44 protein-coding genes are annotated in these 51,658 nt (G+C 43.8%); 17 read left to right on the plus strand and 27 right to left on the minus strand.

What is annotated here, in order from left to right:
• Positions 1 to 514: 514 nt before the first annotated feature.
• Positions 515 to 2,236 (minus strand): phospho-sugar mutase, encoded by a 1,722-nt coding sequence (locus tag AB4135_RS19220; RefSeq protein WP_371995048.1) that lies wholly within the window; start codon positions 2,234 to 2,236, stop codon positions 515 to 517.
• 315 nt (positions 2,237 to 2,551) lie between these two features.
• Here AB4135_RS19220 and AB4135_RS19225 point away from each other — a divergent pair, with 315 nt between their 5' ends.
• Positions 2,552 to 3,397 carry a pseudouridine synthase gene (locus AB4135_RS19225; protein ID WP_371995049.1) on the plus strand — a complete coding sequence of 282 codons (846 nt, stop codon included), beginning with the start codon at positions 2,552 to 2,554 and terminating at the stop codon, positions 3,395 to 3,397.
• Between the two features lie 86 nt (positions 3,398 to 3,483).
• On the opposite strand, the gene AB4135_RS19230 is transcribed toward AB4135_RS19225, so the two are convergent.
• Positions 3,484 to 4,236 carry a cytochrome b/b6 domain-containing protein gene (locus AB4135_RS19230; RefSeq protein ID WP_371995050.1) on the minus strand — a complete coding sequence of 251 codons (753 nt, stop codon included), beginning with the start codon at positions 4,234 to 4,236 and terminating at the stop codon, positions 3,484 to 3,486.
• A gap of 520 nt (positions 4,237 to 4,756) precedes the next feature.
• Between AB4135_RS19230 and AB4135_RS19235 the strand changes: the two genes are divergently transcribed.
• On the plus strand, positions 4,757 to 6,829 hold the full coding sequence (locus tag AB4135_RS19235) for a TonB-dependent siderophore receptor (protein WP_371995051.1): 2,073 nt from the start codon (positions 4,757 to 4,759) through the stop codon (positions 6,827 to 6,829).
• A gap of 79 nt (positions 6,830 to 6,908) precedes the next feature.
• On the opposite strand, the gene AB4135_RS19240 is transcribed toward AB4135_RS19235, so the two are convergent.
• The 5 genes from AB4135_RS19240 to AB4135_RS19260 all read right to left on the minus strand — a co-directional run bounded on the left by AB4135_RS19240 (position 6,909) and on the right by AB4135_RS19260 (position 10,127).
• The gene (locus AB4135_RS19240) at positions 6,909 to 7,661 is read right to left on the minus strand and encodes an SDR family oxidoreductase (RefSeq protein WP_371995052.1); all 753 of its coding nucleotides are present in this window, start codon (positions 7,659 to 7,661) and stop codon (positions 6,909 to 6,911) included.
• Positions 7,661 to 8,233 (minus strand): N-acetyltransferase family protein, encoded by a 573-nt coding sequence (locus AB4135_RS19245; RefSeq protein ID WP_371995053.1) that lies wholly within the window; start codon positions 8,231 to 8,233, stop codon positions 7,661 to 7,663. Before AB4135_RS19245 ends, AB4135_RS19240 begins: the two co-directional genes overlap by 1 nt.
• Positions 8,234 to 8,315: 82 nt before the next feature.
• Complete coding sequence (locus AB4135_RS19250) at positions 8,316 to 8,723, minus strand: GFA family protein (RefSeq protein WP_371995054.1); 408 nt, start codon at positions 8,721 to 8,723, stop codon at positions 8,316 to 8,318.
• Positions 8,724 to 8,771: 48 nt separating this feature from the next.
• Complete coding sequence (locus AB4135_RS19255; RefSeq protein ID WP_371995055.1) at positions 8,772 to 9,407, minus strand: Vat family streptogramin A O-acetyltransferase; 636 nt, start codon at positions 9,405 to 9,407, stop codon at positions 8,772 to 8,774.
• A gap of 51 nt (positions 9,408 to 9,458) precedes the next feature.
• Positions 9,459 to 10,127: a glutathione S-transferase gene (locus AB4135_RS19260; protein WP_371995056.1), complete on the minus strand. Its 669-nt coding sequence runs from the start codon at positions 10,125 to 10,127 to the stop codon at positions 9,459 to 9,461.
• 113 nt (positions 10,128 to 10,240) lie between these two features.
• On the opposite strand from AB4135_RS19260, the gene AB4135_RS19265 reads away from it, so the two are divergent.
• The 7 genes from AB4135_RS19265 (at position 10,241) to AB4135_RS19295 (ending at position 20,125) form a co-directional block, all read left to right on the plus strand.
• On the plus strand, positions 10,241 to 12,529 hold the full coding sequence (locus tag AB4135_RS19265) for a peptidase U32 family protein (RefSeq protein ID WP_371995057.1): 2,289 nt from the start codon (positions 10,241 to 10,243) through the stop codon (positions 12,527 to 12,529).
• 447 nt (positions 12,530 to 12,976) lie between these two features.
• Positions 12,977 to 13,834: a hypothetical protein gene (locus AB4135_RS19270; protein ID WP_371995058.1), complete on the plus strand. Its 858-nt coding sequence runs from the start codon at positions 12,977 to 12,979 to the stop codon at positions 13,832 to 13,834.
• A gap of 47 nt (positions 13,835 to 13,881) precedes the next feature.
• A complete protein-coding gene (locus AB4135_RS19275; RefSeq protein WP_371995059.1) occupies positions 13,882 to 15,615 on the plus strand; it encodes a PKD domain-containing protein in 1,734 nt (577 codons plus the stop codon).
• Positions 15,616 to 15,824: 209 nt separating this feature from the next.
• Complete coding sequence (locus tag AB4135_RS19280; RefSeq protein ID WP_371995060.1) at positions 15,825 to 16,697, plus strand: mechanosensitive ion channel family protein; 873 nt, start codon at positions 15,825 to 15,827, stop codon at positions 16,695 to 16,697.
• 172 nt (positions 16,698 to 16,869) lie between these two features.
• On the plus strand, positions 16,870 to 17,319 hold the full coding sequence (locus tag AB4135_RS19285) for an energy transducer TonB (RefSeq protein ID WP_371995061.1): 450 nt from the start codon (positions 16,870 to 16,872) through the stop codon (positions 17,317 to 17,319).
• A 202-nt stretch (positions 17,320 to 17,521) separates the two neighbouring features.
• Complete coding sequence (locus AB4135_RS19290) at positions 17,522 to 19,405, plus strand: DUF294 nucleotidyltransferase-like domain-containing protein (RefSeq protein ID WP_371995062.1); 1,884 nt, start codon at positions 17,522 to 17,524, stop codon at positions 19,403 to 19,405.
• A gap of 3 nt (positions 19,406 to 19,408) precedes the next feature.
• Positions 19,409 to 20,125, plus strand: coding sequence for a 3'-5' exonuclease (locus AB4135_RS19295; protein WP_371995063.1), 717 nt, complete (start codon positions 19,409 to 19,411; stop codon positions 20,123 to 20,125).
• An 89-nt stretch (positions 20,126 to 20,214) separates the two neighbouring features.
• Here AB4135_RS19295 and AB4135_RS19300 read toward each other — a convergent pair whose 3' ends face one another.
• From AB4135_RS19300 to AB4135_RS19355, 12 genes are all read right to left on the minus strand, one after another.
• Positions 20,215 to 21,792: a BCCT family transporter gene (locus AB4135_RS19300; RefSeq protein ID WP_371995064.1), complete on the minus strand. Its 1,578-nt coding sequence runs from the start codon at positions 21,790 to 21,792 to the stop codon at positions 20,215 to 20,217.
• Between the two features lie 259 nt (positions 21,793 to 22,051).
• Positions 22,052 to 22,555 carry a GNAT family N-acetyltransferase gene (locus AB4135_RS19305; RefSeq protein ID WP_371995065.1) on the minus strand — a complete coding sequence of 168 codons (504 nt, stop codon included), beginning with the start codon at positions 22,553 to 22,555 and terminating at the stop codon, positions 22,052 to 22,054.
• Positions 22,556 to 22,602: 47 nt separating this feature from the next.
• On the minus strand, positions 22,603 to 23,106 hold the full coding sequence (locus AB4135_RS19310; RefSeq protein ID WP_371995066.1) for a rod shape-determining protein: 504 nt from the start codon (positions 23,104 to 23,106) through the stop codon (positions 22,603 to 22,605).
• Positions 23,107 to 23,199: 93 nt separating this feature from the next.
• A complete protein-coding gene (locus AB4135_RS19315; protein WP_371995067.1) occupies positions 23,200 to 23,424 on the minus strand; it encodes an amphi-Trp domain-containing protein in 225 nt (74 codons plus the stop codon).
• A gap of 36 nt (positions 23,425 to 23,460) precedes the next feature.
• Positions 23,461 to 23,904 (minus strand): hypothetical protein, encoded by a 444-nt coding sequence (locus AB4135_RS19320; protein WP_371995068.1) that lies wholly within the window; start codon positions 23,902 to 23,904, stop codon positions 23,461 to 23,463.
• A 37-nt stretch (positions 23,905 to 23,941) separates the two neighbouring features.
• Positions 23,942 to 24,346 (minus strand): GFA family protein, encoded by a 405-nt coding sequence (locus AB4135_RS19325; protein ID WP_371995069.1) that lies wholly within the window; start codon positions 24,344 to 24,346, stop codon positions 23,942 to 23,944.
• 35 nt (positions 24,347 to 24,381) lie between these two features.
• Entirely contained in the window at positions 24,382 to 25,488 is a 1,107-nt protein-coding gene (gene oleD, locus AB4135_RS19330) for a 2-alkyl-3-oxoalkanoate reductase (protein WP_371995070.1), read from the minus strand.
• A gap of 6 nt (positions 25,489 to 25,494) precedes the next feature.
• The gene (gene oleC / locus AB4135_RS19335; RefSeq protein ID WP_371995071.1) at positions 25,495 to 27,201 is read right to left on the minus strand and encodes an olefin beta-lactone synthetase; all 1,707 of its coding nucleotides are present in this window, start codon (positions 27,199 to 27,201) and stop codon (positions 25,495 to 25,497) included.
• Between the two features lie 6 nt (positions 27,202 to 27,207).
• On the minus strand, positions 27,208 to 28,113 hold the full coding sequence (locus AB4135_RS19340) for an alpha/beta fold hydrolase (protein WP_371995072.1): 906 nt from the start codon (positions 28,111 to 28,113) through the stop codon (positions 27,208 to 27,210).
• Between the two features lie 75 nt (positions 28,114 to 28,188).
• A complete protein-coding gene (locus tag AB4135_RS19345) occupies positions 28,189 to 29,238 on the minus strand; it encodes a 3-oxoacyl-ACP synthase III (RefSeq protein ID WP_371995073.1) in 1,050 nt (349 codons plus the stop codon).
• A 260-nt stretch (positions 29,239 to 29,498) separates the two neighbouring features.
• Positions 29,499 to 30,764, minus strand: a complete 1,266-nt coding sequence (locus AB4135_RS19350; RefSeq protein ID WP_371995074.1) for a methyltransferase — start codon at positions 30,762 to 30,764, stop codon at positions 29,499 to 29,501.
• Between the two features lie 169 nt (positions 30,765 to 30,933).
• Positions 30,934 to 32,106, minus strand: a complete 1,173-nt coding sequence (locus tag AB4135_RS19355; protein ID WP_371995075.1) for a chemotaxis protein — start codon at positions 32,104 to 32,106, stop codon at positions 30,934 to 30,936.
• A gap of 237 nt (positions 32,107 to 32,343) precedes the next feature.
• Here AB4135_RS19355 and AB4135_RS19360 point away from each other — a divergent pair, with 237 nt between their 5' ends.
• On the plus strand, positions 32,344 to 32,589 hold the full coding sequence (locus AB4135_RS19360) for a DUF1289 domain-containing protein (RefSeq protein ID WP_371995076.1): 246 nt from the start codon (positions 32,344 to 32,346) through the stop codon (positions 32,587 to 32,589).
• Between the two features lie 59 nt (positions 32,590 to 32,648).
• Here the strand turns inward: AB4135_RS19360 and AB4135_RS19365 are convergent, their stop codons facing one another.
• The 6 genes from AB4135_RS19365 to AB4135_RS19390 form a co-directional block, all read right to left on the minus strand.
• Positions 32,649 to 33,008: a YajD family HNH nuclease gene (locus tag AB4135_RS19365; RefSeq protein ID WP_248973745.1), complete on the minus strand. Its 360-nt coding sequence runs from the start codon at positions 33,006 to 33,008 to the stop codon at positions 32,649 to 32,651.
• Between the two features lie 175 nt (positions 33,009 to 33,183).
• On the minus strand, positions 33,184 to 35,172 hold the full coding sequence (locus AB4135_RS19370; RefSeq protein ID WP_371995077.1) for a BCCT family transporter: 1,989 nt from the start codon (positions 35,170 to 35,172) through the stop codon (positions 33,184 to 33,186).
• 485 nt (positions 35,173 to 35,657) lie between these two features.
• On the minus strand, positions 35,658 to 36,368 hold the full coding sequence (phoU, locus tag AB4135_RS19375) for a phosphate signaling complex protein PhoU (RefSeq protein WP_220736685.1): 711 nt from the start codon (positions 36,366 to 36,368) through the stop codon (positions 35,658 to 35,660).
• 25 nt (positions 36,369 to 36,393) lie between these two features.
• The gene (gene pstB, locus AB4135_RS19380) at positions 36,394 to 37,212 is read right to left on the minus strand and encodes a phosphate ABC transporter ATP-binding protein PstB (protein WP_020913396.1); all 819 of its coding nucleotides are present in this window, start codon (positions 37,210 to 37,212) and stop codon (positions 36,394 to 36,396) included.
• A 31-nt stretch (positions 37,213 to 37,243) separates the two neighbouring features.
• The gene (pstA, locus tag AB4135_RS19385) at positions 37,244 to 38,896 is read right to left on the minus strand and encodes a phosphate ABC transporter permease PstA (RefSeq protein WP_371995078.1); all 1,653 of its coding nucleotides are present in this window, start codon (positions 38,894 to 38,896) and stop codon (positions 37,244 to 37,246) included.
• Between the two features lie 85 nt (positions 38,897 to 38,981).
• Positions 38,982 to 41,237, minus strand: coding sequence for an ABC transporter permease subunit (locus AB4135_RS19390; RefSeq protein WP_371995079.1), 2,256 nt, complete (start codon positions 41,235 to 41,237; stop codon positions 38,982 to 38,984).
• 180 nt (positions 41,238 to 41,417) lie between these two features.
• Between AB4135_RS19390 and AB4135_RS19395 the strand changes: the two genes are divergently transcribed.
• Both AB4135_RS19395 and AB4135_RS19400 read left to right on the plus strand, forming a co-directional pair.
• Positions 41,418 to 41,918 (plus strand): glycine cleavage system protein R, encoded by a 501-nt coding sequence (locus tag AB4135_RS19395; protein WP_371995080.1) that lies wholly within the window; start codon positions 41,418 to 41,420, stop codon positions 41,916 to 41,918.
• A 227-nt stretch (positions 41,919 to 42,145) separates the two neighbouring features.
• Positions 42,146 to 42,964, plus strand: a complete 819-nt coding sequence (locus AB4135_RS19400) for a DUF2797 domain-containing protein (RefSeq protein WP_371995081.1) — start codon at positions 42,146 to 42,148, stop codon at positions 42,962 to 42,964.
• Between the two features lie 84 nt (positions 42,965 to 43,048).
• Here the strand turns inward: AB4135_RS19400 and AB4135_RS19405 are convergent, their stop codons facing one another.
• Entirely contained in the window at positions 43,049 to 43,615 is a 567-nt protein-coding gene (locus tag AB4135_RS19405) for a DUF4136 domain-containing protein (RefSeq protein ID WP_371995082.1), read from the minus strand.
• Positions 43,616 to 43,874: 259 nt separating this feature from the next.
• Positions 43,875 to 46,832, minus strand: a complete 2,958-nt coding sequence (locus tag AB4135_RS19410) for a collagenase (RefSeq protein WP_371995083.1) — start codon at positions 46,830 to 46,832, stop codon at positions 43,875 to 43,877.
• 632 nt (positions 46,833 to 47,464) lie between these two features.
• Between AB4135_RS19410 and AB4135_RS19415 the strand changes: the two genes are divergently transcribed.
• The 5 genes from AB4135_RS19415 to AB4135_RS19435 all read left to right on the plus strand — a co-directional run bounded on the left by AB4135_RS19415 (position 47,465) and on the right by AB4135_RS19435 (position 51,502).
• On the plus strand, positions 47,465 to 48,058 hold the full coding sequence (locus tag AB4135_RS19415; RefSeq protein WP_371995084.1) for a LysE family translocator: 594 nt from the start codon (positions 47,465 to 47,467) through the stop codon (positions 48,056 to 48,058).
• Positions 48,059 to 48,077: 19 nt separating this feature from the next.
• On the plus strand, positions 48,078 to 48,644 hold the full coding sequence (locus AB4135_RS19420; RefSeq protein WP_371995085.1) for a DUF1415 domain-containing protein: 567 nt from the start codon (positions 48,078 to 48,080) through the stop codon (positions 48,642 to 48,644).
• A gap of 39 nt (positions 48,645 to 48,683) precedes the next feature.
• Positions 48,684 to 49,454 (plus strand): viroplasmin family protein, encoded by a 771-nt coding sequence (locus AB4135_RS19425; protein WP_371995086.1) that lies wholly within the window; start codon positions 48,684 to 48,686, stop codon positions 49,452 to 49,454.
• Positions 49,455 to 49,563: 109 nt separating this feature from the next.
• Positions 49,564 to 49,992: a hypothetical protein gene (locus AB4135_RS19430; protein ID WP_371995087.1), complete on the plus strand. Its 429-nt coding sequence runs from the start codon at positions 49,564 to 49,566 to the stop codon at positions 49,990 to 49,992.
• A 148-nt stretch (positions 49,993 to 50,140) separates the two neighbouring features.
• Positions 50,141 to 51,502: a M17 family metallopeptidase gene (locus tag AB4135_RS19435; protein ID WP_371995088.1), complete on the plus strand. Its 1,362-nt coding sequence runs from the start codon at positions 50,141 to 50,143 to the stop codon at positions 51,500 to 51,502.
• The last annotated feature ends 156 nt before the right edge of the window (positions 51,503 to 51,658 follow it).

Below are 51,658 nucleotides of genomic sequence, written 5' to 3' on the forward strand. Positions count from 1 at the left end.
GGCGACTTGCAAAAGCTCAAGGCAGTTGAATTGCATATGATTATCATATTCCACTAACCACAATACAGCCCTTTAGACTCTTTGTAGCAACTTGTTTATGTCCAAAAACGAGCTAACGACTACCATGGGCTTGCTAGGTATTCATCTGGGTTGAGCTGTGCAAGCTTCTAAATCATGGATGATTTAGCAGAGCCTATAGGGATATATTTACGGCGGCTTGCAAAAGCTCAAGGCAGGTGAATTGCATATGATTGCAATACGTTCTCTTGACTGACCTTTAAACTCTTGGTGATGAGTCATTTCTGTCCAAAAACACGTTAACGATTAACGTGGGCTTGCTAGCTATTCATTCAGATTAGGCTTTGCGAGGTACTAAATAATGGGTGATTTAGCAGTGCCTACAAGACTATATTCGAGGTGGCGTGCAAAAGCCCAGTGCTGTGGAATGGCATTTGATTATCAAATCTTTCAATAAAAAAGCCACCTTGCGGTGGCTTGTCAATTTGCAAATTAGCTATTTCGGTAAATCAGCTTGATGTGCGTTAATAAAGGCATCCATATTGGCTTGCGCCCTTTGTTGTGCACTGGCTAATGTGTCGTTTGCATTCATGGTCTCGACCACTTCGTAATAACACTTAATCTTGGGTTCCGTCCCTGACGGCCTGACGATGACTCTAGCATCGTTATCGAGACGATAGATGAGTACATCACTTGCAGGTAAGGTGATCTCCTCTTGAGTGCCATCAGCAAACAGGCGTTTACCTATGCTAATGTCATCGGTTGAGACCACTTTATGCCCCGCTATGGCTTGCGGTGGGTTGTCCCGTAAATATGCGCCAATATTAGGTGTGGTGGGTTTTAGCGCAATACTGACTTGGCTATTAAGGTGGAAGCCATGCTGGCGGTAGATGGACTCCAACCTATCCCAAATGGTTTGCCCTTTGCTAGCAAGTTCTGCCGTTAACTGGGCAAAGCCAACAAGCGCTGAAAGGCCATCTTTGTCCCACACCATTGAACCCAGGGTGTAACCGAGCGCTTCCTCATAAGCAAATAAGAACTGATTGTCATCGGTTTGCTCACTCATACCTACGTTGGTTAACCATTTAAACCCCGTCAGTGTAGTACGGCAAGTGGCGTCCATGCTGGCGGCAACTTTGGACAATAGGCTCGATGACACGATAGTGGTGCAGGTTAAGCGCTGTTTGTCACTGGCATGTGATAGCAGATATTGGCCAAACAGTACTCCAACTTGATCGCCAGTAAGCATCTGATAATCACTCGCCGCGGTGCGCACTGCCACTGCAAAGCGATCGGCATCGGGGTCATTAGCGCAGGCAAGTAATGCATTGTGTTTTTTAGCCTCTGCGATAACTAAGTCCATCGCCCCTTTCTCTTCTGGATTAGGGAAATTAACCGTTGGAAAGTCGCCATCAGGCTGCGCCTGCGCAGCAACAGAGTGCACTTTATTAAAGCCCGCATCTTGCAGCACATTTAACGCCATTGCATTACCGACACCATGCATAGCGGTATAAGCCAGGCTGACTTGTTCGGGTTCAGTGTTATTTTGCAACACAGTAGATTGATGTACACCGTCACGATACGCCTGATAAAAATCATCAGCTAAGATCTGTAAATCACCCGCTATGATTGCGTCATTTAAAGTGGTCAATTCTATCTGCGCAGTGGCAGCTTTTTCGATACTGGCGGCAATCCCGCTGTCATGAGGTGGAATAATTTGCGCACCATTGCCCCAGTACACTTTATAGCCATTATACTGTGGTGGATTATGACTCGCGGTCACCACAATACCCGCTCCCGCACCAAGATGTAACACACCAAATGCCACCAGCGGCGTTGCGGCAATTTGTTTGGTTAGGTACACTTTTATGCCTTGGTTGCATAATACACTAGCGGCATCTTCAGCAAACTGTTTTGAATCATGGCGGCCGTCGTAACCAATGACCACACCACGAGTGGCAATATCACTGACTTGTGCCTTTAGGTATGCCCCAAGACCTGCAGATGTTTGTTGTACCACTAAACGATTCATTCGAGTCGGGCCCGCACCAACCACACCTCTTAGTCCTGCGGTACCAAATACCAAACGTCCCGCAAAACGCTGCGCTACTTCGTGCTCGTCACCTGCGTCTACCAAAGCCTGTAGCTCTGCACGCATTAATGGGTCGGGATCATTATTGAGCCAGTTTTGCACTCTAAATTTTAACTGCGTATCCATGGTTCACTCCAGGTTTTAGCCGCTATATAACCGTTAAGGATCGAATGCTAGAAACCGTATCCTGTAACGATTACTGTAATTGAAAACGATTACTATCTACATTAAGCCTAGCCTAAAGTGAGGACAAGATAATTTGCATTAAAATTTTTACATCGAGCAAAATACGGTCACTCTTTAAGATCCGCTGCCAATGTGCTTTACAAAACCGTTGCAACGATATTCTCGTCCTATGCACACTGATAGATAGAGGTCGCAGCACTTGCTATAGTTGGTGTAAAATAATCGGCTAATCTTTAAAGACTGTGTAATCAACCAATGAGCCTGCAAAAAACTGAATGCCATATCAAAGTCGTCGATCCTCAAATTGATGCTGCCAGCCTGTTAGCCGATCAAACAGGCCTGAGCAAACAGCTAATTAAGCAGGCAATGCAAAAAGGCGCGGTTTGGCTCACTCACGGAAAACAAACCAACCGATTACGTCGGGCAAAAAAAGCGCTTAATCAAGGTGACGAGTTACACCTTTACTACAATAAAGCGGTGTTAGATGAGCAAGTTGAAAACGCAGAGCTGCTATTTGATGAAGGACAATACAGCGTGTGGTATAAGCCTTTTGGTATGCGCTGCCAAGGGTCTAAATGGAGCGATCACACCACGATTAATCGCTTCGCTGAAACCCATCTAGCGCCGGCACGTAGCGCTTATATTATCCACCGACTTGATCTGGCTGCTACTGGGATTATCGTATTGGGTCACAGTAAAAAAGTGACCGCAGCTATTGCCAAGCTATTTGAGACTCGCGCTTTAGACAAATATTATCAGGTGATTGTTGAAGGTGAATTTCCAGATTCAAAAGTCACTATCGATACCGATGTAGAGGGTAAGTCGGCGCTATCTCACGCCCACAGGCTTGAATACAATGCGGAGTTAAATCAATCTAAAGTACAAGTTAAGATCGAGTCAGGTCGGAAACATCAAATACGGGTGCATATGGCCAGCTTAGGCCATGCGGTGATAGGCGATAGACTGCACGGTAATGGCGATGAGTCGACCCCAAATTTGCAGCTCACTTCATGTTACTTAAACTTTACCTGTCCAGTGACCGACCAAGATAAGATATTTGAGCTACCACAAGCTTATCGACCGCACTTTAAAACCAGTTGATAAGACTATGGCCACGGCTAATAAACTGTGACCTTTTGCAATTATAAAAAACTTAATGAATTATATTGATGAACAAAGGTTAGCTGTTATCCATTAACGTCTTCACACTGGCCTGCTATACGTTTCTTGCCTGAAAACATCGCTGATATGATCCCTGGCTGATGGTGTAACTCTACGAGTACTACACCGATAATGTGCATGAGTATAAGCAGCATCAAAAGATAAACACTGTAAAGATGAATGTCGCCAGCAAGACTTTTATAGGGCTTGATGTTGGCCTTTTTATCTAAATTGACTCCAGTATTGTCATAAGCTTTTATGGTAGCGGGGTCAACAGTGTCCGCAGCAATATAACGGGTGACCGCACCACCAAGTGGCGGGTAATAGATATCGGTGCCAGCGCGTATTAATCCGCTTACCATGATAACAATCAACAGCGTCATTATCGTGAGCACAGCAAACTTTCCGATAGGGTTATGCCCAAGGTACTGCGGGTTTTTGCCCATTTTCAACCGTTGTTTGTAGATACTCAACTCACTTATTTTGGGACGCATACTGGAGAACTTAGCAAATGGGTTGCCAGCAAAACCCCACATAAGCCTTATCAATAAATTAATGGCAAACATATAGCCAATAACCGTATGCAGCTCTTTCAGTCTTATCTTTGCAGCTAAGCCGCTGATCCCAAGTTCTGACTTAAACAGCATTATTAGACCTACAAACATTAGCGTTGTAACGAGGAGCACATTGACCCAATGGAAAATCCTTATCCCTTTGTCCCAAACTCGGTACTCTACCAGTCCATTTTCGACCTTTTCATTCGATATTTCATGACTCATATTGTCTTCCATACACTTACCAATAGCCTTTCAAGGTGGTCATAAAGTTAACTCAAGCTGGTGTTTTTATACCTATACAAGCTCTACTTCAGCGAGCTATTGCAAATAAATTGCTACGATATTGCGATCAAACTGCTAGCTGCAAAAACATTATAAACGTAAGAATTTAAGTTTCAGTTAATATTTATTAATTATTACCGTTACAACCTTTTTAACACAAACAATCAAAAACTAGCTCAAAGCATTGTAAATAATAGTTTTTAATCCCTATTTAATATAATGGAAGTTGGTTTACCTGGTGATTACGCTCACACTATTTATCATTCAACCATTCAACCGCTCAGTTAACATTCATTTAAGGTTGATAGTGATATCAATTATCATTAGCATTCACCTCCAGAAAGAAAACCTCTACAACATCTTTAAATTAACTTTAGCCTGCGCTTAACATTTGATACGGAATATCGAAATTAGCTTACGTAAGAGCTGTCATCGCAAAGAGCTATAAAGGCATGACCACATGAACACTCAAGTAAAGCTAATTTCCGCGCTAGTGACAGGTATTCTGTGCTCTGGTTCTGCATTCGCAACCACAGTTGATGACGCCAATATTGAGGTCATCACAGTAACCGGACACCAGCAGCATTACAAAACAGATCAAGCTCATGGCGCGATGCGCTCAGATGTATCTCTATTGGATACCCCCCAGTCTGTAGTGGTGATCCCTAAAGAGGTGATGGATGACCAGTTGGTCCGCACATTGGGTGATGCGCTCAAGAACGATGCCAGTATTTCAATTGGTCGAGTGACCACCGACAGAGAACGCTTTAGTTTGCGTGGTTTTAGTTTGGATGAAAGCACCAACCTGCTTAAAGATGGCCACCAGCACTTTTCTAAGTACCGCTTACCAATGGCATTAGTTGAGAATGTTGAGGTGTTAAAAGGACCATCAAGTTTGCTCTACGGTCAGTCGACGCCTGGAGGTCTAGTCAATTTGGTCACTAAAAAGCCGACCTACGATTCATTTTTGACCTTAGGCGTTAAAGGCGACGAACACGGCTCGATTAGAGGTTCATTGGATGCTGGTGGTAGTTTGAATGAAGCACAAACTATTCGTTATCGCGCCGTGCTTGAAAAAGAGCAGAATAAAAACTGGCGTGAATATCAAGATGGTAGCGCACAAGAGAGTGATTTTTTTGTGGGCAGCTTAATGACTGATTTTGATATTAGCGATGATCTCACTCTGTCGTTACATTATGACAAATCTGATGAGCTTGCAGGCCAAGATAGTGGCGCCTTAGTCGATGACAATGGCGATGTTATTGGTGGCAATGAGACGATATGGGATATGCCTTGGACTAAAATTGATGCCCAAAGTGAAAACTATGGCGCTGATCTTCGCTATCAACTGAGCGACGATTGGGAATTTGCAGCCGGCTACAACAAACAACACAATGAGCGCGAACGCTGGGAAAGTAAGCCACAAACTGGCAGTTACGATCCAGATACAGGCAGTTATAAAAACAAGCCTTATAACAAGCTAGAAGATTGGCAGCAACAGGCATTTTATTTCGACTTTGTTGGCACTATCGAGCTCGCGGGTATGCAACATGATCTGCTTGTTGGCGGTAACTATGTTGATCACCAATACAGCTCGCTCAAAGTGAAAGGAAAAATGGACAACGGTAATATCAACACCGGTGTTATTGTCCCTCAACCAGACTTAGACTATGCCGATGCTAAAGCCTCTAGCGAAGAATACCAATACTATGGCGTGTTTGCTCAAGACCTGATTTCACTCAGTGATGAATGGCAAGTATTACTAGGCGTGCGCTACGATCAGCAAGACAAAACCGATGCTGACAGCAATTCAGTTTTGCCTAAATTTGGGGTCATTTACCACCCAGTCGACAATGCTTCAATTTATGCCAACTACAGTGAGAGTTTCGAACCTCAAGGTAGCGTACTTGACGATGAAGATGGCAGCTATGGTTTAGAGCTCGATCCAATTAAAGGTAAAATGGTTGAATTGGGCACTAAATGGGAACTACTGTCAGGAAAAATCCGTTTAAATGCCGCCGTATTTAATATCGAACGTGAGAATATTCTGACTAATGCGGGCACCTCTGATAACCCCATTACCACCCAAGGCGGTGTACAACGCCATCGTGGTTTTGAATTTGGTGGCATGGGGCAAATTAACGACGATCTGTCTTTAATCACCTCGTTAATGTATCTCGATGCAGAATATAGCTCGCACGATGAATTCCAAGGAAATCGACCTGAAGATGTACCTGAGTGGACAGCTTCTATTTGGGCTAAATATTCACTAACTGACAGACTGGCGGTTAACTTAGGGGCATTCTACGAGGGCGACCGCTTTGGTGACGCCGCGAATACTTTCGAAAAAGATGCTTATACTCGTGTTGATACCGGAATTAGTTACGCTATTCCAGTGGCAGGGCAAGATCTACAACTAAGAGTCAATATCGAAAACCTATTTGACACTGCCTACTTAGGTGGCGGTGAAAATGGAGAAGTCAATGTCGGCAAACCAAGAACAGTAAAATTTGGCGTAAGTTACACTTTCTAAACCTATGCAAACCGTTTAAAAAGTAAAAAGCCCAGATTCAAGTCTGGGCTTTTTCATTGCTACGGTTTGCAGATTTGCTTTATCTTCCACCAGCTAAATCAATAAATGAGCCAGTCACATAGGAAGCCGCATCTGATAATAACCATGCGATAGCTTCAGCAACCTCTTCAGGGGTTCCACCCCGCTGCAGTGGTATTTGAGAGCTTAACCTGTCAACCCTATTGGGCTCGCCGCCATCGGCATGCATATCAGTATAAATACAGCCTGGTCTTACCGCGTTAACTCGAATTCCGTCTGCCGCCACTTCAAGCGACAAACCTTTTGTTAATGAATCCATTGCCCCTTTAGATGCCGCATAATCGACATACTCATTTGGCGCCCCGCTTCTAGACGCTGCAGAGGAGACATTAACGATGGCACAGCCTGCTTGCATTGTTTTAATGGCTTCTCGGCAACACAAGAAACAGCTAGTAACATTAGTGGTCATCACGGTATTAAACCGCTCTATACTTAAATCAACCAATTTGGACTGGGTAAATAGCACGCCAACGTTATTCACTAGATGCGTTACTGTGCCCAGTTGCTGCGTGGTTTCAGCAAAAAGCCTGACAACATCTGCCTCTTTTGATACGTCAGCTTGAATGGCAATCGCTTGGCCACCCGCTAACTTAATATCGGTGACAACCTGCTCTGCAGCTTCCAATTGCTTATGGTAATTCACGCACACACCATAGCCTTGGGAGCCCAATAGTTTAGCGGTTGCAGCGCCAATACCTCTACTCGCACCAGTCACTATCACCACTTTATATTGATTGCTATTGGTATGAGCCATCAACACTCCTCGCTGTTAGCTGAAACAAGCACTTTTGTTGGCATCACAGCTTTTGACATCATACTGTAATCCAGAGCTTTGCCATCAATACGAAACATATCAGTGATCTCAGCGCACTTTATAAAGCCTGTTCGCTCATATAATCGATACGCAGGCTGATTATTAGATAACACCCACAGGTCGATATATTCAATATCGGTATAGGTTGCTGTCCAGTTAAAGATTGACTCAATAAGCACATTACCGAGTCCTTTTCCACGAGCAGCAGCATCAACTCCCATACCTAATAAAGCTCGATGAGCGCTATGCGCTTCAGCGTGAGCACGTATATCAATATGACCAACGATAATACCGTCAATCAATGCCAATAACATTTTACGCCAACCTTGCTCACCTAATTCAGTCGCTATCCCGTGATTGAAACGAGATTTCATGACGTCGCTTAAGTGAGACTCAGTCCGAGACATAGGCTGAAATATCGGGGCACCGTCGACTCCGTTTTCAGCAAGTTGACGCGAGAGGTAGCTAAAAAATGCTTGCATATCCTTTTGTTCAGCTAATCTAATTTGCAAGGTGTTACTCCCTAGATACACATTCCATTTAATCTTTTTTATTACGGTTTATTACTGTTCATTGATGACACTGATGCGTTAATTAACTGCGGCCTGGCTCAAAGCCATCAAAACGAGGAAGCGCTGCATCCATCTCTTCCCAACTCGCTTTTGATGACACAAAATTATGCGATATCGGCCGCTCAGAAATATCGGATTCAATGATCCCCAATCGAACCCTTACTCGGCTTGGGTCATCACTATTCGAGCTATAAACTGGCGAGCCGCAACGCTGACAAAAATGCCGCTGACGACCTGGTTTAAATGAGAAGCTAGTTAATGAGCTCACGCCCTTGGTGATGCCAAAGTCGCTCGCAGCAACAAATCCGTTAGTCGCATAGGCAGTACCGCTATTCTTACGACAAAGCGAGCAGTGACAGTGGATGATCTCACTTATCTCGCCGCTAATGACCACTTGCACGTCGCCACATAAACATTGTCCTGAATACATTCTGTCTCTTTCCTTGATAAACTGTTTTTTAACCGTTTAAATTGTGGTTTATTTTGCTTGTTGTAACGCAGAAATATTAGCGCCAACGATGGCCTCTAAGTTGGTCGTTATTTTTTCTGCAGTCCAATCCCACCAAGCTATATCGAGCAGTTGTTCAATAGTGCGCTGCTCAAACCTATGCTTAATCACCTCGGCAGGGTTGCCACCAACAACCGAGTATGCGGGAACGTCTTTAGTCACCACCGATTTACTGGCAATAATGGCACCATGTCCAACCGTGACCCCAGGCATAATCGTCGCGTCATAGCCAATCCATACGTCATTGCCAATCTGGGTGTCGCCTTTATAGGGCAGCTCGCCCGCTTTTGGCATCACCTTCTCCCAGCCATTGGCGAAAATCTGAAACGGATAGGTCGAAAAGCCAGACACTTTATGGTTAGCACCATTCATAATAAACGTTACATCTTTAGCGATAGCACAAAACTTGCCAATAATCAGTTTGTCACCAATAAAGGGAAAATGATAAAGCACATTGCTCTCAAAGTTCTCAGGGCCATCGGGGTCGTCATAGTAGGTGTAATCACCCACTATGATGTTGTCCCCTTTAATATAGTTTTTTAAATATCCCACTTGCGGAAAGCCTTTCATCGGCTCTTTGTCATTGGGGTTAGGACCAAACATCATGACTCCTTTTTTCTATCAGTAAACCGTTAGCGACGGCATTCACTGGTTAAGCTAAGCTTTGCAGCTAAATACAATATCTTGTTTCGCATCTAGCCACATTGGGTATTGCGTCATCACCTTGCTAAACATGCGACTTTGTAAATAACCGTTTAGCCACAGTCTTAACTTGGGATAGGGAGCTTGTAGATACCACTGCCGCTCTACTCGACCAAACTGACGTATAAAAGGTACCAGCGCCAAGTCGACTAAACTAGGTTCGTCTGACATTAAATACTGATGCTTATTGAGACGAACCTCCAGATCAGCAAGGTAGCGCTCACATTGCATTCTGTCTTCTGCAAGCGACGGTTCATGGTAACGCTTTGAACAGCGATACTTTTCTAAGTGCCCTTTAAACTCATTATCAAACAAATTGATAACGGTAAGCATTTCTGCCAGTGCATTTGGTTGTGATGAGTTGAGGTAATTTTGCGGGTCAGACTGTGCAAATGCCCATAACATGACCGCTAAACTCTCATCAATAACACTATTATCAGGTGTGACAAGCACCGGCACGGTGCCCTTGGGCGACACCTGTAGCATTTCAGCAGGTTTGTCACTAAGCACGAGGTCCCGCAAGTGCACTTGCTGGCCTGAGGCGTAAATAGCCATTCTAGCCCGCATTGCATAGGGGCAGTTTCTTAAGGAATAGAGTACAGGTAATGCCATGATTTCACTCATTGTTGCTCTGGCTTCTCAATTAGCAAATGCGAATAATTTACTTTAACGATATTCATTAGCAAAATATACGGGTAACATCCCCCTCATTAAATTTATAACAACAAGTGGTAACCATGGATCCAAAGATAGAATTATTAGCACCTGGCGGAGATATTGATGCGATTAAGGCGGCAATTATTGCTGGAGCCGACGCTGTTTATTGCGGCTTAGACACCTTTAATGCGCGCAACCGTGCAGCTAATATTTCCTTTGAGGAGCTGGTTGGCATTATTCGTTTAGCCCACCAATATCAATGTGAAATATTTCTCACCTTGAATATTGTCATTCTAGAGAATGAATTTAAGACCCTTGCCAAGCTACTAAGCAAACTCGTTAACACCACTTTAGATGGCGTTATCGTGCAAGACATCGGCATGTTCCAGCTGATAAAAAAGCATTTTCCGACATTAGATGTACACGCCTCAACTCAGTTAACCACTCATAACAGAGGTCAGATCCCATTTCTTAAAAAGCTTGGCGCCTCACGAGTTAATCTCTCAAGAGAACTTAACTTACGGGAAATTACCGCAATGACGGCAACAGGCCGCGAACATGACATCACCACTGAGGTATTTGTTCACGGCTCACTTTGTATCGCTTTCTCCGGTTTATGCTATTCAACGTCGGCCAGTGTCGGTAACTCGGGTAACCGTGGTCGCTGCAGCCAAGCATGCCGTGAAGAGTATGAGACGACTGAGTCTGGCCATAACTTTCCACTCAATATCAAAGACAATTCGGCCTTTTTTGACCTGCCTGCATTAATTGAGGCTGGCGTGCACTCCTTTAAAGTCGAAGGTAGAATCAAAGGTGCAAGCTACGTTCACACAGTTATCGATAGCTTTCGTAAACAGATTGACGGTTACCTGAAGACTGGTGAGCTGCTTGAAGATGGCGAACGCCTTTATAAAGTGTTTAACCGAGATTTGACCAACTCTTTTTTAAAGGGTGACCTGAATCAATCGATGTTTATCGATAACCCCCGTGATAATTCGAAAAATCATCTTAAAGATAAACTGACGCAAAATGGTGCTCAGTCTATTTCGGTGGTGCAGATCCACGATGCAGAACAAACACTGCAACAGGAAAAAAGCCAAATTCAAGCAACGGTCGACGACAAGATAAAACACCTAAGCATCGCCAAATTACCATTAACTTTGTCTTTCTCGGGTCAATTAGGTGAACCGTTATCTATTACCGTTAGCACTCAAGATTTTGTCGTTGGCCAAACTCAATTAGTCGACAAAGTCTTTACCGTTCGCTCTCGTAGCGTGCTCAGCAGCAGTGATGATGCCAGCATCGATATTGGCGCGATAGAGAAACGCTTCAAGAGCTTAAATAACGCAGAGTTTGAGCTTACACTGCATACAAAAGATCTAGCGGCGGGACTGAGTATTCCATTCAAAGAATTGACGACTTTAAGAAAACAGCTGCTACGAGAGCTTAATCACGGCGTGGCCGTTCTGCCAGCAGTAGAACTGCCAAAATTGGAGAAACATCCAAAGCCAGCAGGTGAAGCCGTCAAGTTATCGTTGCTTATCTGTGATGAGGCCGATATCGCCCTGGGCGATCTGACTGATGCTGACATTTACTTTAAACTGCCTGATGCCTATAAGCGTGGCTGTACTAAATATGTTGATTTCTTCAAACAAAACCCACGGCTTATCCCTTGGTTCCCATCAGTGCTAATTGGCAAAGATTACGACGCAGCACTGAATATTTTAGAGCAGGTACAACCTGAGCTAATTGTGACTAACAACACAGGTATTGCTAATCGCGCCTATGAACTAGGCGTTAAGTGGATTGCGGGCCCCTTTTTAAATACCACCAACTCCTATGCGCTACTCGCGATGCAGGAGCAGTTTGATTGCCACGGCGCATTTATCTCAAATGAGATTAACCAGCAGCAGATCAAGCATATTGCTAGGCCGAAAAACTTTAAGATGATGTATAGCATTTATCACCCTATCTTGTTGATGGCCAGCAGACAGTGTTTTTTCCAGCAAAGTGTCGGCTGCGAAAAACCACGTATCGACAATGGTTGTATGCTCTCTTGTGATAAATCCACCAGCATCACTAACCTTAAAGGTGATGAATTTGCCATTGATAAACAAAAGGCCGGTTATCCAAGTATTTACAACCAAGATCAATTCTTAAATACTGAGATTATTAATGATCTCGCACACCTGTTTGATGGTTTTATGGTTGATCTCACCAACATTGGTGCTGGCGACAAGCCTTCTCCTGATAAGGCGCGGTTAATTTACCAATTTGAACAACTGCTTGCTGGTAGTGACAGTGCGATTGCCACGCTTGATAACATGGTGACGCAATCAACAGTATTGCAGTACCACAACGGGTTATAGATTAACCCTAGATAGTGCCTGACTCACTGTCGGGCACTCGTCCTTAAACTGCTGAGAGTGAGGACTTAATCACCAGATGACCTCAAACTAACCAGCAAAATCTCAGTTCCTAGTAGGCTATAACAATAACCTAAACTTTCTAATCCAATACCACTTCACACGATAATATCCCCCTTTTCGATCATAATTCATTTCAGCTAGCGACAGGCTAATAACCAGCAATAAGCATCTAAAAATACATAAAAAAATAGATATTGGTTTATAAAATAACCAAAAGTTGTAAACAGAAAGTTAGCATAATGAATAAAATATGTAATATTTGATTAACTTTTAATCAATCTGATTAAATGCTAATCGCCTTTCTCTTCGTGGTTGGACTTTAAGGAGACGAGGCATTGTCAATAACAACGATGTCAAGGTTTCAAAATCTAATTAGGAAGGAATAACATGAAAAAGAAATACCCCGTTACGCGCTATAGTGCATTGGTTTTAATGACACTGCTCGCAGGAAGCACCAGTGTATATGCAGCCTCAACCGGTACATCCAATATTGAAGTGCAAAGCTCGTTTTTAGAAAAAATGGTCACACGCGCCGACTTTATCTTTAAAGGCTCACTCGTGGACATTAGTGAAGGACTCTCAATTGAAGATATCCCTTATACCTTTGTGACCTACGATATTAACGAGGTAATAAGCGGTAATTATTCTGGCAATAGTATTACGCTTAAATTTGTCGGTGGCGAGTTTCCCAATGGCAATATACTCACCGCGACTAACACCCCGGAAGTCACACTTGGTGAAGAAGCCATACTTATGGTGCAACAAAGCCAAAACACTGGTTGTGACTTTGTAGAATGCGAACATGGACGCTTTGTTATACAGCAAGGAAAAGTGATCGCCGCAAACGAATCAGCTGTCATCATCGATGATAATGGCGGCGTAGACTATATCTCAGCTAAAGCTCAGCTAAACGGTGAGTATAAGTCTAGCTTGGCCAAGTCGAATGTAGCCAAGTTTACCAACCACCTTAAAGGTCTGGTCAGCATCAAACCTTTTACTGTAAACAGCGTGCAATTGAGTGTTACCGATACAGATAGAAAAGCATCTTTTAACGCCTATCCAGCGTTAACTCGTGCCTCAGCTGCACCTGCTGTACCCCAATCAGCAACAACACAAAAAAATGCTTCTACCGTTACGTCTCAATCACCAACGGCAAGTGCACAAGATCAATGGGAAGTCGAACATCTAGAAAAAAACGCGGGCAATCCCGTGCTTAATTCGCGTAATCCCTATAACCAAAACTGATCAAAAGTGCCTAATAAATTTGCCTACACTCTATTTAAGGAAGAACAATGAGACTCAACAAACTAGCAGTCAGACTCTGTGTTGCGACACTTTTAACGTTATCAAGTAGCCAAGTCATGGCGAGTAAATTTTGGACCGATTGCAACAACAATACCCCACGTAAATGGCCTGGCAGTGGCTTTACCTTTAATGCAAACCCTGCCGGATTTGGTGGGAACTACACTTTTTGGCGCACCTCTTTTGCCACTGCACTTGGTCGCTTCAACGATACCCCAGTTAACTTAACCATCAACGTACGTTTGGATGATGATACGAGTGTCGCTGTCGGAAACGGCGAGAGTGAAATCTGGTGGAACAACTCCGGCAACTCAGCCGTAGGTTACAATATTACCAGCCCTTGTGGCACAACCATTGAGGGCGACATCGTTTTTCACAATACTGTTTCCTATGACGATAGCATGGAGGATAAATCAAACTTTTGGAATTACGGTGGCAACAATCGCACCTTTGAAACAACGGCTTTACACGAAGTGGGACACACTGTGGGCCTCGCTCATGAAAATCGTTATTACAACATCATGGGATCCGACTATACACATGTGCATACCACAGGTGAAAATGCATTAAGATCATACCTAGGTGAAGATGCTGTCAATGGCTTAATCTCACTTTACGGTGGCAGTAACAGAGAAGACCTTTCGGTGGCGGCATGGCGCCATATCGGCTCTTCTGGAGAATACAGTACTCACGGTCGAACTCGTTTATTTAATAGCAACGGCACAGAGTTAAACTCGAGTAATGCATCTACAAGTTGTACTGGCTCTTATTGTGAATTGCGTTATAACGTTGACCTTGGTCAGACAGTTCAATACGAGATGACCCTTGAAAACAATGGTCGCAATAGTCAATCTGTAGCCTTGGGCTACTACATATCTACCAACGCAACAATCACCAACACAGATACGCTGATTAGAACTGACAATGTCACGGTGACTCGTAACACGCCTGATACCGTCATAAAAACCATTACTATACCGAGTAATCTTACCCCTAATACCGACTACTACCTTGGGGTGCTCATCGATAGTAACGATACGGTTTCTGAATGGACGGAACAAAATAACACCAGTTACATGCACATTCGTACAGGCTCAGCATCGCAAAATCAAGCCCCCACAGCTGAAGCAAATGGTCCCTACAATGGTTCCATTAATAGCGCTATCGGGTTCTCTAGTTCGGGATCTAACGATTCAGATGGCAATATAGCGTCATACAGTTGGAACTTTGGTGACGGCAATAGTAGTAATAGCGCAACCCCTAGCCACAGCTATTCAACTGCCGGCTCATATACAGCGGTGCTTACTGTTACCGATAATCTAGGTGCTAGTTCAATAGATTCAGCACCTGTAACGATTACCGGTAACAGCGGCGGAACACTTGAGAATGCCTGTGTTACAGAAGGTCCGACGTCGGCACAGAACCTAACCAGTGGCGACGCGATTTGTGTACCCAATACTTCATCAACCAATTACCCTCAGTATTACTACATCTACGTCAATGCAGGCACAAGTAGCATTACCATTGAAAGTGATCACGGCACAGGCAACGCAGATGTCTATTACAAAGCGAGTAATTGGGCAACCGCTTCAAGTTATGATCAACGCTCGAGCAACGCTGGAAATACCGAGTCGATAACCGTAGCGAATCCAGGGACTGGCTGGCAATACATCTCAATTATAGGGGCTAGAGCGGGGATGACGCTCAAGGTGACACTAAACTAAGACCTAGGGCTATCTTAAAATAGACGTAACATAAAGCCAGAGTAGCCTATTTTTACTCTGGCCTTTTAGATCATCAAAGTCTCTTGCTAAGCAAGCTAGACCAATTCTAACTCAGTCACTACTAATCACCTTGTTTTATCCTCATATTCCTCATAAAGTAATCAGATAGTTATACCTCTTTCGGACAATCAACAAAGGTAGCCATTTTGGTGGACAAGATAACGTTAATCATCGACTTCTTTCTCGAGCATAAGTTCCTATTAACCGTGTTAATCGTCGTGCTTATCTCGCTAGTGAAGCGTTTTATCATTTCACGAATTAGAGGTGATGTCGCATTTCTGTCTGATGGGCAGCGCAAGTGGATGTCGCGCACTAAAAACAGCACATTTTTCATTATTGTGCTTATCTTATTCATGCTGTGGCAAACCGAAATCAGCAAGTTTGCCTTGTCAGTTACCGCAATTGCGATCGCATTTGTGGTCGCTTCTAAAGAGATTATCCTTTGCTTTACCGGTTCGATACAGCGTGCAAGTTCTCGCTCGTTTGTCATCGGCGATTGGATTGAAGTTGGTAAGATTTGCGGTGAAGTCATAGAGCACAACCTAATGGCGACTGTGATTCAAGAGATCGACTTGCATCATGGTCAGTACCATTTCACTGGAAAAACAGCGACCTTGCCTAACAGCATGTTTTTCACTTATGCCGTAAAAAACCTAAACTTTATGAAGCGCTATGTTTATCATAGTTTTAATATCACAGTGGTTGAATTTGTTAATCTTTATCCGTTATTTCCAGCGCTAACTAGCCAAATAGAGCTGCACTGCGAAGACTTTAATGAAGTCGCAAAGCGTTACAACAACATAATAGAAAAACACGCAGGCGTGGACTTGCCTGGCAGCGAACCCCATATTCATGTCAACAGTGGTCCTGCGGGCGAACAAATAGTGCATATCATGATTTTCTGCCCGACAGAGAGAGCCATACATCTTGAGCAACAGATAAGAGAAGATTTCATGGTTGCCTACCATCAAGCTTTTAGCCCAGAAGAGCCACATACAGCACAATCAACGGTTACTGAATAGACTTGATTACTATTGTAAGCGGATACAATAAGAGTATAGTGATCAGTCTTTATGCTTACAAAATAGCTGGAAAATAGACTGATTTACTCAGTTCGTTCAGCAGCATTAAAGGATAGCAAGGGCTCCTGTTCCCGCTGATAAAATACTTAAAAGATAGAACAAAGGAATGTATATGAAATATTTACTGCTTGTCGCGTTAGCAATGATGACTATATCAACAACGAGTTTCGCTAGGAGTAAGAATATGTACGCTGATGTGCTAGTCACTAATATCAGCCCAGCCGATGATGCTCTTTGGAAACGCAAAGAAACAGCTCCCCCTCTATATCCAATAGAACTGGCGCGTTCTGGGCTACAGGGTTGCACCGTGTTATCTTTTGATATTTCAGAATCCGGTAAAACTAAGAATATAGAGGCAATTCAATCAATACCGCACAAAAATCTCGGAAAATATTCTAGAAAAATGCTAAAGAAGTGGAAATGGATTCCAGTCACGACAGCGGGTGAAACTAAGACAGAAAAAAGAACATTACGACTCGACTTCTGTCTGGGTGATCAATCACCCGAACAAACACTGCAAAGGTGCCAACAACAAACTCAACTTGCCTGTAACAGTAATTAAAAATATCAAATCAACATAAGCACACTAAGTCTTGTCGCGCTCCCTTTAAAGCTACGCATCTAAAAGGGAGCAAAGCAAACGTTACCTACACCATAAATGCCTTGATTAAAGTCCATTAAACTCCCACAGAACCCTGCATCTTCATCTAGAACGGGTATACTACTGTTAATATATTCTATTTATCATCAACATCGAGTACCTAATGGAAGCTGAGCTACTTGAAATTCGAAATTTCATTCGCCAATACCCCCCGTTTGATCAGCTGCCAGAAGAGGCATTAATCGACGTATCGAAAAGTGTCGAGATCTCCTATTACCGCGCAGATAACATGATCATCGAGTTTGGTGATGAGATCCATGACTTGTTTATGATCCGCAGCGGTGTTGTTGAAATATATCGTCGTACTGGCGAGCTCTATAACCGTCTTGACCAGGGCGGTTTATTTGGGCAGATGGGGCTGCTAACCCGTAATAAGGTTCGCTTTCCTGCAAAGTCAGTGAAAGACACTCTGTTGTACTGCATTCCTGAAAGTGTCTTCGGTGAGCTTTGTGAACAATACGACGCCTTTGCTGACTTTGTTGAAGTAGAAGGCAGTATTCGATTACAGCAAGCCGTTGAAGACAACAGTGACGATGCTAACTCACTGACTACTTCTAAGGTAAAGACCTTGCTCAGTGGCGCGCCAGTCATGTTGCCAATTGACACCACAGTTCAAGGTGTCGCCAGCATTATGTCTGAGGAGAATGTATCGGCTGCTATTATTCATGACCCTAATCTTGCTGATGAAGGCGGCAATAGCTTTGTTGGCATAATTACTCAGCGAGATCTGTGCGCAAAAGTCATCGCCGAAGGCATAGATGTTGATACCCCGGTTGTTGAAGTGATGTCCACAGAGCTTATCTCTTTAGATCACAACGCTTATATTTTTGAAGCTATGCTATTAATGCTTAGGTATAACGTCCACCACTTACCGATTTTAAAAAACAAGCAACCCATTGGCCTGATAGAAGTCACCGACATTATTCGTTATGAATCTCAAAACAGTTTGTTGATTGTCAGTAGTATATTTCAGCAAAACAGTATTGATGACTTAATCATGCTCTCCAGTCAGCTAAAAGATTGTTTTGTGCGCATGGTCAACGAAGATGCCAACTCACACATGGTAGGACGGGCGATGTCAGAGATTGGCAGAAGCTTTAAACAGCGCTTATTAGAGTTAGCCGAAGAGAAGTTAGGCCCACCGCCAGTCCCCTACTGTTTCTTGGCTTTGGGCTCGATGGCTCGTGACGAGCAGCTGATTGTAACCGATCAAGATAATGCCATTATTCTCGATAACGATTATCAAGAATCGCTTCATGGTAATTACTTTAGGGAGCTTGCCACCTTTGTGTGTGATGGACTAGCCGCCTGCGGCTATACCTATTGTACTGGCGATATCATGGCCACCAACCCTGAATATCGAAAAACACAGTCACAATGGGAGGAGTGTTTCGCCGATTGGATTGAAAACCCAAATCCACAAGCTTTACTAAATAGCTCAATTTTTTTCGATCTTTACGGTGTCTATGGCAGGCCTAAATGGGCGGAGCAGTTAAACGCCTTTATTTTGAGAAAAGCGAAAAAGAATAACCGCTTTTTAGCTTGCCTTGCTAGAAATGCTATAAACCGTACGCCACCATTGGGCTTTTTCAAAGATTTTGTGATGGAAAAAGATGGTAGACACAACAACTCAATTAACTTGAAAAGACGTGGTACCGCACCGCTAGCCGATCTCATTCGTGTGCATGCACTTGCTATCGGCTCTCAATCACAAAACTCTTTTGATCGACTTGAAGACATCATCGAAGCTGGCATCTTGCCACCATTAAAGGGCAAAGATCTGCAGCATGCCATGGAATTCATTTCATTAGTTCGCATTCGTCATCAAGCCCTAGATATTGAGTCAGAACAAGAACCAGATAACAATATTGAACCGGAGAACATGTCTGATTTTGAAAGACGTAACCTCAAGGATGCGTTTTTGGTATTAAGCAGCGCGCAGAACTTTTTAAAATTCCGCTACAGTGCCAACAGCATGCAGGGGTAAATGATGCAAAACTTCACCAACCAAGAGGTGTTGAACTGGAAAGCATTTCTAAAAATTAAAGCGCAAGAAAGTAAAGATAGTCGCCTAAGCAATTTTTACAATGCCAGCACCTATCACGGTGAAACCGAACTAAAAGATATCGACTTTGTCGCCTTAGACTTTGAAACCACAGGTCTAGATGCTAATGAAAACAGTATCATCAGTATTGGATTAGTGCCGTTTACTCTGCGCCGCATTGCCTGTCGGCAAGCCAAACACTGGTTCATTACTCCGGAAGATAAGCTCAAGGAAGATTCTATCATCATCCACGGGATCACCCATTCGGACCTAAAAGGTGCGCCGGATCTGCTACGAATACTTGAGCAGTTATTAGATGAACTGGCGGGAAAAGTTGTTGTGGTTCATTACCGCAGAATTGAGCGAGACTTTTTTGATGCAGCATTGCGAAGCGTCATCAATGAGGGCATTGTTTTCCCCGTTGTTGATACCATGCAAATCGAAGCAGATGTTCAACAGGCTAAACCAAAGCGCTTTTTAGATTGGTTTAAAAAAGGCCGCCCCGAATCAATCCGCCTAGCCAATAGCCGTACTCGCTATAACCTACCGACATATCCGCCACACGATGCCTTGACCGATGCCATTGCAACTGCAGAGCTATTACAGGCGCAGATCTACCATCATTTCAGTCCTAACACACCGATTAAAAAGCTGTGGTTATAATTTCAAACGCTTTTGTAGAGCTGTAGCTTATAAATATAAAAAGGCCGTGTGGTAAGCCACACGGCCTTTTTCAACTACTCACTTTCAGACTAGCGAAAGCGCTTCTCAGTACGCAATCCCAATATCAGACTGACACACATCACCAATAAAATAATGGTAAATGGCAAGGCTGTTGAAATAGCGCCAGCTTGTAAGGCTTCAATGGCTTCAGTGCCACCCACCCAAACAAGACCTGCGGCTATCGCCCCTTCAATAAAGGCCCAAAATACACGTTGAGGAACTGGCGCATCGACTTTACCACCTGAAGTAATACTATCAATCACTAATGAGCCAGAGTCCGATGAGGTCACAAAAAAGACCAAGACTAATACAACAGCAAGCAAAGACAAGATATTGCCCATTGGCAAAGCATCGAACATTTGGAACATCGCCAATGGCACTTCCGTTAAGCCTTTCTCGCCTAAAGTACCTATTTTATTAGTGATTTGATCAATCGCAACACCACCAAACACAGACATCCACAGCGTGGTCACTACAGTAGGAACAATCAGCACTGCCGTCATAAATTCACGTATTGTACGTCCACGTGAAATACGGGCGATAAACATGCCCACAAAAGGAGACCACGAGATCCACCAAGCCCAGTAGAATACCGTCCAGCCATGCATCCAAGCTTCATCTTCTCGGCCGCTTGGGTTACTCAATGGAATAATATTTTCAATATATCCCATAACCGTTGTCGGAATGGTGCCCATAGAGACAGCAAATGTCACCAAGGCGACAAACAGCACTAAGGCTGCAGCCAATAGCATATTGACATTACTGATGATTTTTACGCCACCATCAATACCACGAATAACCGATACAACAGCCAGCAAGGTCACAATAAAGATAATTGCTATTTGCAACATTAAGCCGTTATCCATGCCGAACACATGATGGAAACCACTTGCTGCTTGCTGGGCGCCAAGCCCTAGCGATGTTGCTAAACCAAACAGGGTTGCAAGCACTGCTAGGATGTCAACAACATGTCCAGGCCAACCCCAAGTGCGATCACCTAAAATAGGGTAAAACACCGAGCGCATTGAGAGCGGCAAGCCTTTGTTGTAAGCAAAAAATGCTAACGACAGTGACACTACACCGTAGATTGCCCATGGGTGTAGTCCCCAATGGTACATGGTGGCACCCAGTGCTAATTTCGCAGCTTCAGGCGTATTTGGAGTGACGTTCAGAGGTGTTTCATACCAGCCAGTAAAATAGGCTGCTGGCTCTGCAACGCCCCAAAACATTAGCCCAATACCCATACCAGCAGCAAATAACATCGCCACCCAGGATTTCATCGAGTAATCAGTTTTAGCTTCATCACCGCCTAAGCGAATTTTACCAAATGGCGATACAATCATGGCTAAACAGAACACCACGAAAATATTGGCAGACCACATAAACAAACCATCAAAAGCACCAATGATTTTCCATTTGATACCATCTAATGCCGCTTTGGAGGTTTCTGGATCGACTAACAGAATTGCGATGAGGAAGAGCCCGATTAAGGAAGCGCTGATCCCGAAAACAGGGTTATGAACATCGAACCCCCACTTTTGAATGTTATCTTGTCCGACTGTGTAATCGGTATTATCAATACTATATTTATCTTTTTTAATATTCATTGATCCTCGTTTAGAACGAATTTCATTCGAAAAATGTGGGTTTATTTTACTTTATTTGACGATAACTTGCAGCTTATTGCTTCCTAACAAACGCGTCACATGTCACTTTACAGACTATAGCTTAGCAGTTGTGAGTTAATTGATTTAGTTTGAAATACCAAAATATTTTACTTTAAGACATGTTAAATCGGTGTATATACCCTAAGTCATACTTAGCTAAACCGACAAGTATACCTATCTGTAATACTAACATTGCGGATCAGGTAGTCTTAACTACAAACCGTTGAACGACCACCCCAGCTTGAGTGATTTCAGAATCAAGCTTTCCGCCGCACGCTTTTATCATATTCGCTGAAGCGAGGTTGTGTTTATGACAATGAATATGAATAGACGACACATTCATCTGGGTTAGATAGTGAATAGACATTTTCATCAGCTGTACTCCAATGCCCTTACCTCGGTGTGAAGGCCTTATGCCTAAACCAATATGACCGCCACAGTATTTGATTGCATCATTGAGCCGGTGCCGAATATTAGTGACTCCGACAATCTGTTCATTATCCACTAACCACAGTGTGGAACTTTGAACATAACCATCGGGTAGGTTCCTACCTTGGGCAAAGTCATTCAGTCGAGTAAGCAATTGCTCAAAATCATCGGATTCGAAATCGAGGGGAAACGGATAACGCTCTTCATCGCCCAACTCTTTAATGTATTCTCGATAACTCTGTTCATAAGCGGCTGATGGGATAACAAGCTTCAATAGAACCTCCAAGATTAGGCTTAGTTAAATGTACAAATATCTGATAATCACATTGGACTGCTAGCAGCCGCAGCCATAATTTCTTGTTGCGCAATATCTTTAAAAACAATTTCTGACACTGCTAATGTATTTTTACCTTGGTAGATTGCAACATCTCTAGCCCCTGCCCCTAACGCCATTTCACGCAGCGCTCTAATTTCAATCATGGTTAAACCGCCCTCTGTTTTTTCCATGGGATGAACAATGACCACTGGCGCCGAAATGGTGAATTTTTTGCCGCTCAGTTTTTGCATTATCTGTTTCAGCAAAAGCTCAGCAATAAAAAAATCAGCTAACAGAGCTCTGGGATGGGAGAAAGGATTGACAGCATCAACATAGGCTTGGTTACCAAATGCGACAACGTCCATTTTGCCATTTTTTAAGCTGTTAAACTGCAGTAACGGCTGCTCATCAAACACATTATTGCTATCAATATCGACGACTCTAATGCGGTTTTCCCATATTTGAACATATAAAGTAGTGCCGAACTTATTGATAAAAAGGCTAAACATAAATCAATCCTTTGCTGCAACGAGACTCTCTACAATATCGACTGGCACCATTTTCACAACTCTCTTAGCAAAAATAAGATCTGCCGATAGTGGCTACTTTGGTGACCACTTAATTTGAAACTCAATCTCTTCTTCATCGTCACTGCGCTCATGTTCAACCGTGTACTCCGCGCGAACAGGCACGTAAACTCGCTCACCCGCTATCTGTATTTCAAACTTATCACCAGTCTCTAATGCGTCGGCTAGACGCCTTAATTTGGCTGCGAATTCTGCGTTTGTGTAACCTTTTTCAATATCTCTTTTAGGTTTAACAGTCATTATTGTTCCCCTTATCTATGTTAGCTAATTCAGCATTCAATCTAGTTTCTTCCATAACTCTTGCTCTTTTAATTCACCCTTTTCAATCCGCTGAGTTTGCCACTCATCGCCATTGATCTCATAAGTGAAAGCAAAAGGTTTATCAGGTGCAACACCAAAGGAGTTTAGCTGTGGATATTCAACATAATCGGTATCACTATAGGTATAGCTGCCAGTTCCGGCAGCCCAAAACTCTTGCTTAGGTTTATCAAGAGAGCCAACATTCTTCATGGTGGTGAAGCTGAAATGGTTGGCGGAGATAACTTTTATGGCAGTTAATTTCAGCTCGCCATAATGTACCCACTTGCCCTTACCATCAAGGTACTTGCCAGATACAAGTTGCCAACTGCCAACAAAAGGGTTATCCGCCGCAAGCGTTGAAGTTTGAACACCAAGTAACGCTGCTATAACCAACATTATTCGTAAATAGCGGTATTTCATTTTATTTCCTTAAAATGCAGCAGCACATAAAGCTCTATTAATCATAAACTTCATCAATTCCTTGCAGCTTTACCCAATCATGACAGCGGTCTTGATAAACCACCACACTAGGCACTGCAAGCAGGGATTTATGCACCGTATCATTGGCAAAATTGCCTAATGGAATAGCAACCACATCCTGCATAATATCCATGGTGAACCACAGATTTCCGCCGCAATGGGGGCAAAACTCAAAAGTGATCGTCGCGCCATCATCACCAACACGTTGATAATGATGACTGACACCAGTAAAAGAGACTTGGCTTAATGGATAGCGAGCTTGCACACCAAAAGCGCTGCCAGTGCGTTTTTGGCAGGCATTACAATGGCACACGGAAACCCGAATGGGATCACCGCTTACAGATAGGGATAATTGGCCACAATTGCAGCTGGCTGTTTGCATAACTCTACTCCTTGAGTTGCAACTTGAATGAGACTCTAAGCTAACGACTTTTTAAGACGCTGCATACCCTCATCAATACTTACAATCGCGCTGTAGCCTAAATCTGACTTAGCGGCGCTGATATCAAAATAATGACTCGTTGAAAGCTGCCGTGCAACAAAGCGAGTCATGATGGGCTCTTCTGTCTTACCTATTAGGCCGTATATCGATTCAAGTAGCGCGCCCACGGCATAAGCCAGCGAAGTAGGCACACGCTTATTAACAGCTGGCAAGTTTTTGCAATCGAGAATTTTATTGAGCATGGCCGCCATAGTTATAGGCTGATCATTACTCAGATAATAAGCTTTACCTGCACACAGAGCTTGTACTGCATGCGCACTGGCCACGCATAATTTCTCAGCCGCTAAAATATGGGCATAAGCCGCATTCCCGACATAGATGGTATCAACCAATTTATCTTGCTTACCCACAAGTTTTAAGCGCCCTGCTGTTGCACGTTCAAGCACCCGCGGCACCAAATGTGGATCGCCCGGCCCCCAGATAAGATGCGGCCTTAACGATACCGTTTGCAGTGTATCGCCTGCATCAGTGCCATTGCCATTGGCATTAATCATCATCTTCTCGGCAACCGCTTTAGATTCGCCGTAAAAATTAAGGTAATTATCAGCATACGGCGCAGATTCATCACAGCCATTTTCATCAACGCCTGCAAAAGTAACACTTGGCGTACTAGTATAAATGAGCTTACTGATATTCGATTTTTTACAGGCGTTAATGATGTACTTGGCCCCATCAACATTGGGCGAGTAGTAACTTTGTTTACTGCCCCAAACCCCTGCTTTAGACGCAACATGAAATACAATGTCACAACCTTGCATGGCAGCTGATACTGCAGACTCATCAGCAAGATCGCCCTTGACCATGTTAACGCCCATTTGGGAGAGTAACGGATAGTCACCACGGGCAAAGCCGGTTACCTTAATACCTGCTGCCAATAAACGCTCACAAATGGCTTTACCTAAAAAACCACCTGCGCCGGTGACAAATGCATGGGATGTGTGTTGTTTTAGACGCTTGAGTGCAACTTGCTCGGCTTGAGCAAAATCACTTAAAACAGGAGTATTTGCGTTATTGTCAGACACAATCAGCTATTCCTTGATCTGTTTCTGGGCCCAAACGGCCAATTTTTCTCTAAATATTTTAGCGTTGTGGCGAATATCAACCGGGAAATCGGCATGGATAAGAAAACGTTCTATCCCTTGGGTGTGGCTATGTTGCTCTGCCAATTGTCTAAGCTCAGCATAAAGTACCGCAGAATTGGCGCACGCCAAGGACTGATTCAATTCAAGACAAATTAAAGGCGTTATTTTACCTGCAACAGTCACCCCCACTAGCGCACTACGTTTAATATCAGGGTGAGTATTAAAAATACGCTCAGTTGCAATAGAATAGTAACGTTGTAATTTGTCGCCAGCGGTTTTTGCATCAACTCGGTGCGCCTTACGGCCACACATCCATAACAATCCATTGTCGTCCAGATACCCTAGATCGCCCATACGGTGACGAATACTATCGCCATCGATGATTTTGGCGGCCTGAGTGGCACTATCTCGTTGATAATATGCACGGCTCACCATTGGGCCTTTCACCACAATCTCACCGATTTGATTGGCCGCTAGCGTTAACTCGTCATACCAGTGCTTAATCGGACTTTCATCAATATCAATAATAGTAATATCGACGCCAGCAATGGAGCGACCCACACAGATCCCACCACCATTGTCAGTGACATCCGTAGTCTCAAATAGCGCCTGACTGCCAATTTTACTTAACGGCAGCGATTCAGTCGCGCCATAAGAGTTAAGCACTTCAACATCGTGATTGAGCATACAGCTAAAACGTTTTATTGATGAAATCGTGGCGGGGGCTCCCGCGGAAATAACGCGTTTAATGCTGGCTAATTTATGATTAGTCTGGCTACCTGCTTGCCCTAAACGCTCTATCAGCGCTGGGTTAACAAACATATTGCTACACTGATACTTATCAATGGCAGCAAAAATAAAATCAGGGTTGGCGGTTATCGGTTTACTGGCATCCATATCAGGCACAATAGAAGCCATACCAAGGGCTGGACCGAATAACGAGAATAACGGGAACGTGGCTAAATCACGCTCACCCGGTTTGATGGCATAATCATGTTTAAGCGCGCTAATTTGCGCCTCAAACATCTTGTGGGAATAGACCACTCCTTTGGGAGTACCGGTACTGCCGCTGGTAAATAATATTGCCGCCATGGCATCTTCAGCTAACCATTGCAGCTTAAAAGGTTGAACATGACTTACTTGCTTGACGATGTGCTCAAGGCTAACCGCCCCCGTGAAAGCATTCACGACCTTACCACCACCTACGGTGATCAAATGTTTAACGCTGCCCTTTCCCCAACCAAACAGGCGTCTGGCAATATGCGCTTTGGGTATGCCGATAAATACATCAGGTTTGGCTTCAATAAAACACTGTTTGAGGTTGCGAACCCCCATACCGGGATCGACCAAAATAGGAATGATGCCAGCTTTAAACAGCGCAAAAGTTAAGCAGAAAAAATCGATACTCGGTGTGACCATCAACACCGCTTTCATGCCGGGCTTTAGCCCAAACTTAATAAGCGCCGCCGCAATGTGGTCACTTTGGGCATTAAGCGTTTGAAAATCCATCTCTTCATAGCTTAAGCACGCAACTGACTGGCCATTTGAGTGTTGCACTGCAACCGCGAGAGAATCAGGAGTATTGTTAGCAGCATTAACCAAGTGACGACAAAGGTTAGCCCCTGACTGCTGGCTCTCAAGCGTTTTGTTCATCGTTTTTTATGCCACCGAGTCTTGTGCAACTTCAATGCTATTATCATCGATAAAGGTTTTGACATGATTGATAACTTCATCAGCAGCATCCTCTAAAATGTAATGACCACAGTCTGCAAATTCATGCACGGTTGCATGAGGCATTCTCTGTTTCCACTCATCGAGGAAATGCTTATCAAATACAAAATCTTGTAGGCCCCAACAGATGACCGTTGGCACCTTAGCAAATTGCTCTAAGCTCGCTGCAATATCAGACACCATTTCGTAGTTACGGTCACCCGGCTTTAACGGGATATCCTGTACGAAACGCAAAGTAGAGATACGATTGGCCCACGAGTTAAACGGCGCGACATAGGCCTCACGAATATCTTTATGCATTGGTTTACGCTTAACGCCAACATAGGATGCAGCTGATGAAAAAGCGTTAAAACCACGCACTAAGCAGGTGCCGAGTAACGTATTGCGGCAAATTGATAGTGCCCAAGGGAAAGGTTTTGTCTTTGGCAAATGAAATGCGCCAGTGTTTAAAATAACGAAACGCTTGATGCGCTCAGGATAACGGGCCGCATAACCCATACCAATCATTCCACCCCAGTCGTGAACCACCAGCGTGATATTGTCTTTTACGTCAAGATGCTCAAGCAGCGCTTCAAGATCATCAATACGGCTCTTAAGGGTGTAATCGTAACCGCTATCGTCAGGCTTGTCTGATAAGCCACAACCTATATGGTCAGGGACGATACATTGATGCTTGTCGCTTAATGCACTAATAAGATTACGATAGTAGAACGACCAACTTGGGTTGCCGTGTACCATGACAACAGGATCACCCGATCCTTCGTTGACATATTGTAGTTTATTGCCGTTTCTATCTAAATAATTACGTTTAAATGGGTGCAGAGTGTCTAACATGACGCTTCCTATAATTCTTTACTGAGCTTATCTATGTCGGGCTAGCTGGCAACGCTGAGCTGCCAGAGTATTTTGTTACCACTTCAGCCCTAACATCATGCAGTTTAAGCCACTGCCTATACCTAAAAAGCTCACTTGGTCGCCGGTTTTCAAGAAACCTTGATCGTGCGCCATCGCAGCGGTAACAGGTAAAGAAACCGTGCCCATATTACCCAGCAATTTATAGGTAGGAAACTCTTTCTCTTCTGGAATATTGAGCGCTTCAAGCACATTTCGGCGATTCGACGAGCCCACTTGGTGGCAAATGACTTTATCAACTTGCTCTACCAACCAATTGCGCTGATCTAAGAAGTGCGTCCAAGTATGACGTGCAAGCTCAACACCTTCTTTAAGCAAGGCAACACCATTGGTACGCATAAATTCACGGTACAATTGAGGACCAGCTTCTTCGAGCCCCCATTGACATAAATCGTAATGCTGCGGCGCAGACAAATGGCTTGCACCTAACAACTGATGCTGACGTGCGCCTTTTAAACCCAAGCTACCATCAGTCAGTAACACAGCAACAGCGCCTGAGCCACCTGTAAGCGTCGCCAAAGACTGAGCAAAATTTTGCATAGTTGGCTCTGCCAGCATCTTGTCGATAGTAATATCAACAATATGCCGAGCAGATTCACAAGAGACCACAAGACCTGCTTTGATCTGCCCCAGCTCGATACGGTTAGCAATATCTAGAATACCTGACAGCACACCTAAGCAGGCGTTACTTATATCGTAAATGGCGGTGTCTTTGGAAACGCCCAATTCAGCGGCAATACGACATGCGGTAGCAGGTTCATGTTGATCACGACAAACACCGGTGTAGACCACCGCGCCTAAATCACTGATCTGAACATCAGTTTCATTAATTGCCTTATGCGCCGCCGCTAACGCTCCGTCAGAGAGTCGGTGCCCTTTTGGCCACCAGCGTCTTTCATGGATCCCTGTCAATGTAGCAAGTTGCCCCATCGGGATACGAAACTTTTTGTATAACGGCGCTAAACGAGATTCAAGCTCAGAAGTCGACACAACTTCAGGCGCTAATTCGTAGGCCATGCTATTGATAAAAACGCGGGAATATTTCATGAAACTTTATTTAATCGCTCACTGCATTGGTCAAATATCAACCAACATAGATAATTATTTATTATTAACCAGCCATTTGAGCAAGAAAAAGCCGATGATTCAATAAAAAACCTCATATCTGAGAGCTTTTAATGCGCTATATCATCGGCTTTTCTATAAAAATGGCACTACTTTTACACTTCATTCAATCACAGCAGACTTAATTACAACTTAAGAAACAAATTGTTACGCACTTATTAAATTACAAATCTACGATTTTTCTATTTAAAAGCGCTAATTAGCGCATTTCGAGGGCTAACACTGTTTGCACAAAATTCACTCAGTTCAACTCGATAGCCACTCTCTTCAAGATAGCAAACGCGGTCAAGTAACAACCACTTTTCGAGTACAGCTCGAAACAGATGCGCCACTAAATCTATACGGCGAGTGAGTCGCTGTCGCGCATATCCCAATGTTTGGTAATGTGCCCAATCTATCGACTCATTTAAAACCACTTGTTTACTCGCAGCAGCCCATCGACAAAAAGCCTCAAAAGAGCCATTTAACTGACTAAGCTTTATCGACGGGACAGGCAGATACTCATCCACTTGGCGCATTTCTCGCTGTAATGAATCAAAAGCTAATCGCCATGCCATCTCTTGTAAGCGGTACTGTTTGTGCTTCTCACTCGCAATGGTGCTTTGCTGCAGTGGTAACTGCAGATCGGCACGGCTCAATTTAAGCTCACTCTCTTTAGCGACGCTAGACAGTGGCTGATAAGACTTAGCCTTAATAAGGTGATAGCAACACGGAGATATCACTAGCTGCTTAGTCCCAGCTTGTTTAGCGTGTTTAAGTAAGGTGACGTGCAGATCGCCGCACGCATGCAGTGCCACCGCAAGTTGTTCTTTTTTAAGCTGCTGTTGCTGCGCATCAAAGGCATCGGCACAGATAAAGCGTTGTGGCAGCTGCCACTTATCGGCAAACTGCTGTCCGGCATCACACAAGCTTTGCTGCCATTCTAAGCTGGTGACACTGCGCTGATTTAGCTTGGCTATTAAGCGGCCTAAATGCCCTTTACCGGCGCACCACTCAAGTACAGGAAGATTACTTGCAGGGATCTTCGCCGAAAATGCGGTTATTTGCTGCCATTTCCGGCCTTTTATATGTGCGCTGAAATGCGCCATATCTTCAAAATCAAGCAAAGGCTCTGTGGCAGTAGCGGTATCAATTGATGTATCAGCTGTTGAAAGCGAACTAGGCAACAGAAAACTTAAGTTCCAATCTACACCCGCTGCCAACAAATCCTCATGCAGTGACGGCAAAAGCAACTCATTAAGCCGCGACTGACAAGCATCAATTTCATCAAGTTGACTATCTTCCAGTTGCCACACCGCCTTTGCGAGTGTAGGAAAATCCTCTGCCCAAGGTAGCTGTGTACACTCAAAACTACGATTCTGCCACAGTGGACGACTGGCACAAAGTAAGCGATCAAGTTGCTTCAATTGAGCAGCAAAGGAGAGTGTGTGACTATTATTTTGCGGCATCTTCAATAACGGTTAATTCAACGCTGATTAGGACAATACAGACGACTTCACTACTGAGCCTTCAATCTTCTTGGCTTCTATGCTTGTTGCTGTATAGATGAGTACTCAAGACAATAAAAGGAAACACAAATTGTGTCTCCTTTTCATTAATAACACTAGTTTACCACAGCTAGGTGCTAGGTTTTATTGTCTGCTTGTCACTTTGTCGAATTTGCAAGCGCTTACCCAACCACACTCCGAGCCCTAGTGGCGCAAAAAATACCACCAGCAAGAACAGTACAAAATAGAGAATTAAACTTTTCAAGGTTTTAGTGAGCTCTTCAAATACCACTTTTACTGTCTGCTCCGAGATTGCTTCTAAATCAACGGCGGCCGCCGCCCTTTCTCTGGCAACCATAGCTTCAAGTGCTATACGCTCATTGCTAACCATTAACTCCAACGCTTGTCGCTCAACGGAGAGCTGACTGAGTTTATCGTCAGTGGTTTCACTTAACTGCTCGAGTAGCGGTGTAAGCTCTCGGCGCAGGTCGACGGCTAGTGCTTGCATCATTTCAGGGCTTTGCGCCATCAACTGCTGAAACTTAGCCGACGTATTACTGATACTCATCAAGGTAGCTTGCACCTCTTCAGCATTAATATTGGAGTGCAAAGCATATAGCTCCGCTTTCCATCCTAGTATTTTTGGCATCTGCTCGGCGATCATTGCCATTCTGTCTGAAATATCACTCATCACCTCTGGCACTGTACCAAAGGTGGTAACCGCATCAAACTCATTGATCTCATTATATTCAAGCCAATCAGTAAAAGCAGATTGGCGAGTAAATGACATATCTTTGATAGGATATTTGGCTACATACTGTTTTACGAAAGCTTGATTCTTTTTAAAATTGCTGGCGCCAAAGTTTTTAATTGTTCGCTCAAACTGATTTCTCAAGTTATTGCTGACATCAACCGCCGCTTGTTGCTGCTCGCCGAATACATTTTTACCGGCTCCCGCTTCAAAAAACTGCGCCATCTGTTCGGTGAATACCCATGTATCAACCATCGCAGCGGTCGGTGATGCTTGAAAGATCGTATGTTGCAAGTTTTGCTCTGCGTTAATCTTCCACATCAAAGCGTTCGATTTGATTGGAATGCTATCGCTATTTCGCTCTATCATATCAGCCGCACTCTCTATTTGGCTGTAAAAAACAGTACTAAAATCGCGGCTAAACACCCGCATATTTAATTGCTCTTTTGGCAGAGGCTCAATACCACTCTCAAGCTTTATCTCTAATAGCGAACAGCCAGCCACTAACACGCCTATAACACTAACAAAGCAAAAGCGACACATCGCCCTCATAAAGCCTCCGAAATATTGCAACATACTGAATATTATATCTAAAGTGTGATATTCGCGGATTCTACCACTGGTTAAGCTTAAGCACTACTGGTAAAACTGAGCGTTCATAAACTCTATAGAATCACTCATAGTTAGTCAGTTATTGCTAGATTATAAATCATAGTTCTAACCACTCACTTGTAACTCAATTCTAGCTAACTTACACTTCGACGCAAATTCGAACAGGTGCACAATAATATGCAATCTCCCTGCGTCGCTCGCTGTGGGCTAAATGAAGATGATTACTGTATGGGATGCTATCGCCACATTGACGAAATTGTCGGTTGGGGTAGTGCCACTGAAGAGAGAAAAGCACAAATCTGGGCCAAGCTTGAACAGCGTAAAGCTGACATGGTCGATGGTGAGAATAGCGCTATTTTAAGCCGCGCCAAATGGTTAGAAGCTGAAGCTAGAATAGCCAACACTGACAACAGCTCAACATAAAACAAAAAAGCCGCGTTATGCGGCTTTTTCTATATTGTATGACTCTACAATAAAGTCGATTATTTCTTAAGCATGCTTTTCAAGTCAGCAAACGGATTATAGGTTGCCGCATCCACTTTGGTTTCAGTCGTTGCGCCATACTGGATCAACTCTTCAAATTTCGAATGTTCGTTGTCATGGCAGTACAGACATAACAATTCCCAGTTCGAGCCGTCTGATGGGTTGTTATCATGATTATGATCACGGTGATGCACCGTCAACTCTCGTAAGTTGGCATTGTTAAACTCGCGAGTACAACGACCACAAACCCAAGGATAAAGCTTAAGCGCTTGCTCTCGGTAACCGGTTTCACGTTTAGCCTTATACTCTCGAGCTTCGGCCAGTACTTTATCTAACTTGCTTTGTCCTGGTGCAGGCATTCACTTTATCTCATCTTGAATTAACACTGATTGGCTCAATTCTAACACTGAACCTCTTCTATACCCAAGCTTCTAAAGCTAGCTTCTTCGACTGTATGGTTAACGTGATGACATTGACTATTTAAAGTCAAACAATCCCCTCAACACCATGGTGTTGAGGGGATATATATTCACGTTACTTGGCCTCGTCACCCATATATTCTGAGCTCGATAGATGCAGATAGTGTAAGTACTTTTCGTATTGAGTCACAACGTCAGCTAACACCTGCTCCTGAGTAAAGCCCATAACATCATAGTGTTGTCCGCCGTGCTCTAAGAACACTTCAACGCGGTAGTACTCCGACCCACCCTCTGCAACGTCAGCAACCTCACTTTCAATCGGGTTGGTAATACTAAATGCCCGGATCCGTAAGCCGTAAACAAAGTCATTATGCTCTTCATTGGCAATAACGAATCGAATTCGGTTCTCGAAATTCAACAGCTCTGCCGAAACGCCTTTGCTGTTAAAGGCTTCACAGGCTTTATTCAGCGCTGGCTTGGCGACTTTTTCTAAAAAGCCGAGCGCTTCATCTTCACTTGGATGGGACACTAAAACATCAATATGATCTTCCCAGCTGACATTGGTTTTAGTGAACTGCACACTGGTGTTATGTGACTGCACACTATTGATTTTCAACCAATCATCTTGCAGCGCTTTAAACAGTCCAAAACACATCAGTAACATGACAATCAAGAACGGTAAGGCGCTAGCGACGGCAGCCGTTTGCAGTGCTTGTAAACCACCCGCTAGCAATAGCACAGATGCTACAACACCTTGCAGCAGTGCCCAGAAAATACGTTGCCATACAGGCGCATTATGATCGCCACCGGAAGTTAAGTTATCAATAACCAATGAGCCAGAATCCGATGATGTGACAAAGAATGTTACCACTAAGCACAACGCAATCGTCGACAGTAATGTAGAGAATGGCATATGTTCAAAAAACACAAACAGCGCCACTGATACATCTGAAGACACCGCATCAGCAAGATAAGTTGCACCTTGGTTCATAATGGCGTCAATCGCCGTATTACCAAATACAGTCATCCACAAGAAAGTGAAAGCCGACGGCACAAATAACACGCCGATTAAGAATTCACGAATAGTTCGACCACGTGAAACACGCGCAATAAAGGTACCAACAAATGGTGACCATGAGATCCACCAGCCCCAATAAAGCAGGGTCCAACCGCCGATCCAATCGTTCTTTTGCTCATAGGCGTAGAGGTTGAATGTCTTACCCACAATATCGCTTAGGTAACCACCTGTGTTCTGTACAAACGACTGCAACAATTCAACTGTTGGGCCGAATATCATGATGACAATCAACAGCAGCACTGCGAGGCCTAAGTTAAGCTCACTTAAGCGTTTAACCCCTTTATCTAACCCAGAAAAAACCGACAGGGTCGCGATAATCGAAATACCCACAATCAAACCAACTTGCACGTATGTATTGACTGGCACACCTAACAAGTAATTAAGACCTGAGTTAACTTGCAGTACACCAAAACCAAGAGACGTTGCGACACCAAACATGGTGCCTAATACCGCGAAGGTATCTACCGCATGACCGATTGGGCCATATATACGCTCACCAATTAACGGATAAAGCGCACTGCGTGGTAACAGTGGCAGCTTGTGACGATAAGAGAAGTACGCCAAGCTTAATGCAACTACCGCGTAGATAGCCCAAGCGTGTATGCCCCAATGGAAGAAAGTAATCTTCATTGCATCTTTAGCCGCTTGAATGGTCTCTGGAGTGGCATCAGGTGGCGCAAGGTAATGCATTACCGGCTCTGCAACACCAAAGAACATCAAACCAATCCCCATTCCCGCAGAGAACAGCATTGCAATCCAGCTTTTATAGCTATAATCCGGCTCAGAGTGATCTGGGCCGAGTTTAATGTCACCAAAACGCGACACCATAACGAAAATAACAAAAATTAGAAAAATCGCTACGCCTAAGATATAAAGCCAACCGGCCTTCAGCTCAAACCAGGATTTAGTAATAGAGAACACTTCTTGGGCTTGTGTTGGCCAAATTGCACCAAACAGCACCATAACAGTAATAAGAAAAACAGAAGAGAAAAAAACAGGTGGATTAATACTCGATTTAATCGACATACAGTTACCGCAGTTAATGAAGTACGCGCCTCTATCTATCTCGGCACATACGTGGCCTACCAGAGATAAGAAGCTTATAGATTAATATAAGAATACACTGGCGGGATTATCATTTTGTGGTTAGGCCCGTGAGTTGTACTCACCAAAGTAATGCTTATGAAACCAATAGCCTGCAACTGTGTGAGTTTAGGTATTGGGCAACTTACATATTCCAAATTGCATTGAATAGCTCAACCCCCAATCTGCCTAGGCGGCCTGATCCAGCTATTTAATAGAATTTGTCTTTGATGATTAACGGTCACAAAATTCATCAACGATAATATATTATTTCCTGAGTTGAGGTTTTCGTCCAGATCTCAAATACGGAAAAACAGCAAAATGCTGTTTTTAAGGCTAAAAAATCAGCACCAACAATCAATCTGTGGCGCTGATCTCAAATTTTGCTCGTTGGTGTCAGATGCTACCTGGACAACAAAACGCCAAGATTAAAAATTGAGGTCTTTTTCCATCTCTTCATAAGAGATATGGCGTACATCTTTACCTTTAACGTAATAGATAATGTATTCGCAAATGTTCTGGCAGCGGTCACCCACTCGCTCAACTGCACGTGCCGCCCAAAGTACGTCTAACACTTCCGGGATAGAGCGCGGATCGGCCATCATATAGGTCATCAATTGACGAATAATGCCTTCATACTCTTTATCGAGTTTAATATCTTCTTTATGCAGTTCTAGTGCAACGTCAGCATCCATACGCGCCAGAGCGTCAAGTGTAGAGTGCAAGGTGCGAGTCGCATGACGTCCCATATTCTCAATACTCACCAACAGCGGCTGTTGATTTTTAGAGCGCTTATCCATTGCTGCTTTGGCAATCTTCACACAGGCATCGCCAATACGTTCTAAATCGGTAATGGTTTTAGAGATAGCCAATACCAAACGTAAATCACTGGCTGCAGGTTGACGCTTAGCAATAATGCGGGTGCACTCTTCATCAATGGCCACTTCCATGCCATTCACTTTATGGTCACCCTCTATCACTTTTTGCGCCAACTCAGAATCAAGCGCTGCCAATGCATCAAGAGATTGCTCCAGTTGACGTTCAACCAAGCCGCCCATCGTCAATACACGATTACGAATATCGTCCAATTCAGCATTAAACTGACCAGAGATATGTTTATTTAAGTTCATGTTTTCCATTGTAATAAACCTCTATCAGTTCAATTTATCCGTAACGACCAGTAATGTAATCTTCGGTCTTTTTCTTACGTGGCGTAGTAAAAATGGTGTTGGTATCGGCATACTCAACCAACTCGCCCATGTACATAAAGGCGGTTTGATCCGATACACGTGCAGCCTGCTGCATGTTATGGGTCACGATAACCACGGTGTACTTAGATTTAAGCTCAGTGATCAACTCTTCAATAGTCAACGTTGAAATAGGATCAAGTGCTGATGTGGGTTCATCGAGCAGCAACACTTCAGGCTCAATGGCAATCGCTCGTGCAATCACCAAACGCTGCTGCTGACCACCAGATAAACCAAATGCATTGTCATGAAGCCTGTCTTTCACTTCGTCCCAAATCGCCGCACCACGCAGTGAACGCTCAGCTGCATCATCTAGGTCACGGCGGTTATTTACACCTTGCAGGCGCAAACCATAAACCACATTTTCATAAATTGATTTAGGGAACGGGTTTGGTCGTTGGAATACCATACCGACATTACGACGCAGCGCTGCCACATCTACTTTTTTGTCATAGATATTCTGACCATGCAGTAAAATTTCACCGCTGGTATGGCAATTATCAACCAAGTCGTTCATGCGGTTGATACAGCGCAGTAGCGTTGATTTACCACAACCACTTGGGCCAATAAAGGCGGTGACCTTTTTCTTAGGGATATGCATAGACACATCAAACAGCGCCTGTTTATCACCATATTTAAGGTTTAGGTCACGGATTTCTAGTGCCGTATCTTCTTTGCTTAAGTTTTCTAGGTCTAGCATGTCAGTCTTCATTACCGATTGATCTATTGAAATCATGTTGTTTCCTATCACTAAGGATAATCGTCAATTAATGCTCAAGCGAACGATATTTTTCGCGTAAGTGGTTTCGTACACCAATGGCAGTTAAATTTAACGCCACGATAACCGAGACCAAAAGGAAGGAAGTAGCGTATACCAAAGGACGCGCCGCTTCTACGTTAGGGCTTTGGAAACCAACATCATAGATGTGGAAACCTAAGTGCATGAACTTTCGTTCTAAATGCACAAATGGGAAGTTCATGTCGATAGGTAAAGTGGGGGCAAGTTTGACCACACCAACCAGCATCAAAGGGGCAACTTCGCCTGCAGCGCGAGCTACCGCTAAAATAAGACCGGTCATAATAGCAGGACTGGCCATAGGGATAATAATACGCCACAGGGTTTCAGCTTTAGTTGCGCCCAACGCTAAGCTACCTTGACGCACTGAGCTAGGAATGCGGCTCAAGCCCTCCTCTGTCGATACAATGACCACAGGCAAAGTCAAAATCGCCAGTGTTAATGCCGACCAGATAACCCCAGGTGAACCAAAAGTTGGCGCTGGTAACGCTTCAGGGTAAAACAGTTGGTCAATCGAGCCACCAAACATATACACGAAGAAACCTAAACCAAATACACCGTAAACAATAGAAGGTACACCCGCTAAGTTAATCACCGCGATACGGATCATCTTAGTCACAGGTCCTTTCTTGGCATACTCATGTAAGTAGATAGCAGCAATAACACCAAATGGCGTCACAATCACTGCCATCAACATCACCATAAATACAGTGCCAAAAATAGCGGGGAACACGCCACCTTCGGTGTTAGCTTCACGCGGGTCATCACTAACAAACTTACCAATACCAATAAACCAGTGACCAACTTTACCCAGTAAGCCCAGGCGATTAGCGTAGGTGACATCTAAAATCGTATCGAGTTTAAGAATAACCTCTTCACCGCGCATGTCTCGAATAATCACTGAGTCACGAGCCGCTTCGGTTTTAAGCGCAAAAAACTCTTTTTCGACAATTTGATACTGTGCATCAAGCTTGGCTCTTTGTGCTTCAATCTCAGCTTTACGGCTTTCTGTTAGCGCATTATTCAACTCATATTTGCGAGACTTTAAGCGTAGGTTTTCCAGCTCATAGTTGATGGTGCCAATATCACCTTTTTGAATATCCAGCGCTTTATCGTTAAGCGCCACAGCACGTTCGATGTGTTCAGCAAAAGCGGTTTCAATGTTATCAGGCGTTATGCGTTTACCATCTTCGATGATCCCTACCGGGTAACCATAAAAGTCACCATTTTTAGTACGCTCAATCACCGCAATATCATTGGGTTTAGAGCGCGAAATAATATCGGTTTCCATCACCCAACGAAAATCTAAGCTGACGAATTCGCGGTTACCAGTTTTAATCAGGTAGCGAGTAACCGTATCACCTACATCTGCATCAAAGCTGTGCCCTGCAGACAGAAGTCGCTCAACAGGCACCTCTTCTCTATCGTAGACTTCACCGATAATGGTAGAGCGCACATTATTTTGATCTTTTATCTCCCACTGATAAATATCAGCAGGCCAAAAGTAACTTAGACCACGCCATGCGATAAGCAACAGCAATCCAAGTACTGCAATTAGACACACGCTGACAGCGCCGCTGGTCATCCAAATCCAAGGAGAACCAGACTTAAACCACTTACCCATTAGCTAAACCTCTTACGGCGACAAGCGACTTCTTATTGATTAAAAACATATTCAGTATCATCTCAACATCCATATAAATAAGCGGTTACAGTGAGCTATAGCGTTCACGTAGACGTTGTCTCACCACTTCTGCAATCGTGTTGAAGAAGAAGGTAAAGATAAATAGTACAAATGCAGCAAGGAACAGTACGCGGTAGTGGGAACTACCAATGGCAGATTCCGGCATCTCAACTGCGATGTTAGCTGCTAGCGTTCTCATCCCCTCAAAAACACTCCACTCCATAATCGCGGTGTTACCCGTAGCCATCAGCACAATCATGGTTTCACCGACGGCACGGCCAAGTCCCATCATTACCGCAGAGAAAATACCAGGGCTTGCCGTTAGTAATACCACTCTTGTTAGTGTTTGCCATGTGGTTGCACCTAGCGCCAAACTTCCGTTTGAGAGGTGACGTGGCACAGAGAACACCGCATCTTCTGCGATAGAGAAAATAGTCGGAATAACCGCAAAGCCCATGGCAATACCAACGACCAAGGCATTACGTTGGTCGAAAGTGATACCTAGTTCGTTGGTGATGAACATGCGAGTATCACCGCCGAATAATGCCGACTCTAGACTTGGGCTTATCGCGAATGAGAACCAACCGATAAACAGTATCACCGGAATGAGCATGATCTCTTGATAGGTATCCGGCAGACGTTGTTTCCATTTTGCCGGTAATTTGTGCCAAGCGAATGCGCTCGACAATACCGACACTGGCAGCAATATCAGTAAGGTTAATATCCCGGGTAGGTTATCTTCTATCAGCGGCGCTAACCAAAGACCGGCTAAGAAGCCAAGAATAACGGTTGGCAGTGCTTCCATAATTTCAATAGTAGGTTTAACAATAGCGCGCACTTTTGGCGACATGAAATAAGCGGTGTAGATCGCGCCTGCGATAGCCAATGGTGTAGCAAATAACATGGCGTATAACGCGGCTTTCATGGTGCCAAATGCTAATGGCATTAAGCTTAATTTGGCCTCAAAATCATCTGAGCCCGATGTCGATTGCCATACATACTTAGGCTCAGGGTAACCTTCGTACCACACCTTACTCCACATCGCGCTCCACGACACTTCTGGGTGAGTATTGGAAACACTGAACAGGTTTAGCTTGCCATCCGCTTCTACGACCAAGGCGTTAGAACGTGGGCTAAAACCGACTGTACCTGGGTTTTTAAGGTCAAACTTTTCAGAAAACAATTCACGCTGGCTGGTAGTGTAAAGCAGGCTTAAGTTACCATCGTCAGTGATAGTGACAAAACTTTTACGATAAAACTCAGAAGCCACACTAGTGATACCGCTATGGTTGTCAAAGTCACGAATTTCTTGATATTGGCGCCCCTGATCACCATTAACTTGGAAATACTGCTGCACTAATCCGCTGTCGTAACTAACCAGCAATGAGCTTGCGCCAGCCAAAAGACTAACGTTAGTGACCTTCGCTTTAGCACGACCCAGCTCTAATACTTGTCTAAGGCTGACGGCTTCTGCGTCACGAATATCATACACAAACAGCTTGTCACCCGAGCTCAATATTAATTGGCGTTGATCTGGCGTCATCAATTGCTGCTGCACATTCACTGGAGCATCAGGGATGGTACCTGTATAAGACACCCACTCGACCTCTTCGGTCATCATGTTCTCTTCGCCCTCTTGACGAGAGATACGCCATACTTTGTTATCATCTTGATAAACAAAGCTCATTTTATCGCTGCTGTAATCAAATGCTAAATGATTAAGTGCATGGCCATTCGCATCAACTGTTAATGGCACATTACCATTAACGAAACGAAGCTTAGGTGTAATAAGACGCTTGTTATCTGGGTAAGTAACCCCAAACTCAACGCCAGCAATAATCACTTGCCCATTGCTTAAACCCAGTGCAAAACGCTGTTCACTCGGCATCGCCGCTGAACTGCTGACAACATGGGAGCCAGCTGGGGTATTTATCTGTTCCGTTCTAAGCAACTGCGATGTTTGCGTATCAAAGAAATCCACCTTACCCAGCTGAGATACGCGATACATGATCTCATTTTGTTCATCGCTGCCAACCATTAATGCAGGTTTGCTATCGTGATACTGAGCACTAGCAACAGGTGCTACCTCAGCGCTATCAAAAATAGGCTTAACGACATAAAGTAGATAAAAGAAGATCAGTAGCAAAGCCACAAATACCATAGTACCACCTACGGTGACACCGACTTGGGCTGCTTTGTCCATGATTGCTCTGCGCGAAGTACCATTGTTTATCAATAGGTTTTTTGCAGCAGATCCAGGCTGAGATACCTGAGTTTCCATTAAGAACCTCGATTATTAAAAAGCCAGCAAAATAAACTGGGCTTGTATCAACGACTATGCTAACTGTAGTGTTATCAAATAAGCACTACAGTGACGTATTCTAATGTGGTGCATTATATGACGCAAAAATGACACTAGTGTTACAGTGGTTAACTTATTAATTAATGGAGCTATATCAGCATGTTACGATACCTAGTTACGCTACAAGCAACAGATAGAGAAGGTTTAGTTGAACAAATAGCCCATGCAGTCAGTCATCACGGCGGCAATTGGTTAGATTCTGAACTGCGACATATCGATGGCATATTTGCTGCAATATTATTGCTTGAGGTCCCTTCAGCTCAGTGGGATGCGCTCATTGAGACCTTAGAAAGTTTGGAAGGCGTGTCATTAACCTTCGCTAAAACTAAAAAAGTCGCCGATAAAGTCACCCATTTAAGCTACTCTTTAGTCGCCTATGATAGGCCAGGTCTGGTACATGAGATCTCAAATAAAATCAGCGCACTAGGAATTAACATCGAACACATGAGTACTCGTTATGAAAGTGCTAGTCATACAGGTATTGCACTATTTAGAGCTGAGTTTAATGTTGGCCTTAAAGAGGCGAGCCATGAAGAGAAGTTAACCGAAGCGTTGCATGCTATAGGCGATGACGTGGTATTGGACAAGCTTAGCGCTTAATTGAGCAAGTAAGTTCACCCGTTTAACAGCTCTTATAATCAAAAGCCTACTCAAACGTAGGCTTTTGTTAAAGTGAAACCAGCAAACACGATACAGCGAGACTTGCACCGCTTGTTATCAGCCATCGATTTACTGAGCTTAATGCTCAGTAGCAATCGATAAAACCATTCCAAGTCGCAGTAAACAATCTGTTAGACTGTTCGAAAACCTAATAAGAAAGTAATGTCATGCTTGGAACACTTAGAAAAATGCGCAGTCACCTTGATGAGAATCAACAGGTGCAATACCAATTACCTGTCGGTGAAGAGCTACTCGATCTAAATCCGCTAATCGGCTCTGAATTAACCCTGACACACACAGGCAAAATACTCTGTTGTAATTGCGGCAAAAAAACCAAGAAGAGTTATTCGCAAGGCCATTGCTACGTGTGTATGCAAAAGCTTGCCAGTTGCGATATGTGTATTATGAAACCCGAAACCTGCCATTTTGCCGCTGGGACATGTCGTGAGCCCTCTTGGGGCGAAGCAAATTGTTTTGTGCCACATTATGTTTATTTATCTAATACGTCAGGTGTTAAAGTAGGTATTACCCGCCATACGCAGTTGCCAACCCGTTGGATAGATCAAGGCGCAACCCAAGGCTTACCGATCTTTAAGGTCGAAACCCGGTTAATTTCAGGTCTCGTTGAAACCGCATTAGCTGAGATGATCGCCGACAAAACCAACTGGCGCACTATGCTTAAAGGCAATGCAGATGATTTAGACCTTAAAGCGCAAGCGCAAACACTGATCCCACAGATAACTGAACGTCTAGCTGAAATAACAGCGGAACATGGTGAATTTGCAGTGACTCAACTTGATGAACCCATCCAGCAGATCCATTTCCCGGTAAGCGAATTTCCAACCAAAATCGCGTCGCATAATTTCGATAAGAACCCTGAAGTGACCGGTGTATTGAAAGGTATTAAGGGACAGTACTTAATCTTTGATACCGGCGTGATTAATATCCGTAAATTTGGCTCTTACGAAATCAGCGTGGCTTTTTAAATACAGTGCAGTGAGCATACAAAAACGCCCTGTTCCAATACCAAACGGTAAAACAGGGCGTTTTATTAACTATGTTCTAAATGGCTAAACGGTAGGAACCGGTTTCAACATGGTCGAGAGTAACTGCTCAAACCGCTGCTCTCTGTCAGCAGGTTTTTTATCTAATTCAGTAAAACCTTGCGCTAATACACGCCAAATAGGTTGCGGATTATGAGGAGTAAATAGAGCAACCAATACCGAACCTTTTTCGTATTTATCATCTACACCTTGAGTCGATAAACCGGGCACTAAGCCGGCACGCTCTAAAATCTCTTTGTCACTCATCTCTGATTCCAGCGCTAAGCCAAACCCAACCAGTATATTTGGTGTTTCATGCGTTGTTGCCTGGCGGTATCCTTTAGCTAGCATCGCCTTAGAAATGGCACTTTTCATATGTGCAACCACCACTTGCTTATTCACCTCATCATTTGCATGAACCGCAAACATGGTTGGATGCCAATCGAACACTTTGGTAGAACTATTAATAACAGACAGATCGCCAGAGGTAACCATTGTGGTGCGGATGACCTGTAACTCTTCTGTCGGTTGAGAGCTACAACCCGTCAGCGCCATGAGTCCAAGCAAAATTGCAGCAATATAGTGTTTAATCATGAGTTTTAAAATCCATCTCTAAGGTGACGTCACAGGTTAACATCTGAAACATTAACCTAACCTGACCTAATAACAATTGCACCTATTATCTCCCTATAGCGACTTTTGGTTACTACGGCAATTTGGTTAATTGATAGCTATAAATGCAGAACAAACAGACATTATTTCTATTTGGCTTATAGCAACTGATTTGAAATAGAAAGCAAAAAGCCGGCTTATATTTCGCCGGCTTTAATACAGGGTTAGTTCACGTTAGTGGTTAGTTTTTCACACTAACAACCAAGCTTGCCCCAGTGCTAGATGGCGCACCTTCAGCACTAATATAATACCAGCCGCTAGTTGGGTTGCTAATTGCTAATGTTTCAGCATTGCCACTATTTTCAGACTTAACTTCATAGGAAGACGCACTTGCCCATGTGCGGCTATCACCATATAAGTTGACGTCACCGCTACCATTTCCACTCTTTACCGTCACTTCTGTCGCACCGTTTGGTATATAGAAGTAGTAGCTAGCATTCCCATCAGCAATACAGATTGCATCATCGGCATTAAGTCCGCCGTAGCTGTATGGATTTTCTGTTGCACAAGCATCTTCAACAACAGGTGTTGGTGTCACTGGATCGCCACCACCATTATCTGGGTTACCACCAGTCGGTTCAGTCTCGCTTACCGTAATACTCACGCCTTGGTATTCAGAAACCGCCACAAGACTGATATAAACCCAACCACGATTAGCTGTCACACTAACGAGCTCATTGTTGCCGATATTTTCAGATTTAGCAGTATAGCTATTTACATCTGCCCAAGTATTTTGGTTGAAGTAAACATTGACGTCTCCGCTTCCTCCCGCTGTTGAGATATACAGTGGTGTATTATCGGCATCGACATAAGTGTAGTAAGAGTTACGTCCAGTACCTGCCACACAATGCGCATTATCAGCAACTAAATTACCACCGGTAATAGTCGCCACACCGCAGTCTTCTACTGGCGTTGTGCCATTATCAGTGTCTGCATTATCACCGATACCGTCACCATCTGAATCCGCCCACTCAGAAGGGTCATTAGGGAAAACATCGCTGTTATCACCGACACCATCACCATCAGTGTCCTTGGTTTCAGTTGCATCGGTTGGGAATGCATCAGCATTATCACCCACGCCGTCGCCATCAGTATCTTTAGTTTCACTTGGGTCAAATGGGAATGCATCTTCGCTATCAATAACGCCATCACCATCGCTATCTGTTGGTGGTGTAACGCCAGTATCAATACCTGCATCGTTACTGGTTACACTTACAAGCCAAGTGTTCCACTCAGCATCATAGTACTGAGCAATATTACTATTAATGTAGTTTAACCAACTTGTGGTGTCACCGGCACGAGCATGAACCAGTAATTCATCAACGTCTGCTCTATGGTTTTCGAACATAAAGCGCACTGCCAAGTAACCCCAGCTGTATACCCGCTCGGTGCTACTGTTATAATCGTTAGCTAAAATTTCACTCAGCGTAAACGTTTGGGCGCGAGCCAAAGCAATGGCATCATCATTGCGATTCTGCTTAGAAATATACTCAGCTAAACCTTCGGTCCACCAAACGGATTTATCGGTTTGGTTATCAAAGTGGCTAAATGAACCATATAAGTTATAGCGACCATCAAGATAGTGCACATATTCATGGCCTAAGTTCCACACTAGTACATCGTTAAGCCAAGTGGCTTCATGGGCGATAAATCGTGCCTGATTACCTTGCTGTGACGGCGTGCCTTCTAGGTACATGCCACCATTGTCCGTACTAATACCGAAAATGGTTCCAGCAAAATCGATGTAGTCGTCAGTACTGTTAAAGATATTCACTTCAAGGTTGCTGTTGTAGTCATCGGCTACAGGTTGGTTGCCGGTCGCAAGAACATTGTGGAACAGAATTTCCTCTTCACCCATAAGATCACAAGACTGTTGTAGCTCTGATGTTGTCATCTGTTGCGCCCGAATGGCGATAGTACCGCTACAGCTGTAATCTACTGACAGTACATTGGCCTCGAGGTTTTCTTTCCAGTTACAGACACCAAACTGTTGGCAATCATTCGGATTGTAATAAGAGAGGTAATCAGCGGCATCAGCCCATTGTGCACTGTAAAGGTCGAATTTATCTTTATATGCAACGGTACCGTTGTTTAAACGTGTCTTGAGATTTGCAGATAAGTTATTGTCGGCATGGTAAACATAAAAGCGGGCAAACTCATGAAACGCATCTTTAGACTGGAAAGATGACGACGAATTGATAATGTAGTCAGCCGTTGCCACTTTAACGAGCGCATCAAGCAGATCGCTATAGCTCTCAGCATTTTGAGTGAAGTTAGTATTACTGCGTGCATAATACAAGGTCGTAAATGCTTTGGTCATTGCCGCACTATGATTCGCATTTGCAAGATGAGTGACGCTAAAACCATTTAGGTAACGGGCGATACTCGGTACACTTTCTTTATAACTGCCCGTATTACCCCAAGCTATAAAAAATTCGGTCAAAGTTTCAGCCTGCATATCACTGGTGTCAGTAAAGTACGGGTTAGTGCCGTAGGCAACCAATACATCAGTCACAGCGTTCGCTACACTCGAATCGGTGTAGGTTAAACTATCGTTATAGTACTCAACATAAAATGCAGCACGCAAAAAGGTGATAAGTTTAAGCATTTCGTTGCCAGTACGGCTGTCATAACTTGCAGCGATACTAAGAGCTCTATTGGCGACATCAACCACATTCTGACTCTGATACGCTGCAACCGATGTCGCATCATTATCAAAGAGTTGGTAAATACAGGAAATATCAACGCTTCTAACATGGTCAAACAAGGCTTGGCCGGTCAAACTAGCAAATTGGTTATAGTCTGTACATTGTGTTTCAGCTTGTGGTCCCACAGTACCTTTAAGCCCTTTTTGCCCTTTAGCCCCTTCGATCTTTGACTTGCTATCGTCCTTTTTAGCCTCTGGCAGGTATTCCTTGTCATTACGCTTCGCTTGAGCACCGCCAGGTATATCATCGCCACGCTCAAATCGATGAGCAACTTGCTCTGCATGAGCAGGCTTTTCAGCGACAGCTTTCGGTGCAGGTTGGTCATTTGCCATACTCATTGCCGGAAAAAGGGCTGCAGAACAGGCCAGTGCTAATACATGTGCCTTAAAACTCTTACCTTGCTTGAATGTCTTCAATGATTGTTGTTGCATAAATTACTCCGCTTGCTGTGGTTAATCTGCATTAATCACCTAATTCAGGGAAGTGAGTTAATGGAGTACTTAAGGGCACTCAATGCCACGCTTATAGTTTTTGTTAACACTCCTAACAAAAATGTAACAGTGCCGATACAAACTACAATTTATATTGTATACAGGTCAACCTTTAGATGGATAAATTCGATAAATAGCATACTTATTGGTAATAAATATCGTGATTAACAGAAGTAAAAAGCCACCATAGTGCGGAATTCATTTTTAATTTCATAGGGGTAAAAATAGATGAGAAAAACAATTTAAAAAACTTTAACTCATTATAAATGATTGAGTTTATTGCATCTCGAGTGGCAATATTTCAAATAGAGTAAGTGTAAAAGAACGTCGCAGGACAGTCGTGAATTATTTAAACAAGCAGCTGGCAGATCTCCCAATAGCTAGGGGCTGTTGATCTTTCGAGCTGAGTGTTTGTTCGATTCTTTACCGAAAGGAATAATGCTATTAGTGCAAAGCTTGAGCGATAACGCTTAGCCAGCTAAGTGAAGCGCGATATCGTTGCAAAACCATTGCTATGCACGTAAGGCAAGATAGAATGAAGATCGATTTAAGTTGTTTTGGCTCTAGCTTTCATGGAACTCATTTTTACCATCGCGCTGTTTGCGTTTTCATCGGGGATCACCCCAGGCCCCAATAATATTATGTTGATGTCATCAGGGGTAAACTTTGGCATCAAGCGTAGCTTGCCGCACCTGCTCGGGATCTGCTTTGGATTTCCAGCAATGGTGTTAGCCATAGGTTTAGGCTTAAGCACAGTGTTCCAACTCTTCCCTGTGCTGCATGTCATCGTTAAATATGTAGGGATCACCTACCTACTCTACCTTGCCTGGTTGATTGCCAATAGCAGTAATAAGTTAAAAGGTAAAAATACTCCTGCACCTTTTAGCTTCATTCAAGCGGCCGCTTTTCAGTGGGTTAATCCTAAAGCATGGATTATGGGAATAGGTGCAATCGCCACTTTTACCACTATGGATCAAGCACTCACGCCGCAAGTCATCACTATAGCGACCGTGTTTTTCTGTGTTGCGCTGCCAAGTGCCTTTATTTGGCTCGGGTTTGGTGTTGTGTTAAAACGACTATTAAAGAATCAAAAGCAACAGAAAATATTTAACGTCACCATGGCGCTCTTGCTTGTACTCTCAATCATCCCTATGATCGCGCCATAACCAACACAGGCAGTATGCAATGACCAATAATATCGACCCAGAATTGCAAGAGTATGCAACCCAAACAGAGCATTGGGTTAAGCAAGTGATTATGAAGTACAACATTTGCCCCTTTGCTCGCCGCGAAGTCGAGCGTGCCAGTATTCGTTATGCCGTCATTGACGAAGCTAAATTGCAGTTGGTATTAGAGGCATTGATTCAAGAATGTGTTTACCTTGATGAACATGACGAGGTCGAGACTACCCTGTTTATATTACCCCGTGGTTTTGAGGGCTTTTACCCCTATTTAGATCTGGTGGATATTGCAACTGACTTATTGTTCGAGCAAGGTTATGAAGGACAATATCAACTCGCGAGTTTCCATCCGGATTATTGCTTTGATGGCGAGCCACAAGAGAGCGCTGCAAACTATACTAATCGCTCCCCTTTGCCGACATTGCACATTATTCGTGAAGCAAGTATGGAGCTAGCCTTAGCTAATTACGACGACCCAGAAACGATCCCTGAGCGCAATATCGCCTTTGCTGAACGTAAAGGAAGTGAGTTTTTTGTCGAGCTACTCGCTCAGTGCAAAAAACCACAATAACGCTGACCATAGCGTATTAAATTCGAGGAATAACATCAGATGGCAACTAAGTATTATGTGGTTTGGGCAGGACGTGAAACCGGTATTTTCACCAGCTGGGACTACACAAAAAAACAGGTAGATAAATTCCCGCAAGCTAAATATAAGTCGTTCAAGACCAAAGCAGAAGCAGATGCTGCGTTTAAGCGTGTACCAAGTTACGGCGGTGCAGCGCAAAAAAAATCAGCGACTAGCGCCAAAAGTACAGCCACTAAGATTGAAAAAGCCAGTAAAACAATGGATTTAAGCCAGTTTGAATTATCCATATTTACCGATGGAGGCTGTGAGCCTAACCCAGGCAAAGCAGGTTCTGGCATTGCCGTATACCGTAGCGGCAAACTGAGTGAGCTTTGGTACGGTTTATATAACGCTAACGGCACCAATAACTCTGCAGAGCTAAATGCCCTACACCAAGCGATATTAATAGCCGATAACGGCATTAAACTAGGGCAAACAGTACAAATTTTAAGTGACTCGCAGTACTCAATTAACTGTATTACCAATTGGGCTTATGGCTGGAAAGCTAAAGGCTGGAAGCGACAAAAGCCGGGTGATATTAAAAACCTCGATATTATTCAGCAAGCTCATGAGTTGTATGACAGCATGCAAGATAAGTTATCAATCAAACATGTTCCGGCACATGTTGGTATTGAAGGTAATGAACTCGCCGACCGCATGTCTATCTACGCGATAGATAAAAAGGACAGTCAATTTTGCCGCTATCCTGACCCCATCGAGCTCAGTGCAATCCTCAGCTTGCGCGCAGGTTAACCCACCAGAAACCACGGTCAGTTTAAAAACCAACTAAACTGACCTTATATCACATAATTTTACCTTTAATTAATAGGCTAAAGACTAAGGCTATGCGACAATCGCGCCCATGAACATATACCTACGTATACACAAAGCCCCTATCCGCGTTTTCCGTATTGGACGACGCCGTTTTTGGCTTCGTGTAAAACTAGACATGTTGGTTGTGAAAGAAGCTTTATCGCAGGAGAAGCAAGAAACCAAAGAGATGTTGGTCACCTACAAACGCTATACCCGTAAACAAGCAAACAAAGATGAACTTGCCGACGCGAACAAACAGTTTGCCGATCTGCTTAAGGGCTTAGGCCTTGGTGTGTTTGCTGTATTACCTTTTGCGCCACTGACTATTCCGCTGGTTTTGAAACTTGGCAAAATGGTTGGAGTTGATGTGTTACCAAGCTCTTTTAATAACATGTCTGAGCGTAAAGCCAATGCACGTCAGCTTTCAAGAAGCAACTCGAGAAAAAACCGCATAAAAGCCAGTAACGCTGGACAATAACGACTTACGAAATACAGATTACACCTCCATGGCGGCTATATATCGCTAATCCTCGTAAAATCATCTCTTTGCTTTCTAGATAGACCCTAGCCTGATACTCTTACAGCTATCTTTTTAATTGGTCGTTACTACTATAAAGAGTCCCTACATGAGCAAAATCATCATTTCAGGTGTTTCAGGCATTCCCCTTTCTATTTTCAACAGCGAAACATTTGCACAATGGCGCGATAAGCAAGCTAGCAGTGTGACTAACTGGCTAAGCACTACACAATTCTCAGGCAAAGGCATGAGTCTTATCCCAAATACCCAAGGTGAGTTGGCTGAAGTCATTTTTGTCAGTAACAGCGATGATTCCTATTGGTTTTGTGGCGATCTCGTAAACCAACTGCCTGCTGGCCAATATCAGTTAAATGCTGATGATAAGCAGATCAAAACCGCCGCTTTTAGTTGGGGTTTAGGTGCCTATCAGTTTGACCGTTATAAGAAAAGTGACAAGCAGCACCCACAACTTATTGTGCCAACACAGGCTCAAGCTGATGAAGCGAATAGATTCATCCGCTCAGTCTCTCTAGTACGTGACTTGGTCAACACGCCAGCAGCCGATATGATGCCGCAACACTTGGCTGAAACTATGACGACAATGGCTGATGAGTTTGGTGCCAAGTTAACCCAAATCGTTGGTGATGAACTACTTGAGCAAAATTACCCTACAATCCATATGGTTGGCCGCGCAAGTGAGAATACACCACGCCTTATCGACCTTACTTGGGGCGACGAATCAGCGCCTAAAGTGACGCTCGTTGGTAAAGGCGTGTGTTTCGATTCAGGTGGACTCGACTTAAAACCAGGTGCAGGTATGCGCTTGATGAAAAAAGACATGGGCGGCGCAGCTCATGTCATAGGTTTAGCCCAGCTTATTATGGCTCACAACTTACCCATCCGCCTACGTGTATTGGTACCTGCCGTTGAAAATGCTGTATCAGCCAATGCCTTTAGACCTGGCGATGTGATCACTACTCGCAAAGGGATTACCGTTGAAATTGATAACACTGATGCTGAAGGTCGCTTAGTATTATGTGACGCACTTGCAGAAGCCAACAACGACAAACCTGAGTTAATAATAGACTTTGCCACGCTAACCGGCGCAATGCGGGTTGCACTAGGCACAGAGTTACCAGGCTTCTTTAGTAATGACGACCAAGTTGCTGTAGACATTACCGCCTCAGGCTTAAGTGTTGACGATCCCGTATGGCGCATGCCGCTGCATAAGCCGTATCTAGAGTTAACCGGCAGCGACATTGCTGACTTAGCCAACTGTGGTAAAACCCCATTTGGTGGCGCGATTACCGCAGCGCTCTATTTAGAAGCATTTGTCGATAAAGACATTAGCTGGAGCCACTTCGATGTGATGGCGTGGAACAACCGCAAACTACCAGGACGTCCTGTCGGCGGCGAAGCCTTTGGAATTCGTGCAGTATTTGATTACCTACAAAATCGTTTTGATAAATAATATCAACCTAACAATCTAACGTTTAAGCTATCTGCTATTTATCATAAAAAGGACCCGTTAACGCAGGTCCTTTTTTATTGGAGTGAACCTCTCGACTGACGTCAAATCAGTTGATTACCGACAATAGCGCAAGCTGTACCAATTCCATTAAAGAGT

The sequence above is a fragment of the Shewanella sp. 10N.286.54.B9 genome, assembly GCF_041468565.1.
Taxonomy (GTDB): Bacteria; Pseudomonadota; Gammaproteobacteria; order Enterobacterales; family Shewanellaceae; genus Shewanella.

Excerpts from the sequence above, each read along its gene's own strand:
- AB4135_RS19240 (WP_371995052.1), bottom strand. The coding sequence starts at position 7,661 with ATGGCTCATACCAATAGCAATCAATATAAAGTGGTGATAGTGACTGGT.
- AB4135_RS19365 (WP_248973745.1), bottom strand. The coding sequence starts at position 33,008 with ATGCCTGCACCAGGACAAAGCAAGTTAGATAAAGTACTGGCCGAAGCT.
- AB4135_RS19395 (WP_371995080.1), top strand. The coding sequence starts at position 41,418 with ATGTTACGATACCTAGTTACGCTACAAGCAACAGATAGAGAAGGTTTA.
- AB4135_RS19370 (WP_371995077.1), bottom strand. The coding sequence starts at position 35,172 with ATGTCGATTAAATCGAGTATTAATCCACCTGTTTTTTTCTCTTCTGTT.
- AB4135_RS19295 (WP_371995063.1), top strand. The coding sequence starts at position 19,409 with ATGCAAAACTTCACCAACCAAGAGGTGTTGAACTGGAAAGCATTTCTA.
- AB4135_RS19285 (WP_371995061.1), top strand. The coding sequence starts at position 16,870 with ATGAAATATTTACTGCTTGTCGCGTTAGCAATGATGACTATATCAACA.
- AB4135_RS19340 (WP_371995072.1), bottom strand. The coding sequence starts at position 28,113 with ATGTTAGACACTCTGCACCCATTTAAACGTAATTATTTAGATAGAAAC.
- AB4135_RS19350 (WP_371995074.1), bottom strand. The coding sequence starts at position 30,764 with ATGCCGCAAAATAATAGTCACACACTCTCCTTTGCTGCTCAATTGAAG.
- pstB (WP_020913396.1), bottom strand. The coding sequence starts at position 37,212 with ATGATTTCAATAGATCAATCGGTAATGAAGACTGACATGCTAGACCTA.
- oleC (WP_371995071.1), bottom strand. The coding sequence starts at position 27,201 with ATGAACAAAACGCTTGAGAGCCAGCAGTCAGGGGCTAACCTTTGTCGT.
- phoU (WP_220736685.1), bottom strand. The coding sequence starts at position 36,368 with ATGGAAAACATGAACTTAAATAAACATATCTCTGGTCAGTTTAATGCT.
- AB4135_RS19400 (WP_371995081.1), top strand. The coding sequence starts at position 42,146 with ATGCTTGGAACACTTAGAAAAATGCGCAGTCACCTTGATGAGAATCAA.
- AB4135_RS19325 (WP_371995069.1), bottom strand. The coding sequence starts at position 24,346 with ATGCAAACAGCCAGCTGCAATTGTGGCCAATTATCCCTATCTGTAAGC.
- AB4135_RS19430 (WP_371995087.1), top strand. The coding sequence starts at position 49,564 with ATGAACATATACCTACGTATACACAAAGCCCCTATCCGCGTTTTCCGT.
- AB4135_RS19315 (WP_371995067.1), bottom strand. The coding sequence starts at position 23,424 with ATGACTGTTAAACCTAAAAGAGATATTGAAAAAGGTTACACAAACGCA.
- pstA (WP_371995078.1), bottom strand. The coding sequence starts at position 38,896 with ATGGGTAAGTGGTTTAAGTCTGGTTCTCCTTGGATTTGGATGACCAGC.
- AB4135_RS19300 (WP_371995064.1), bottom strand. The coding sequence starts at position 21,792 with ATGAATATTAAAAAAGATAAATATAGTATTGATAATACCGATTACACA.
- AB4135_RS19435 (WP_371995088.1), top strand. The coding sequence starts at position 50,141 with ATGAGCAAAATCATCATTTCAGGTGTTTCAGGCATTCCCCTTTCTATT.
- AB4135_RS19265 (WP_371995057.1), top strand. The coding sequence starts at position 10,241 with ATGGATCCAAAGATAGAATTATTAGCACCTGGCGGAGATATTGATGCG.
- AB4135_RS19410 (WP_371995083.1), bottom strand. The coding sequence starts at position 46,832 with ATGCAACAACAATCATTGAAGACATTCAAGCAAGGTAAGAGTTTTAAG.
- AB4135_RS19425 (WP_371995086.1), top strand. The coding sequence starts at position 48,684 with ATGGCAACTAAGTATTATGTGGTTTGGGCAGGACGTGAAACCGGTATT.
- AB4135_RS19390 (WP_371995079.1), bottom strand. The coding sequence starts at position 41,237 with ATGGAAACTCAGGTATCTCAGCCTGGATCTGCTGCAAAAAACCTATTG.
- AB4135_RS19405 (WP_371995082.1), bottom strand. The coding sequence starts at position 43,615 with ATGATTAAACACTATATTGCTGCAATTTTGCTTGGACTCATGGCGCTG.
- AB4135_RS19230 (WP_371995050.1), bottom strand. The coding sequence starts at position 4,236 with ATGAGTCATGAAATATCGAATGAAAAGGTCGAAAATGGACTGGTAGAG.
- AB4135_RS19270 (WP_371995058.1), top strand. The coding sequence starts at position 12,977 with ATGAAAAAGAAATACCCCGTTACGCGCTATAGTGCATTGGTTTTAATG.
- AB4135_RS19275 (WP_371995059.1), top strand. The coding sequence starts at position 13,882 with ATGAGACTCAACAAACTAGCAGTCAGACTCTGTGTTGCGACACTTTTA.
- AB4135_RS19420 (WP_371995085.1), top strand. The coding sequence starts at position 48,078 with ATGACCAATAATATCGACCCAGAATTGCAAGAGTATGCAACCCAAACA.
- AB4135_RS19235 (WP_371995051.1), top strand. The coding sequence starts at position 4,757 with ATGAACACTCAAGTAAAGCTAATTTCCGCGCTAGTGACAGGTATTCTG.
- AB4135_RS19290 (WP_371995062.1), top strand. The coding sequence starts at position 17,522 with ATGGAAGCTGAGCTACTTGAAATTCGAAATTTCATTCGCCAATACCCC.
- AB4135_RS19415 (WP_371995084.1), top strand. The coding sequence starts at position 47,465 with ATGGAACTCATTTTTACCATCGCGCTGTTTGCGTTTTCATCGGGGATC.
- AB4135_RS19260 (WP_371995056.1), bottom strand. The coding sequence starts at position 10,127 with ATGAGTGAAATCATGGCATTACCTGTACTCTATTCCTTAAGAAACTGC.
- AB4135_RS19225 (WP_371995049.1), top strand. The coding sequence starts at position 2,552 with ATGAGCCTGCAAAAAACTGAATGCCATATCAAAGTCGTCGATCCTCAA.
- AB4135_RS19250 (WP_371995054.1), bottom strand. The coding sequence starts at position 8,723 with ATGTATTCAGGACAATGTTTATGTGGCGACGTGCAAGTGGTCATTAGC.
- AB4135_RS19345 (WP_371995073.1), bottom strand. The coding sequence starts at position 29,238 with ATGAAATATTCCCGCGTTTTTATCAATAGCATGGCCTACGAATTAGCG.
- AB4135_RS19310 (WP_371995066.1), bottom strand. The coding sequence starts at position 23,106 with ATGTTTAGCCTTTTTATCAATAAGTTCGGCACTACTTTATATGTTCAA.
- AB4135_RS19255 (WP_371995055.1), bottom strand. The coding sequence starts at position 9,407 with ATGATGTTTGGTCCTAACCCCAATGACAAAGAGCCGATGAAAGGCTTT.
- AB4135_RS19355 (WP_371995075.1), bottom strand. The coding sequence starts at position 32,106 with ATGAGGGCGATGTGTCGCTTTTGCTTTGTTAGTGTTATAGGCGTGTTA.
- AB4135_RS19220 (WP_371995048.1), bottom strand. The coding sequence starts at position 2,236 with ATGGATACGCAGTTAAAATTTAGAGTGCAAAACTGGCTCAATAATGAT.
- AB4135_RS19360 (WP_371995076.1), top strand. The coding sequence starts at position 32,344 with ATGCAATCTCCCTGCGTCGCTCGCTGTGGGCTAAATGAAGATGATTAC.
- AB4135_RS19320 (WP_371995068.1), bottom strand. The coding sequence starts at position 23,904 with ATGAAATACCGCTATTTACGAATAATGTTGGTTATAGCAGCGTTACTT.